Below are 56,192 nucleotides of genomic sequence, written 5' to 3' on the forward strand. Positions count from 1 at the left end.
CTTTGTCGAAGCGTCGATCCGTCGCAAAGCCGCCAAGTTCCGCGCCGAAGCGATGGTGATGACCGCCATTGATGCCGCGGGCGAGGGCCATGTGCTGGACTTGCCCATGGGGATGCCGTTTCGCGGGGCCGTGGTAAAAGCGGGGGCGGATCATCTGCTGTTCGTCATCCACCCGCGCGGCGAGGAATGGACGCTGACAACGATCCGGTCGGGGGATGATACCTTCGAGAACCGCGCCGATCTGCCGGTGGCTTGGGCGGGTCAAAAAGACGTCGGGCTTGAGGAAGCATCGGGCGTCAAAGGGGCGAAGTTCTGCCACAACGGCCGCTTTATCGCCGTCGCCGATAGCCGCGAGGCGATTTTGCAGATGGCCGACATCGCGGTGAAGGAAGCGCTGGCAGCGTAACCCGCGCGGCGGGCCTCTTGGTTGCACGCCTTTGGCCTGCGTTCCGGCTTGCCCCCGTGGCCCGCGCGATTACACTGCGCGTTCAGCCATCGGGGGGCGTGACGCATGAACAGCCAGCTTAGACATTTGCCGCAGATCGAGATGCTGTTGCAGCAACCGCATGTGGCGTCTTTGGTTGCGACCTACAGCCATGCCGAGGTGCGCCGCGCCCTGCGCGAAACGCTCGACCAGCTGCGCCGTGATATTCGGGGCGGCGGGGTGGTCGATTTGCCCAATTTCGCCAGTGAACCCTTTGCCCAAAGCCTTGCCGACCGGATAAAGGCAGCCCGCCAGCCGAACCTGCGCCCTGTCATCAATGCCACGGGTATCATCATCCACACCAATCTGGGCCGCGCCCGTCTTGCCCCCGAGGCGCTGCAGGCTATGGACCAGATCGGTGCGCGGCCTTCGAACCTTGAGCTTAACCTAAAAACTGGCAAGCGCGGATCGCGCTATGACCATGCCGAGGCACTGATCTGCCAGTTGACGGGCGCAGAGGCGGCGCTGATCGTAAACAACTGCGCCGCGGCGGTGGTCTTGGCCCTGACGGGCACCGCCGCGGGGCGCAAGGTGATCGCCTCGCGCGGGGAGCTGATCGAGATTGGCGGGTCTTTCCGTCTGCCCGATGTGATCGCGCAAAGCGGCGCAGAGCTGAAAGAGGTCGGTGCCACTAATAAAACGCGGCTTAGCGATTACGCCGATGCGGTGGACGACGATACGGCGGTTCTGTTGAAAAGCCACACCAGCAACTTTCGTATTGTGGGCTTCACGTCCGCCCCGTCACGCAATGATTTGGCGCAACTGGCGGCGGAGCGGGATCTAATCTTGATGGAGGATCTGGGCAGCGGCGTGCTGATTGACCTTGCCCCCTTTCGGCTGCGCGATGAACCCGTGGTGGCGGATATCCTGAAGGCGGGTGTCGATCTGGTCATGTTCTCGGGCGACAAGCTGCTTGGCGGGCCGCAGGCGGGGATTATCGCGGGACGTGCGGATATAATCGCGGGGCTCCGCAAGCACCCGTTGCTGCGGGCGTTACGCATCGACAAGCTGTCGCTGGCCGCGCTCGAGGCGACCTTGCGTCTTTACCTGCCGCCCCATGATCCGCTGGCGCGGGTGCCGGTCTTGCGCGCGCTCTCGCAGCCTTTGGCAGAGGTAGAGGCGCGGGCGCAAAGGCTCGCGGGTTCCCTCGCTCCGGTGCGTGGGGTGGATGCTGAGGTGATGGCGTCAGCCGCCTATGTCGGGGGCGGGTCGCTGCCGCAGCAGGACCTGGACAGTTTTAGTGTCGTGGTGGCCTCTGCCGCGCTGCCTGCTGATATCCTCGCGGATCGTTTGCGGGATGGCGTCGTGCCCATTGTCGGGCGTATCCATCACGGCAAGCTGTGGCTGGATATGCGCACGGTGACGGACGGCGAGCTGCCCGATATCGTCGCGGCGCTGGGCGCGATCGCCGCCATATGACATCGGCCTGCGTGATTGTGATCGGCCATGTGGATCATGGCAAGACGGCGCTGGTGCGCGCCCTCACGGGGATGGAGACGGACCGGCTGGCCGAGGAAAAAGCCCGTGGTCTGTCGATCGCGCTGGGTTTTGCCCATTGCGAGATGTCGGGTGGGACGCTCGACCTGATTGATGCGCCGGGGCACGAGGATTTCATCCGCACCATGGTGTCCGGTGCAAGCGGCGCGCAGGGCGCGATGCTGGTTGTCTCGGCCGTTGAGGGCGTCGCGGCGCAAACGCGCGAGCATCTGCAGATCGCACGGCTGTTGCAGGTGCCCGTGGCGGTGGTCGCGGTGACCAAGGCGGATTTGATCCCCGAGGTGACATTGCCCGCCCGTCTGACGGAAATTGAGGATGCCCTTGCCGCGCAAGGCATTAAAGGGGCCGAACTGGTGCCCTGTTCGGCCACGACCGCTGGCGGGGTAGATCATTTGCGGCAGGTCTTGGCGCGGCGGTTCACCGCCTTGCCCGCGCGGGCTGCGCCGAGGGGGGCGTTTCTGCCGGTGGACCGCGCGTTCACACTGGCGGGGCGCGGAACGGTGGTGACGGGCACGCTGCTTGGCGGCGCGTTGGCGGTTGGGGAGGCGTTGACCGTGCAGCCAAGCGGTGCTGCGACGGTGGTGCGAGGGTTGCAGTCGCGCGGCGCGGCGCGGGAGACGGTCGCGGCGGGCGAGCGGGTCGCGGTGAACCTGCGCGGTATCGCGCTAGAGGATATTGCCCGCGGCGATGTGATCTGTACGCGCGGGCAGGGGGCGACGCTTTGCATGGATGTGGCCTTGACCGTTTCTGAAACAGCCTCGCGACCGGTCAAACATATGCAGGATTTGCGCGTGCTGTGGGGCACGGCACATGAGGTTGCGACCCTGCGGCTGATGGGCGGTGGCCAGATCGCGCCGGGGGGCGCGGGGCTGGGGCAGCTGCGCTTTAAACGCCCCGTGGTGGGGTTTGCCGGGCAGGCGGCGGTGCTGCGCCAGCTTTCCCCTGCGGCGACGCTGGCGGGCGCGATGATCCTTGACCCGCAGGCCGCGGCAGTCGGGGCGGGTGACAGGCGGCGGTTGGCGGTGATGCAGGCGGCACAGCAGCAAGATCGCCCTGCCCTTGCCGCAGCGCTGTGTGCGCAGGGGCAAGGGGTGGCGCTGTGGTCTGATCTTGTCCGGTTGGCGCGCTGCGATGCGACGGCTGCGCTGCCCACGGGCGTTGTGCGGTTATCGCCGGAACATATCGCGCTGGCCGACGACCTTGTCGCTGTGCAAACGGCGGTGGTGGCGGCTTTGCAGCGCTTTCATACCGACCACCCGATCAAGCAGGGGGCGGCGCTTTCGATGCTGCAACCGGTGACGCCGCTGCGGGGTTTGGTGCCTTTCGCCCAAGCCGAATTGGTTAGGGGCGGAGAGGTGGTTTTGCGCGACGGTTTGGTCTGTCTCGCACGGCATGACCCCTTGGCAGCCCTGGCCCCGCAACAGCTTGCCCGCCTGACGGAGATCGAAGAGAGGATGCGCGCAGGCGGCACCTCCCCCTCTGATGTGCGGCAGTTCGATTCGCCTGATGACGCGGATCTGATCGCGCTGATGGTGGTACAGGGGCGGTTGGTGTCCTTGGCGAATATCGCGTTGAAACAGCAGGTCGTGTTTCACGCGGCGACCATTGGCCAAGCGCGGCGGAACCTTGCAGCAATCTTCCCCCCGCCCACGGCCTTTACCACCAGCGCGGCGCGCACCGCCTTGGGCACCAGCCGCAAGTTCATCGTGCCGCTGCTTGAGCATCTGGATGCGCTAGGCATGACCCTGCGGATTGGTGACACGCGCCAGATCGCGCCGCAGGCGCATTAGGCTTTCGCTTGCCCTGCGGCAGGGCTACGGTGTGGCAACGCGGAGACGACCGGAGTCTGGTGGCTTCCCTGGTCTTCAAAACCATGGACGCGTCGATACGGCGTGTGGTGGGTTCGATTCCCATCCGTCTCCGCCAACCTGTCTGGACATGCCTGACGATCCCCCACAGTATGCAGCGGCATACTTGGGAGGGGGCGACATGAGTGATCGGAAACCGGAATTTACCCTGAAGGATCTGCAAGGCGTGGCCCACCCTTTTGACGGCACGGGCCCTGCGCTGGTCTGTTTCGTGAAAGAGGATTGCGAGACCTGCAATATCGCGGGTCCGGTGCTGCAGGCGCTGTCGCAAGCCTATGGCGATGCGGTGCGGTTTCTGGTGCCGGGGCAGTCGGGCGAGAAAAACGCCGATTTCGCACAGCGTCACGGGCTGACCATGTCGGTGCTTGAGGATACGGGCTGCAAGACCTCGTTCGACTGGGATTTCGAGATTGTGCCCGCGCTCTACTGGATTGATGAAAGCGGCGCTGTCGTGACACATTTCGAAGGGTTTGTGCGCGATGACTGGCAGGCTTTGTCCGACCAGATGGCCCGTGCGACGGGCAAAGCTGCGGCGCAGATCGATTGGGACAGCCTGCCCGCCTGGCGTCCCGGATGCGGGTCGAAACACTTTGACCCCGAGGTGTATGACGCGCTGCGGGCAGAGGCCGAAGGCAGCCGTCTGCGCGCCCGCAAGGTCGAGGTCGCCAGCGGCGATGACATGGCGGAATTCATGTTCGATCAGGGGTTCTCGGACGGGTTGCCTTTGGTCCCGCCGACGCCCGAACGGGTGATCCGCATGTTGGAAGGGACGCATCGTGATCCGCAGGATGTCATCGCCACGGTGCCGCCGAATATGGGGCCCGCTACGGTCGAAAAGATCGCGATTAACGCGGTGATGGCGGGGTGTAAGCCTGAATATCTGCCCGTGGTGATCGCAGCCGTCGAAGCCGTCTGCACGGATGACTTCAATATCCACGGGGTCACTGCGACGACCATGGGCGCGGCGACGGTCATGGTGGTGAACGGGCCGATCGTTGACAAGATCGGGATGAACGGCGGCTTGGGCGCTTTGGGTGCGGGGAACCGTGCCAATGCCACCATCGGGCGCGCGCTGCGGCTGATCATCCGCAATGTCGGCGGGGCGACCACGGGCGGGGTCGAACGGTCGGTCCTGGGCAATCCGATGAAATACACCATGTGCTTTGCGGAGAACGAGGCGGCCTCGCCATGGGAGCCGCTGCATGTGGAGCGCGGGTTCAACGTGGAAGATTCGGTCGTGACTGTCTTTGCCATGACGGGCGGGCCGGTGCATCTGGTGGACCAGACCTCGCGCAGGCCGGACCAGATCGCGGGGTCGTTGGGGCAGGGGCTTGAAGGGGTGTTCCTGCCGAAGATGCACAACCTGCCGATTGATGCGCTGCTGGTGGTATGCCCCGAGCATATTCAGACGCTGACCGTCGATGGCCCCTATTCCAAAGACCGGCTGCGCGACCGTATCCAAGAGGTCACCGCGCGCCCCTTGTCAGAGATGGTGCAGGATGACCATTCGGGTGCGGGTATTCCCGTGGCGGACGCTGAACGCATGGGGCCAGAGATGCTGGCGCAAATGGCCCCTAAATTCGCGAGTAAGGAATACATCCATATCGTCGTGGCTGGTGGTGATGCGGGCAAATTCTCGTCCGCGTTCCACGGGTGGGCCACGGGGGAGGTGGGGTCGATTTCCGTTTCCAGAAAGATCGATCTAGGATAGCTTTCACAGCAGAGGAGGACGTGAATGACAATAATTCTTGACCCGACGGACGAACGTGTCCCCGTCGCGCGTCAGATCAGCGAACGGTCCGGTTCGGTGCAGGGGGTTGTCGGGCTGCTGAACATCAGCAAGCCGCGCGGCAATATCCTGCTGGATGAACTGGACAGGTTGCTGACCGAAAACGCACCCGGCGTTGAGATCCGGCATTATACCAAGCCGACTTTCGCCAAACCGTGCCCCGACACGCTGCGCCACCAGATCCGCGATGAATGCGACTTTCTGGTCGAAGGGCTGGCGGACTGAGGATCATGTACCACGTGCAGTATGCACGATACAGTCTGGTTTGAAATCCAGGGGATCCCGTCTGTTTCCATCGCTTCAAGCGTGTTTGGCCAAGCCGCTGAAACGCAGCGCAAGGCGTTAGGCATGGAGGGCGCGCGCTATGTGCTGGTGCCGCATCCTATTCAGGATGCCACGGACGACGAAATGCGGGCAAAAGCCCGCGAGGCGTTCGACCAGATCATCGGGGCGTTGCGCGACGCGTAAGCGACGTGAAAAGATATAAGGCGGCGCGGGGAGGCTCGGGCCGCCTTTTTCGTGGGCGGATGTTGGGTGAGGGTTACAGATCGGTCAGCCAGTGCAGCTCTGACAGGTCGTCGTTGATCCAGATCATCGCATCAACACGGTCCGCTTCGGGGGTGTGCGCCAGCAATTGCGCAGGAATCACCGTGGCACGGGCCAGCGCCCGCTCTAACGGTTCGTCCACGGTGTTGTGCATATAGCGCACGGCTTGCAGCAGGGTCAGGTCGGCCCCGGCCAGCGTTCCATCGGCCAGCGTCAACCGTCCGTCGCTGCGCAGGATCTCGCGGTCGTTCAGGGTGAAGCTGGTGATATCAGAGCCGCCAGTCGCCATGGCGTCGGTCACCAGAAACACCTCTGCCGCGCCGCGGTTGGCGGCAAGGGCGGCGCGGATCATGGCCGGATGCACATGCACCCCATCGGCAATCAGCCCCGACGCCACGCGCGGATGATCAAGCGCCGCTCCCACCAGCCCCGGACTGCGCGCGTTGGCCTGGCTCATGGCGTTGAACAGATGCGTTGCCATGCGGGCACCGGCGTCAAAGGCGCGCATGGCGGTGTCATAGTCGCAATCGCTATGGCCCAGCGACACCAGCACGCCCGCTTGCGTCAGCGCCGCGATCTGATCGGGGGTGGCGTTTTCGGGGGCGAGCGTCATCATCAGGTTCGGGATCCGGGCCACGGCATCGGTCAGCATCGCCATATCATCGTCAGACAGGGGGCGGATCAGGCTGCCCTCATGGGCACCTTTGCGGGCAACGCTCAGATGCGGCCCTTCAAGGTGGAGCCCCGCAATACCCGCCATGCCGAGGTGCAACGCCTCTGCCACGGCGGCGATGGCGGCGCGACTATGGGCGGGTGTGTCGGTGATCAACGTGGGAAGAAATGCGCGGGTGCCAAGCCGTCGGTGCGCGGCGGCCATCGTGCGCAGCGTGTCCAGATCGGGCGCGCTATTCAGCATCACGCCGCCCCCGCCGTTCACTTGCAGATCCACAAACCCGGGCGAGAGGATGCCCCCGTTGAGGCTCCGGGTTTTGGCTCCCGTCGGCAGCGCGGTCAGGGGCGTGATGCGCGGGATGCCGTCGGGGTGCACCACAAGCGCGTGACCGGTCAGCAGATCGTGCCCGTCGAAGATGCGCGCGCCGGTATAGGCGGTGAGGGGGGCGGTCATGCCCGCGCGGCGCGCAGGGCCAGTGCGACGGCCCCATCCAGCGCGCGGCCTTTGGTTTCGACCAGATGGGCGGTCTGCGTGGCGGGCAGATAAGCGGCGTAATGGGGGCCGACGCCGCCGGTCAGGCACAGTGGGCCGCCGGGTTGGTGGTCGAGCGCGATCAGGGCGCGGGTCAGGTAATCGGCCCCGCTGGCCATTATCGCCCGTCCGATGCTGTCGCCCGCCGCGGCGGCCTGCACTACATCGGGGGCGAGGGTGGCGAAATCGCCGGGCCGCGCCTTGAGGCTGAACTGCACGATGCCCGCGCCACCGCCGAATTTATCCAGCATTTGCTGAGACAGGGGGCTGGCGGGGGTGATCCCGTCGACGACGAGCAAGGTCTGCTCCAGCACGCCATGCCCCAGCCACGCGCCCGACGCCTGATCCGACACCTGATAACACCAGCCGCCGATACAGGTCTGCACGCCGGCCTTTTGGCGGCCCACGATGGTGCCGGTGCCAAGGGCGATCAGGTGGCAGTCCTGCTCTCCGACGGCACCGACGATGGTGGTGGTGGTGTCTTCGGTCAGGACAGATTTGGCAAAGGGTAGACCCGCCTGCACGCGCGGGCCCATTTCCGGCCCCGTGTATCCCGCAAGCCCCAGATGAGCCACGGCACGGGGCATGTCGGCGACATCCAGACCGGCGCTCTCTATCGCGTTGCGCGTCGCGGTGAGCACGCTGTCGATCGCGGTGGCGCAATCGGTGCTGACATTTGCCCGCCCGCCTTTGCCTTCGGCAAGGATACGGCCATCGGGGGTGGCAACAGCGGCGCGGCAACCAGTGCCGCCTCCGTCAACGCCGATCAGGAAAGGAGGGTCTATTTGTGTCATCCGAATTGTTTAGGGCACCTGTTTTGGCGGGGAAAGACAATTTTCGCCATTCGTTTTACCCATCGTTGCAACGGGTTTGCAAATGGCACGTGCGCGTGATAAGTTAGCGCTAACATATTCACGTCTTTGTAGGAAGGCCCTTAGGCCCGCCCACGTCACGAAGGAAAGCATGATGTTGAACGATACCGTAGCCCGTGTCACCGACCGGATCATCGAACGCAGCGCGCCAAGCCGGGGTGCCTATCTGGCGCGGATGCGCCGCGCCGCCGAGGAAGGGCCAGCGCGGGCGCATCTTTCGTGCAGCGGTCAGGCGCATGCCTATGCCGGTGCGGGGCAGGACCAAGCCGCGCTCGCGACGCAATCGACGGGCAATATCGGGATTATCACGACTTATAATGACATGCTGTCGGCGCACCAGCCGTTTGAACGCTTTCCGACCCTGATCCGCGACACCGCGCGCGCGGCGGGCGGGACGGCACAGGTCGCAGGCGGCGTGCCTGCGATGTGTGACGGCGTGACCCAAGGCACCCCGGGGATGGAGCTGAGCCTGTTTTCGCGTGACATCATCGCCATGGCGGCGGGCGTCGGGCTAAGCCACAACACTTTCGATTCCGCGATTTATCTGGGGGTCTGTGACAAGATCGTGCCGGGTCTGGTGATCGCGGCGCAGGCTTTCGGGCATCTGCCGGCGGTGTTCCTGCCTGCGGGGCCGATGACTTCGGGTATCTCCAACGACGAGAAAGCGATTGTGCGCCAGAAATTCGCCGCAGGCGAGGCCACGCGCGAAGAGCTGATGGCGTCAGAGATGGCGGCCTACCACGGGCCGGGCACCTGCACCTTCTATGGCACCGCCAACACCAACCAGATGTTGATGGAGTTCATGGGCCTGCACCTGCCCGGCGCGTCTTTTGTGAACCCTAATACTCCCTTGCGCGATGCGCTGACCGTTGCGGGTACGCAGCGGGCGCTGGCGATCAGCCATCTGGGCAATGAATACACACCCGTTTGCGATGTGCTGGACGAAAAAGCCTATGTGAACGGCATCGTCGGTCTGCATGCGACGGGCGGGTCGACCAACCTGCTGATCCACCTTGTCGCGATGGCGCGGGCCGGTGGGATCGTGCTGGACTGGCAGGATTTCTCGGACCTTGCCGATGTCACGCCGCTGCTGGCGCGGGTCTATCCGAACGGCTTGGCCGATGTGAACCACTTCCACGCGGCGGGGGGCTTGGGCTTTATGATCGGTCAGCTCATGGCGGGCGGCTTGCTGCATGACGAGGTCAAGACCATCGCGGGCGACGGGCTGTCGCGCTATACTCAAGACCCCAAGCTCAACGATGGCGCCGTCGAATGGGTCGCAGGTCCGACCGAGACGCTGAACGAAAAGATTGTGCGCCCCATTGGCGACCCTTTCCAGCCCACGGGCGGGTTGAAACGTCTGGCGGGGAACCTTGGCAATGCGGTCACCAAAGTCTCTGCCGTGAAGCCGGAGCATCACATCGTCGAAGCCCCGATCCGCGTGTTCCATGACCAGGAAAGCGTGAAAGACGCTTATCGCAATGGCGAGTTCAACGAGGATGTCATCGTCGTCGTGCGTTTTCAGGGGCCCAAGGCCAACGGCATGCCCGAATTGCACAGCCTGACGCCGGTGCTGGCGAACCTGCAGGCGCGCGGGCTGAAGGTGGCGCTGGTCACCGACGGGCGCATGTCCGGTGCCTCGGGCAAGGTATTGAGCGCGATCCACGTGTGTCCCGAAGCGGTGGACGGCGGGCCGATTGCACGTTTGCAAGACGGTGATATCGTGCGCGTCGACGCCCGCGACGGGCAGCTGACGGTCCTGACCCCCGGCGCGATGGAGCGCCCGGTCGCCACGGCTGATCTGTCGGGCAATGAATACGGGCAGGGGCGCGAGCTGTTTGCCACTTTCCGCAACACGGTTGGCGCGGCTGATACCGGCGCCAGCAGCATTTGAACCTGACCAGAGGATGATCCGATGACCCCGCAAGACGCCAGCGCCGCTGCCTATGCCATCTGTAAACGTGCCCCCATCGTGCCGGTCCTGGTGGTGCATGACGCGCTGCACGCCCGCCCGCTGGCCGAAGCTTTGGTCGCAGGCGGATTGCCCGCGCTAGAGGTGACGCTGCGCACCGATGCCGCGCTTGAGGTTATCGCCGAGATGGCAAAGGTCGAAGGCGGCGTTGTCGGGGCGGGCACGTTGCTGACCCCCGATGATGTCAAACGTGCGGTGGATGCGGGCGCGACCTTTGGTGTGTCGCCCGGTGCCACGGATAAACTACTGCAAGCGGCCGAAGATCTGGGCCTGCCGATGTTGCCCGGTGCCGCCACCGCGTCAGAGGCGATGCGTCTTTATGAACGTGGCTATGATATGCTCAAGTTCTTCCCCGCCGAAGCTGCGGGTGGGGCACCCTTCCTGAAATCGCTGTCCTCGCCGCTGCCTCAGGTGCGGTTCTGCCCCACGGGCGGCGTGAGCCCTGCCAATGCGGAAAGCTACCTGTCGCTGCCTAATGTGGTTTGCGCGGGCGGCAGCTGGGTCGCGCCGGACAATCTGATGCGCAAAGGCGATTGGGCGGCGATCACCGAACTGGCCCGCGCCGCCAGTACCCTAGGCAGCCGCGGTTAAAGCGACGCCGCCGCGCGACTGGCCTGATCATACTGACCCGAGATCGCGCGTAGCTGCGCCGCGATCTCGCGCAGGTCGTCGCCCTTGATATCGGTGCGCCCCATGCTGTCGATCAGGCAGGTGTTGCGCACCGCGCGGTAGGTCTCTATTAGCTCGGCCCCGCTGGCGGAGGTGCGATAGAACACCTCTTTGCCGCGTTTTTCAGCCTCTAGTAGGCCGGATTTCAGCAGTTTGCGCAGCGCGTAGTTCACCGTATGCGTATCTTCGATATTCAGCAGAAAGCAGATGTCCGTCAGCCGTTTTTCACGGTCGCGGTGGTTGGTGTTGTGCAGCACCAGAATTTCCAGCGGGGTCAGGTCGGCATTGCCCGCCGCCGCCATGCAGCGCGACATCCAGCGCGAGAAGGCGTTGTAGGCGATGATCATCCCGTATTCGAGCTCGGACGCCTCCCATCCTTCGCCCTCGGCAAGATGACGGGACGAGACGATACGGCGGGACGGGTGCGATTTTGGGTCTGACATCAGTGCCTCAAGGCTGGTTTTCACTGTCGTTATGTTAGCGAATTGTCGGTATCGCGCAATCGGTCTGTGCGCCAAGGACACGCCCGTCCGAGAAAAATGTGCCAAGGATGGCGCGACGCGGCAGGGCGCGGTAGCAAAGGGGCAACGGGTGCCGACCCTGACTGCCATTGCGATAGGAGTGACGATGCTGCGATTTCTTTTACCGGTATTGGCCGCGCTTTTGCTTCTGCCCGTGGATGCGCAGGCGACAGAGCGGGAACGCCTTGGCTATGGCCGTCTGATCTCCAATGACGCCATCGCAGACTTCCGCGACCGCGAGCGCACGGGCTCCTATGTGTCGTCCCGCGTTTGGGGGCCGGAATGGACGGGGCGCTTGCCGGACCGCTTTGGGCAGTTGATCGAGCTGCGTTTGGGGGTAGATCTGCTGGCCCCCGCGAACCTGCGTCGCCCGCAAGCCGGATCGCGCCCGTGGGCCGGTGCCCTGTCCGTCGGGATGCACACCCATTTCGAACGCGATGCTGTGGAATATTCGGTCGGGGCGGCGATCTATGCCACCGGTCCGCAGACCCATCTGGATGATCTGCAACGCGGTATTCACGACATCATCGACGCGACCTCGCCCTCTGATCGGGTGCTGGATAACCAGATCGAAAACGGCTTTCACCCTACGGTTCTGGTCGAGATTGGGCGCAGCTTTCCGATTGGCGCACGGACAAGCCTGCGCCCCTTTGTCGAGGGGCAAGCGGGGATAGAGACATTCGTTCGCGCGGGCTTTGACCTGACCTTTGGCGACATCACACGCGGGGAAATGTTGGTGCGCGACAGCACCACCGGCCAGCGTTACCGCGTGGTGCAGAACCGCGACGCCACGGGTTTTGGCTTTGTCGTCGGGGCCGATATCGCGCGGGTCAGCGACAGCGTGTTCCTGCCGTCGGATCGTGGCTATGACCTGACCCCGCGCCGCGATCGTGTGCGTGCGGGGGTGCATTGGCAAGGCAAGCGGGCCTCGGCCTTCTATGGTCTGACGTGGCTGGGCAAGGAGTACGAGACGCAGCCCGATCACCAGCTTGTCGGCTCGGTACGCATCAAGATCGACTTCTGACGCGCAAGCCCCGTGCATAGGGTGATTCGTTCTTTCCAGCGGGGAACGGTTTTGATAGCCTTGGGGCAATAATAATACGACGAGGCACGAACAGTGGTCAAAACGGGCTTTCGAGGCACGTTTGTCATAAGCTGGTCGCAGACAGAAATAGACGGGCTGGACGCCGCACCGGTGCAATCCCTCAAGGTGGGGGCAGCCTGGGCGTGGCGGGGCGATTCACTTCGCGTTGACGGGCCGAATGACGTGTTGCGGCTGGATCAGGCAGACGAGGCAGGGGATCTGCGCAGACGGGCTGCGCGGATGGTGCATCGTTTGGTCGGTGCTGCCCTAGACGGCACCACGCCGCCGCACCGGTCTTTTGCCAGCGACCGCGACACCCCTTTGATGGACAACAGCTTTACCGTGACCGACGGCGCGCAGACCTATCTGGTGACAGTGATCGAGGTCGGGCAGGGCAGCCAGCCGCTGCTGATGTTCCTTGACGCGCTGCCGCCGCGCAATACCGATCTGTGGGTCGTCGAGCACACGTTGAACACCGCCGCGGCGGATCGGGCGGCGCAATACAGCAGCGGTGTAATCTGCTTTACCCCCGGCACGATGATCCGCACCGCCGATGGCGCGCGCCGGATCGAACAGCTGCGCGAGGGCGATCACGTCCAGACGAAAGACAACGGCCTGCAACCCGTGCGCTGGATCGGTAGCCGCCGCATGAGCGGGGCGCGATTGTTCGCGATGCCGCAACTGCGCCCCATCCGGTTTCGCGCCGGTGCTTTGGGGGTCGCGCAGCCTGACGCGGATTTGCTGGTGTCGCCCAGCCACCGGATGCTGGTGAAGGGGCGCGTCGCGCATGACTTGTTCAACACGGACGAGGTGCTTGTCACCGCGCGGGATCTGGTGAACGGGCGCAGTGTCACCATCGATGCCCATGCGCGCGAGGTGACCTATATCCACCTCCTGCTCGATTTCCACGAGGTGCTTTGGGCCAATGGAGTAGAGACGGAGAGCTTTCACCCTGCCTCTGCCGCGCTAGAGACATTGGACGCGACCGACCGCGCGCGGCTGCTGGACCAGTTTCCGCAGATCGCCTTTGATCCGCATACCTATGGCGGCTATGCGCGGCGCAATCTGTCGATGTCCGAAGCGGCGATCCTCGCGCACGCCGCCTGACGCTGCCGGATCGCCTGCTTTCTTGGGGCGGGCCTAGCTGTCTGCCTTGCCCGCGATCAATGCCTGCACGATGGCTTTTGCGCTGTCGCTCGACCAATCCGCATCACCGCGCAGGCGCGCGATTTCGCGTCCCTCAGGGTCCATGATCACGGTGATCGGCAGGCCGAAAATGCCCATCTGGCTGGCCAGCGCCTGTTTCGGGTCCTGGTGGCGTGGCAGGCTGTCGACGCCCGCATCCGCAAAGAACCGTTTGATCCCGTCGGGCGTGTTGCGGCCTGTGGCGATGGTCAGTACCTCGAAATCATCGCCGCCGAATTCCTTTTGCAGCGCGTTCAGCTGCGGCATTTCCTTGCGGCAAGGCGCGCACCACGTGGCCCAGAAGTTGATCAGCACATATTTGCCCTGCCATGCCTCAAGCGTCGTCTCGCCGCCGTCATCCTCAAGCTGGAACGCGACAGAGGAGGTGGCAACGGGGGAATCGTGCACGACCAGTTTCTTCATATCACCGTCGCGCAGGGGCTTGATGTCGGCGCTTTGCGCAAAGCTGGGGTTTGCACCAAGGGCAAGGGCCGTATAAACGAGCGCGAGCATAATCTTTTTCATTTTCCCTCCGAGGGGTTGCCTGATGACCGATACGACTTCGAACAAAATGTGGGGTGGCCGTTTTGCCGCCGGACCGGACGCGATCATGGAGGCGATCAACGCCTCGATCTCGTTTGACCAGCGTATGGCCGCCCAGGACATTGCCGGGTCGCGCGCCCATGCCGCCATGTTGGCTGCACAAGACATCATTAGTGATAGCGATGCTGACGCCATTCGGAAAGGGTTGCTCACGGTGTTGTCAGAGATCGAGGGCGGGACATTTGCCTATTCGACCGCGCTGGAAGACATCCACATGAACGTCGAGGCGCGCCTGAAAGAGGTGATTGGCGAACCCGCAGGCCGTCTGCACACGGGCCGGTCGCGCAACGATCAGGTCGCGACCGATTTCAAACTGTGGACCCGCGACCAGTTCGACGCCGCCGAAAGCGGATTGTTGGCGTTGATCAAGGCTTTGCTGGGTCAGGCAGAGGCTGGAGCCGACTGGGTCATGCCCGGTTTCACCCATTTGCAGACCGCACAGCCGGTCACCTGGGGCCACCACATGATGGCCTATGTCGAGATGTTTGGCCGCGATCTGAGCCGGATGCGCGACGCACGGGCGCGGATGAATGAATCGCCTTTGGGCGCGGCTGCGCTTGCGGGCACGTCCTTTCCGATTGACCGCGACATGACCGCACAGGCGCTTGGCTTTGACCGTCCGGCCGCCAATTCGCTGGATGCGGTCAGCGACCGTGACTTCGCGCTTGAATTCCTGAGCGCGGCGTCGATCTGCGCCATGCACCTGAGCCGGTTCGCCGAAGAGCTGGTGATCTGGTCCTCGGCGCAGTTCCGTTTCGTGACCCTGTCGGACCGTTTCTCGACCGGGTCCAGCATCATGCCGCAGAAAAAGAACCCCGACGCGGCAGAGCTGATCCGAGCCAAGATCGGCCGCATCATGGGGGCCAATGTGGCGCTTATGATGGTGATGAAGGGGCTGCCACTGGCCTATTCCAAGGACATGCAGGAAGATAAGGAGCAGGTCTTTGACGCCGCTGACAACCTGATGCTGGCGCTGGCTGCGATGGAAGGCATGGTCAAGGATATGTCCGCCAACCGCGAAAGCCTTGCTGCTGCGGCGGGGTCGGGCTTTTCCACCGCGACCGATCTGGCCGATTGGCTGGTCCGCGTGCTGGGGCTGCCGTTCCGCGATGCGCATCACATCACCGGATCGCTGGTGGCGCTGGCCGAACAGAACTGCTGCGACCTGCCGGATTTGACGCTGGAACAGATGCAATCGGCGCATGGCGACATCACGGCGGACGTCTTTGACGTTTTGGGCGTGGAAAATTCCGTCAATTCGCGTATGTCTTATGGTGGGACCGCACCTGCCCAAGTGCGCGCGCAGGTGGCCCGCTGGAAAGGGATCATCGGATGAAACCCGTCGCTGCTATTGTCTTGTTGCTGACTCTCGCCGCCTGTGGTGTGGACGGGGAACCCGTGCCGCCGCAGGTCAATAGCACGGTGACGCTGTCGTCCTCCGGCATGTCGGTGGGCACTGGCGTCACCCTTGGCCGCGGCCCGTTCCGGTTGGGTCTGGGGGCGGCGCTGTGATCCGCGCGGCGGTGCTGGCCGTGGTTGCGCTGGCGGTGCTGGCGGGCTGTGACAGCGCGCAACGCCATGCGCCAAGCGCCCATGACAGCCGCGCCTATCCCCCCGCGACGGATACCGCCACCCGCAAGCATCGCAGCAACTATGAACCGGGTGTGCATATCTCGGGGCATGTGGATGTGGGCGTTTCAAAGACATTCTGACCGGCGGGGCGGGTGGCGCTGATTGCCATTCCCGCCGCCTTTGGTATTGGGGTAAGCTGTGGTCTGCCGCGATGCCTTTCCCTGCGGTTCGCCGCCCGTAAACGATCGCCGGCAGCTTTCGGCGGGAAAAGCTTAGGAGCCTGAAACTATGGATCATTTCCTGTACCGCGATGGCGCGCTGTTCGCCGAGGATGTCGCCATCTCCGAGATCGCAGCCGCGGTCGGCACGCCCTTTTACGTCTATTCGACCGCCACGCTACTGCGCCACTTCAAGGCTTTTGACGATGCGCTGGACGGGATGGACCATCTGGTCTGCTACGCGATGAAGGCGAACTCGAACCAAGCGGTGCTGAAAACGCTCGCGCAGGCGGGGGCGGGCATGGATGTCGTGTCGGCGGGGGAATACCTGCGTGCCAAGGCGGCAGGCGTGCCCGGCGACAAGATCGTTTTCTCGGGCGTGGGCAAGACCATCTCTGAAATCCGGCTCGCACTTGAAGGGGGCATCCGCCAGTTCAACGTCGAATCCGAACCCGAGATGGAGGTGCTGGACGCCGTCGCACTGTCGATGGACAAGGTCGCGCCGATCACCATCCGCGTGAACCCCGATGTCGACGCCAAAACACACGCCAAGATCGCCACCGGCAAGTCCGAGAACAAGTTCGGCATCCCCATCGCCCGCGCGCGCGAAGTCTACCGCATGGCCGCCGCCATGCCGGGGCTAGAGGTCGTGGGCATCGACGTGCACATCGGCAGCCAGTTGACCGATCTGACGCCGTTCGAGCTGGCGTATCAAAAAGTTGCCGAACTGACAGAACAGCTGCGCGCCGACGGGCATACCATCCGTCGTCTGGATCTGGGCGGCGGGCTGGGAATCCCCTACGAGCGTAGCAATGCCGCACCGCCGCTGCCCACGGATTACGGCGCGATGGTGCAAAAGACGCTTGGCCATCTGGGTTGCGAGATCGAGATCGAGCCCGGCCGCCTGATCGCGGGCAACGCCGGTCTCATGGTGAGCGAGGTGATCTATGTCAAATCCGGAGAAGGCCGCGATTTCCTGATCATCGACGGTGCGATGAACGACCTGATCCGCCCCGCCATGTACGAAGCCCATCACGATATCATCCCCGTCGTCGAAGCCGAAGCAGGGGCCGAGCAGCAGCCCTATGACATCGTCGGGCCGGTCTGCGAATCCGGTGATACCTTTGCCAAGCAGCGCATGATGCCAAAGCTGGCGGCGGGCGATCTGGTGGCCTTCCGCAGTGCCGGTGCCTATGGCGCGGTGATGGCCAGCGAATACAACTCTCGTGCGCTGATCCCCGAGGTGCTGGTCCATGGCGATCAATTTGCGGTTATCCGCCGACGCCCGACCTTTGACGAAATGATAAATCGCGATACCATTCCTGAATGGCTGTGACCGCGCCTTGCGTGTCCGGCTTTTGAAAGCGGGGCCCGCATGACGTTTTTCACCGCCAAGGATGACGACCACTCGCCCGAGCAGGGTCTCAAGTCGATCCGCTGGCCCCTGCGTCTGACCTGGGCCGGTATCTGGGCCGAGGTGTTGGTGCAGGCGTTCTGGCCGCTGATCGCCTTGGTGCTGGCTGTTCTGGCGGTGCTGATGCTGGGGCTGCACGATACCGTGCCGATGTCCGTCGTGACGGGCGCTGTCGTTGCTGTGACGCTGGCCGCTGTCGGGGCGCTGGTCTATGCGCTGCGCCATTTACGCATCCCCCGCCGGATAGAGGCGCTGACCCGCCTGGACGCCAGCCTGCCCGGACGCCCCATTCAGGCGCTGATGGATGTGCAGGCGATCGGCACGGGGGATGATGCCTCGGCCACGGTGTGGCAGGCGCACCAACGCCGCATGGCCGCCCGTGCCGCCGCTGCGCAGGCGGTGCCTGCGGACTTGCGCATCGCGCGCCGTGATCCCTTTGCCCTGCGCTATGTTGCGCTGCTCGCTTTCGTTACGACGCTGGTCTTTGGGTCGGTGCTGCGCATCGGGTCGGTTGCGGGTCTGACGGCGGGCGGGGGGGCTTTGGCCTCGGGGCCGGTCTGGGAAGGCTGGGCGGAGCCGCCGCGCTATACCGGCAAGCCGACGCTGTATTTGTCCGACCTTGCGGAGGGGCCGCTGAACCTGCCTGCGGGCACGCTGATCACCCTGCGCATGTATGGCGAAGTGGGGGCGCTGTCGGTTTCCGAGACCGTCTCGGGCCAGCCCCAGCCAGAGGGAGACGCCCCCGCCATCGTGCAGGATTTCAAGGTCAGCCAAAGCGGGCAGATCGCCATCGACGGGCCGAACGGGCGCGCGTGGGACGTGACGATGCTGCCCGACGCCAAACCGCAGGTGGAGATTGCAGGCCCGCCCGAGGTGACCGCCCTTGGCGAGATGCAACTGCCCTTTGTGGCGCGCGATGACTACGGCGTAGAAGCGGGCGAGGCGCGGATTGATCTGGATCTGGCCGCTGTGGACCGCCGCTATGGGCTGGCTATCGATCCTGACCCGCGGGCCGAGGTGATCGTGCCGCTGTCGCTGCCCATTGCAGGGGACCGCCGCGATTTCGAAGAGAACCTGATCGACGACTTTTCCAAACATCCTTGGGCCAATCTGCCGGTCACGGTGACACTGAGCTTGCTGGATGCGTCGGAACAACAGGCGACCACCCCGCCGACGCAGATGACCCTGCCGGGACGACGCTTTTTCGATCCGCTGGCGGCGGCAGTCATTGAACAGCGGCGCGATCTGCTGTGGGCCAAGGGCAATGCCGACAGCCTCGCGCAGGTCTTGCGGGCGGTGTCCTATCGCCCGGAGGATGTGTTCCGCTCTGACACGGCGGCGCTGCGCTTGCGGCGGCTGATTGAACGTATCGAAATTCGCGCCCGCTATGGTTTGTCCGACGAGGTGCAGACCGAGATCGCGGATGATCTGTGGGATTTGGCGATTGAACTGGAAGAGGGCGTGCTGGCCGATGCGCTCGACCGGATGCGCCGGGCGCAAGAACGTCTGCAAGAGGCGATGAAGAACGGCGCCTCGGACGCCGAGATCGCCGAACTGATGGAAGAGCTGCGCCGCGCCACCGACGACTATATGCGCCAGTTGCAACGCCAGCAGGCGCAAGAAGGTGAGAACGGCGACCAGCAGCAAGGCCAGCAGGGCGAAACCATGCAGATGACGCAGGACGACCTGCAACGCATGATGGACCGGATTCAGGAGCTGATGGAGCAGGGCCGCATGGCCGAGGCGGAACAGGCGCTGCGCGAGCTGCAGGAGATGATGGAGAACATGCGCGTTACCCAAGGCCAACCGGGCGAAGGTGGGCAATCCGAGGGTGAACAGGCGATGGAGGGGCTGGCCGATAGCCTGCGTGAACAGCAAGAGCTAAGCGATCGGGCGTTCCGCGATTTGCAGGACCGGTTCAATCCCAATGCCGATGACGGCCAGCAGCAGGGGCAGGACCAGGGCCAGCAACCCGGCCCGCAGCAGGAGGGCAACCAGCCCGGCCAACCGGGGCAGCAGCCGGGCCAGAACAATGGCCAGGGCGAACCGGGGCAGGGACAGGGATCGATCGCTGACCGTCAGCAAGCGCTGCGCGATGAGCTGCGCCGTCAGGAAGGGCGTTTGCCCGGTGGCGGTACCCCCGAAGGTGACACTGCGCGCGATGCGCTGGACCGTGCCGGCCGCGCGATGGACGGTGCCGAAGAGGCTTTGCGCCGCGACGATCTGGCCGAAGCGATCGATAACCAGTCGCAGGCGATGGAAGCGCTGCGCGAGGGGATGCGCGCCTTGGGCGAAGCGATGGAACAGGATCAGCAAGCGTCCGAGCCAGGGCAAGGCACCGCGCAGGGCAACCGCCGTGCCGAGAACACGGACCCCTTAGGGCGCGAACAGGGGGCGAATGGCGCGCAGGGGTCAGAGGGTGATCTGGCGCTGGATAACGACGCCTATGGCCGCGCGCGTGAACTGCTGGACGAGATCCGCCGCCGCTCGGGCGAGGCGACACGGCCAGAGGTCGAACGCGACTACCTGCGCCGTCTGCTGGACCGCTTCTGATAGGATTGATGACGCAAGGACGGGGCCGCCAAAAGGACGGGCCCGATCCGTTTTAGCTGCCCGACTGCGACGCCCGTGCATCCAGCCATTGCAACGTTGATTGCAGCATCTCGTCCAGCCATTGGCGCGCGCTGTCCACCTGCGCGACGTAAAGCGCAAGATAGGGGCGCAGTGCGGGAACCGCTTCCGAGATGTGCGGTGAAAAGACGTATAGCAGCACCAGCACAGAGGCGAGCGCGACAATCAGCACGAACCCGCGGCTGAACCCGCTACGCTGTTTCGGGTCCGCATGGGTATTGCGCCCGGCGTCTGCGCCCGTGTTTGGGATCACGCGCCGTTCTGATCCGGTGCGCAGGGTGGAGTTGATCTCTTCGATATCGGGCAGCAATTCGCGGCGTGATGCAACGGCCGCCGCGGCGGCTGTGGTCTCGGCAACGCTGTGCTGCTCTTCGCCGCGCAGACGCGACATGCGGGCCTTGGCCTGCTGCGCGCGGTCGCTTTCGCTGGGTTGGTCTGCTTCTTCAAGCCCCAGATCAGGCTGGCTTTCAAGAGTCTCTGCCTGACGGCGACGGCGGGCTTCTTGTTCCGCCTCGGCCTCTTGCCGGAGAATATCGGCGACCGAAGGGTCAAGCTGCTTGCGCGGTGGCGGGGCGGGATGCGCGGGTTCGCCCGCGTCGGGGTCTTCCGCGGCGTCTTCGTCGGGCTCGGGTGTGCTTGCTGGGGCGGGCGCATCTGCATCGCGTTCGGGCGCGACGCCATCATCCGCATCATCGCGCGCCGACAGAGCGGCGGAAACCGTGCTGATCCTGCCGTCGTCCTCTTCATCGAGAGGGGGGAAATCGGGGTGGTGCTGGAACCAGGTCTGGCCACAGTTCGAACATTGCACATCGCGACCGGAAGAGGGCATCACCTCGTCCGGGACCTCGTACTGCGCATCGCAATTGGGACAGATCAGTCTCATGTTGCGCCCCGAACCATTGGAAACCTCTTCGTTTTCACGTCAGATCAACCTTATGTCCTAGAAAACCGTAGGAAAAGTGCAATCTTCATGCAATGGCTGCGCCGGGGTGCATTGAAACCCAAGCGGTGCTGGGGCACAACAGTTCAAACCAAGCGGGATATGCGTGTGATCGAGTTTGAAAACGTGGCCTACAGCTATGGCGGGGGCGAGCTTTTGTCCGATATCTCGGTCAAGCTGGCACCGGGATCGTTCCATTTTCTGACGGGTCCATCCGGCTCTGGCAAGACCACGTTGATGAAGCTCTGCTATGGCGCGCTGCTGCCCACGGCGGGGCATGTGTCGCTGTTTGGCAAGGACGTGCGTGCGATGGACCGCGATGACATCGCGATGATCCGGCGGCGTGTCGGTGTGGTGCACCAGGATTGCCAATTCCTGAACCATTTGCCGGTTGCGGAAAACATCGGTTTGCCGCTGACCGTGTCGGGCCGCCATGCGGAAACCGGCGGGGATGACCTGCTTGAGCTGCTGTCGTGGGTGGGGCTGAGCAGCCGCGCCGACGCCCTGCCGCCAGAGCTGTCGGGCGGTGAACGCCAGCGTGCGGCGCTGGCTCGTGCGGTGATCATGTCGCCCGATGTGGTGCTTGCGGATGAACCCACCGGCAACGTCGATTGGGAAATGTCGCAGCGCCTGCTTCGCCTCCTGGTAGAGCTGAACCGCATGGGCAAGACCGTGTTGATCGCGACCCACGATCTGGGGCTGATCCGTGCCACCAAGGCGCAGGTGCAGGCGCGGGTTCTGCGCATCGCCAACCGGCGCATCCAGTTGGCGGGGGCGGATCTATGAAGATGCTGCGCATTGCGCTGACCGCGCTGTGGAACGGCGACCGTCAGGCGGACCGTGTGGTGCCGCCGTCGGGGTTTACCGCGCAGTTGACCCTGTTTGCCGCGGGGACGATGGCGTTTCTGGCGGTCTTTGCACTGGCGCTGTCACTAGCGTCGGGACGGTTGGCGAATATCTGGGGGCAAGAGCTGGCACGCACCGCGACGATCCGTGTTGTGGCCCCCATCGACCAGCGCAGCGCCCAGACCGAGGCCGCCTTGCGCATCCTCGAGACGACCAAAGGGGTCGCCACAGCCCGCGCCCTCACGGATGAAGAGCAGCAATCTCTGCTGGCCCCATGGTTCGGTCCGGAACTAGCCATTGACGCCCTGCCGGTGCCCCGCCTGATCGAGATCATCGAAGAAGACGACGGCATGGATGCCGATGGCCTGCGCCTGCGCCTCGCGGCAGAGGTGCCGGGGGCGGTACTTGATAACCATAGCCGCTGGCGCGCGCCGCTGGTCAAGGCCGCGTCGCGGCTGAAGCTTCTGGGCTGGGTCTCCATGATCCTGATCATCGCGACACTGGCCGCGATGGTGACGCTTGCCGCCAATGCGGCGCTATCGGCCAACGCTCAGGTCATTGCCGTTTTGCGTCTGGTGGGCGCGACCGACAGCTATATCGCACAGGCTTTTATCCGGCGTTTCACCCTGCGTGCGTTGACCGGCGCTGCGGCGGGCACGGCGGTCGGGCTGCTGGCGATACTGCTGTTGCCAAGCACCGCTGACGCGGGGGGCTTTCTGACGGGTTTGGGCTTTCAGGGCTGGCACTGGGTTGTGCCACTGGTGATCCCGTTTCTGTCCGGTGGTGTCGCCTTTGCGGCGACAGGGGCGGCCGCGCGCCGTACATTAAAGGAACTCGCATAATGTTGCAGTGGATACGATCCTTGACCTTCATCGTGCTGGCCACGGTCTATATGCCGCTTCTGGGGCTGTTCTATGCGCCTTGGGCGATGTTCTCGCGGCGGGGGGCCTATGCGGCGTGCAAGGCCTATGCGGCAGGGACCATGTGGATGGCGAAGGTCATCGTCGGGTTGCGGTGCGAGGTGCGGGGCGACGTGCCGGACGGGGCCGTGTTGGTTGCCGCCAAACACCAGTCTTTCCTTGATATCCTGATGATCTTTCACATTCTGCCGCGCGCGAAATTTATCATGAAACGCGAGATCCTGATGACGCCGGTGATCGGGCAATATGCCAAGCGTATGCAGATGGTCGCGGTGAACCGTGGCAAACGCGGCGCGGCGATTTCCAAGATGCTGGCCGATGTCAAAGCGGGCGAGGCCGAACCGGGCCAGCTTGTCATCTATTCGCAGGGCACACGCGTCGCGCCCGGCCTGTCTGTGCCCTATAAGGCAGGCACTGCCGCACTTTACGAGCAGATGAACCAGCCCTGCGTCCCCGTCGCCACCAACGCGGGTTACTTCTGGCCACGGCGCGGGCTGTACCGGCGTCCGGGTGTGGCAGTGGTCGAGTTCCTGACCCCCATCGCGCCGGGGTTGGAGCGGGCCGCCTTCATGAAACGGCTCGAGGAAACGGTCGAGACACGGTCGGACGCGCTCTTGGCCGAGACGGGGTTCAAAGCCCCTCAACCGAGATAGGCGCTGCCCCTACCGATCGGCGCGCACGACGGTTAGGACACAACGGTTAGAACACAAAAAAGGGTGGGCCAAACGGCCCACCCCTTGTCGTTTGGATGCAGGCGCGGCTGCCTTACATGTGGATCGGACCGTCGCCACAGGCCAGCGCCGCTTCGCGGACCGCTTCGGAGTAGGTCGGGTGCGCGTGGCAGGTCATCGCCAGATCCTCGGCAGAGGCACCGAATTCCATCGCAACGCAGACCTCGTGGATCAGATCGCCGGCACCGGGGCCGATGATATGCGCGCCGAGGATGCGGTCAGTTTCCTTGTCGGCGATCAGCTTGACGAAGCCTTCGCCCGCGAAGACGGCCTTGGCACGGGCGTTGCCCATAAAGCTGAACTTGCCGACCTTATAGGCGCGGCCCGCTTCTTTCAGCTGCTCTTCGGTGGCACCGACATTGGCAACCTCGGGGTGGGTGTAGATCACGCCGGGGATCACGCCATAGTTCACGTGGCCATGTTTGCCCGCGACGACCTCTGCTGCGGCCATGCCTTCGTCTTCGGCCTTATGCGCCAGCATCGGGCCTTCAATGACGTCGCCGATGGCGTAGATGCCTTTGACCGAGGTTTCCCAGGTGTCGCTTACCGCGATCTGGCCGCGTTTGGTCAGCTCGACCCCCAGACCTTCAAGGCCCAGCCCGTCGTGGAACGGCTTGCGGCCTGTGGAGACGAGAACAACATCGGCGTCCAACGTGTGTTCGCTGTCATCCTTGCGCAGCTTGTAGGTCACCTTGGCTTTGGTCTTGGAGGCCTCGGTGCCTTGTACGGCGGCGCCCATGACAAAGTTGACGCCCTGCTTTTTCAGGATACGCATAAAGTTCTTCTGCACTTCGCCGTCCATGCCGGGGGTGATCGCATCGAGATATTCGACAACCGTCACCTCGGCCCCCAGACGCGCGTAGACAGAGCCGAGTTCGAGCCCGATGACGCCCGCGCCGATCACGACCAGCTTTTTCGGGATCTTGTTCAGCGACAGCGCGCCGGTGGAGGTGACGACGACCTTTTCGTCAACCTCGACACCGGGAAGGGCGGAGGGTTCGGACCCTGTGGCGATGATGATGTTCTTGGCCTCGTGGACCTCGTCACCGACCTTGACCTTGCCGGCTTCGGGGATGGTGGCCCAGCCTTTGATCCAGTCGATCTTGTTCTTCTTGAACAGGAATTCGATCCCCTTGGTGTTGGTGTCGATCGTGTTCTGTTTGTAGGTCTGCATCTGCGCCCAATCGACCGAAGGGCTTTTGCCCTTGAGGCCCATATCGGCAAAATTGTGTTCGGCTTCGTGCAGCATATGCGTGGCATGCAGCAGCGCCTTGGACGGGATACAGCCGACGTTCAGGCAGGTGCCGCCCAACGTCTCGCGGCCCTCGACACAGGCGGTTTTGAGGCCCAGTTGGGCGCAGCGGATGGCGGATACATAGCCGCCGGGGCCGGAGCCGATGATGATGACATCGTAGCTGGACATGGAAGGTCTCCTTGGTGGTCGGGAATTGGGGTAGAGTCGAAGGTGTGGCGTTCAGACATAGACGAGCGGGGCGTGATGCGGTCAAGGCTAGGGGGCGCTGCCCCCGTGCGCAAGCGCACGCCCCCGGGATCTATGCCATTTGGAAGATCAAAACAGCGCGGCCAGCAGCATCAGCACCGTCGCACCAAGGCCCACGGCCCAGATCAGCGAGCGTCCGGGCCGCAGGCCAAGCGCATAGGCTGGCACATAGGCGACGCGGGCCGCGAGGAAGATCCATGCGAGAATGGCGGTGTAGGTCGTGTTCTGGCCGGACAGCTGCAGCACCACGACGGCGACGGCGAAAAGCGCCAGCGCTTCGAACATATTGTTGAACGCGCGGCCCAGACGGGCGGTGCTGTCGGAGAGCGATTTCGACGGTTCACGGTCGCGCGCGGACATGGTGTAGCCGGGGCCAAGCTCGCGGTTGGCAGGGATCGCATAGGCGACAAAGGTCACGACCTGAAGCAGCGCTGCGAGGGTCAGAACGGTGAGTTCGGGTGTCATCTTGGCGGTCCGCTATAGCGCGAGGAAGTAGAGAATGGCGGTGGCGGCAAAGCCCGCCAGCCATGCGAGGGTCCGGATCGCGGGCACGCCAAGGGCATAGACCGGCAGATAGATGATCCGCGCGATGAGGAAGACCTGTGCGGCCAGCAGGGACGTGGCAGTGGTGCGGTCCAGCATCTCGAGAATCAGCACCGCCGGGGCAAAAAGCGCCATTGCCACGATGGAGTTGTCCAATGCGCGTTTCACCCGGGCCGTCATACCGGTCATCGACCGGTCTTCGTCGCGCGACGAGATCAGATAGCCCAAGCTGAGTTGTTGGACACCGCCCAGAACCTGAAGCAAGATTGTCAGCATAACGAGCAGGCCGTATGCGGCAAGGATCGTGGTCTCTGTCATCATTTGTCCTTTCCGGGCGGTGGGTGTGGTGGGTTACAGGTCCATCAGCAGGCGACGTGGGTCTTCGAGCGCTTCTTTCACGCGGACGAGGAAGGTCACGGCACCTTTGCCGTCCACGATGCGGTGGTCATAGCTGAGCGCCAGATACATCATCGGACGGATCACGACCTGACCATTGATCGCCATGGGGCGGTCCTGGATCTTGTGCATCCCGAGGATACCCGATTGTGGCGGGTTCAGGATCGGCGAGGACATCAGCGAGCCATAGACACCACCGTTAGAGATGGTGAAGGTGCCGCCCTGCATATCCGCCATGGACAGTTTCCCGTCGCGGGCCTTGGCCCCCAGTTCACCGATTTCCTTTTCGATGTCGGCAAAGGACATTGCTTGCGCGTCCTTGACCACGGGTACGACCAGACCGGTGGGTGTGCCAGCCGCGATGCCCATGTTGACGTAGTTCTTGTAGACCACATCGGTGCCGTCGATTTCGGCGTTCACTTCGGGCACTTCGTTCAGGGCGTGGATGCAGGCCTTGGTGAAGAAGGACATGAAGCCGAGTTTAACGCCGTGCTTTTTCAGGAACAGGTCTTTGTATTCGTTCCGAAGGGCCATGATCTCTGTCATGTCGACCTCGTTATAGGTCGTCAGCATGGCGGCGGTGTTCTGGCTGTCTTTCAGACGTTTCGCGATGGTCTGGCGCAGACGGGTCATCTTGACGCGTTCCTCGCGGGCGGCGTCCTGGGGAGCCGATGGGGCGCGTGGCGCGGCGGCGGCAGGTTTTGCCGCGTTCTTGCCCGCGGCAACGGCCTTGGCCACGTCTTCCTTCATCACACGACCGTCACGGCCTGTGCCGGTGACCTGATCGCGGCTGATGCCGGCTTCGGCCATCGCTTTCTTGGCGGAAGGCGCGTCTTCGACATCGCCCGAGGGGGCGTTGCCGGGGGCAGGGACCTGACCGCCCGCTTTGGGTTCAGCGGTATCGTCGGCGGGTTTGCTTGCGCTGCCGCCTTCGCCCTGGCTGATCACGGCGAGCTTGCCGTTGGCTTCGACCGTGCTGCCTTCTTCGGCGATGATCTGGGTCAGCGTGCCCGAAGTCGGCGCGGGCACTTCGACGCTGACCTTATCGGTTTCCAACTCGCACAGCATTTCATCGGCTTCGACGTGGTCACCGACGTTCTTAAACCACGTGCTGACGGTCGCCTCGGACACGGATTCGCCCAAGGTGGGGACCATGACGTCGACATCATCGGCAGCGTCGCGGGGTTTCACGTCTTCGGCACCAGCATCGACCGCCTTGGGGGCTTCGGATTTCGCTGGGGCCGCATCCCCTTCGGAGATATTGGCCAGCAGCGCGTCAACGCCGACGGTTTCGCCTTCGGCGGCAACGATATCGGCCAGAGTGCCCGCCACGGGGGAGGGCACTTCGACGGTGACCTTATCGGTTTCCAGCTCGCAGAGCATTTCGTCGACTGCGACGCTATCGCCGGGCTTTTTGAACCATGTTGCCACGGTCGCTTCGGTTACGGATTCACCCAAGGTAGGGACGCGTACTTCGCTAGTCATGGTTATTTTCCTTCGATGGTCAGCGCATCGTCAACGAGGGCTGCTTGTTGTGCTTTGTGTTGGGAGGCAAGGCCGGTCGCAGGCGAGGCCGAGGTGGCGCGACCGACATAGGTCGGACGGGTGTGGGTGGCGTCGATACGGCCCAGAACCCATTCGATATTGGGTTCGATGAAGGACCATGCCCCTTGGTTCTTGGGCTCTTCCTGACACCATACCATTTCCGCATTCTTGAAGCGTTCCAGCTCTTTCACAGCGGATTGCGCGGGGAACGGGTAGAATTGTTCGAAACGCAGCAGGTAGATGTCGTCGATGCCACGGGCGTCGCGTTCTTCCAGCAGGTCGTAATAGACCTTGCCCGAACACATGACGACGCGCTTGATCTTGTCGTCCGCCGCCAATGTGGTGTCCGAGTTGCCCTGTTCCGCATCGTCCCAGAGGACGCGGTGGAAAGAGGAGCCGGTGGTGAATTCCTCGGCCTTGCTGACGGCCAGCTTGTGGCGCAGCAGGGATTTCGGCGTCATCAGCATCAGCGGCTTGCGGTAGCTGCGGTGCAGTTGGCGGCGCAGCAGGTGGAAGTAGTTCGCGGGTGTGGTGCAATTCGCCACGATCCAGTTGTCACCGCCGCACATGGTCAGGAACCGTTCAAGACGCGCGGAGGAGTGCTCGGGCCCCTGGCCTTCATAGCCATGGGGCATCAGGCAGACGAGGCCGGACATGCGCAGCCATTTGCTTTCGCCCGAGGAAATGAACTGGTCGAACATGATCTGCGCGCCGTTGGCAAAGTCGCCGAACTGCGCTTCCCACAGGGTCAGCGCGTTGGGTTCCGCCAGCGAGTAGCCGTATTCAAAGCCCAGAACCGCGTATTCCGACAGCATGGAGTCGATGACTTCGTATTCTGCCTGACCTTCGCGGATGTGGTTCAGCGGATAGTAGCGGTCTTCGTTCTCCTGATTGATCAGGGCCGAATGACGCTGCGAGAACGTGCCGCGGGCGGAGTCCTGACCGGACAGGCGCACCTTGTACCCTTCGGTCAAGAGCGAGCCAAAGGCCAGCGCCTCGGCTGTGGCCCAGTCGAAGCCTTCGCCGGATTTGAACATCTCGGCCTTGGCGTCCAGCAGGCGCGCCACGGTTTTATGCAGCGGAAAGCCGTCGGGTGCGGCGGTCAGCGCCTTGCCCACATCCGCCATGGTTTCGGCGGCTATGGCTGTCTTGCCACGCTGGTATTTCTTTTCCTTGGCCTTATCGAGGTGCGACCACTTGCCATCCAGCCAATCGGCCTTGTTGGGGCGGTATTCTTTGCCAGCCTCGAATTCGGTGTTCATCTTCTCCTGGAAAGCGGCTTTCATATCCTCGATTTCCCCCTCGGGGATCAGGCCGTCTTTCACCAGCCGCTCGGTATAGAGCGTCAGCGTGGTCTTTTGCTTTTTGATCTTCTTGTACATCACCGGGTTGGTGAACATCGGCTCGTCGCCTTCGTTGTGACCAAAGCGGCGGTAGCAGATCAGGTCGATGACCACGTCTTTCTTGAACTTCTGACGGAATTCCGTCGCCACGCGCGCGGCGTGCACGACAGCTTCGGGGTCGTCGCCGTTAACGTGGAAGATGGGTGACTCAACCACCAGCGCGTTATCGGTGGGGTAGGGGCTGGAGCGGCTGAAGTGCGGCGCTGTGGTGAAGCCGATCTGGTTGTTCACCACGATATGCATGGTCCCGCCGGTACGGTGCCCGCGTAGGCCCGAGAGAGCGAAACATTCGGCCACGACACCCTGACCGGCAAAGGCCGCATCCCCGTGCAGCAGGATCGGCATCACGGAGGTGCGTTCCTTGTCGTTCAGCTGGTCCTGCTTGGCGCGGACCTTGCCCAGAACAACGGGGTTTACGGCCTCAAGGTGCGAGGGGTTGGCGGTCAACGACAAGTGGACGGTGTTGCCGTCGAATTCACGGTCAGAGGACGCGCCAAGGTGATATTTCACATCGCCGGACCCGTCGACATCATCGGGTTTAAAGCTGCCGCCCTGAAATTCGTTGAAGATAGCGCGGTAGGGTTTCTGCATGACGTTTGCCAGCACCGACAGACGGCCACGGTGCGGCATGCCGATCACAATGTCCTGAATGCCCAGCTGACCGCCGCGTTTGATGATCTGCTCCATCGCGGGGATCAGGCTTTCGCCCCCATCAAGGCCAAAGCGCTTGGTACCCATGTACTTGACGTGCAGGAATTTCTCGAAGCCCTCGGCCTCTACCAGCTTGTTCAGGATGGCTTTTCGGCCATTACGGGTGAACTGGATTTCCTTGCCGTAGCCCTCGATCCGCTCTTTCAGCCACGCGGCCTGTTCGGGATCAGAGATGTGCATATATTGCAGCGCGAAGGTGCCGCAGTAGGTGCTTTTGACGATATCGACGATCTGTTTCATCGTCGCGATCTCAAGGCCAAGCACGTTGTCGATAAAGATCGGGCGATCCATGTCCTTGGGCCCGAAGCCATAGGCGGCCGGGTCCAGTTCAGGGTGGGTGTCGCTGTCGCGCATGCCAAGCGGGTCAAGATCGGCGGCAAGGTGGCCACGGATACGGTAGGCGCGGATCAGCATCAACGCGCGGATACTGTCGAGCACGGCACGTTGTACCTGCGCGTCAGACAGTTCGATCCCCTTGGAGGAGGCTTTTTCGGTAATCTTCTGACCGGCGGCTTTCGCTTCGGTCGGGACGGGCCACTGGCCGGTCAATGCAGAGGTCAGATCGTCCTGCGGGACGGGGGGCCAATCGCTGCGCGCCCAGGACGGGCCTGCGGCCTCTGCCTGAACATCGGCGTGATCGTCGTCCATCGCTTCGAAGAACGCCTGCCATGCGCCATCAACCGCATTGGGATCGCTGGCATAGCGGGCATACATTGCCTCTAGGTATTCGCCGTTTTGCCCCTCGAGAAAGGAGGTATCGTGGAACTGGTCGTTTTTCGGGTGGTCTGTCATGGCGATACCTCTGATGAGAGCGCGACGTTTAAGTAAGAGCGGCGGGGCCTGAAAAGTCAGGCCCCACCATCTGGCGTTAGCCTTTGTTGATAGCTTCTTGAACAGCTTCACCCAGAGTTGCGGGGCTATCCGCAACAACGATGCCTGCTTCTTTCATAGCTGCGATCTTGGATTCCGCGTCACCTTTGCCGCCTGCGACGATCGCACCGGCGTGGCCCATACGACGGCCGGGAGGGGCTGTGCGGCCCGCGATGAAACCGGCTGTGGGCTTCCAACGGCCTTTTTTCTTCTCGTCGGCCAGGAACTGTGCCGCTTCTTCTTCGGCAGAACCGCCGATTTCACCAATCATGATGATCGACTGTGTTTCTGGATCGGCCAGGAACATCTCGAGGATATCGATATGCTCGGACCCTTTGATGGGGTCGCCGCCGATACCAACCGCAGAGGATTGGCCGAGGCCAAGATCGGATGTCTGTTTCACAGCTTCGTACGTAAGCGTACCCGAGCGCGAGACAACCCCGCAGGTGCCGCGCTTGTGGATGTGGCCGGGCATGATGCCGATTTTGCAGGCGTCAGGCGTGATCACGCCGGGGCAGTTTGGCCCGATCAGGCGCGACTTGGACCCTTCGAGCGCGCGCTTGACGCGCATCATGTCCAGAACCGGGATGCCTTCGGTGATGCAGATGATCAGCTCCATCTCGGCGTCGATCGCCTCGAGGATGGAATCCGCGGCGAAGGGGGGCGGAACGTAGATGACCGTGGCGTTGGCTTCGGTGACGTGACGGGCTTCGTGGACAGAGTTGAACACGGGCAGGTCAAGGTGCGTCTGGCCGCCTTTGCCGGGGGTCACACCGCCGACCATTTTGGTGCCATAGGCGATGGCCTGTTCGGTGTGGAACGTGCCCTGCGAGCCGGTGAGGCCCTGGCAGATCACTTTGGTGTTTTCGTTTACGAGTACGGCCATGTTATGTGCTTTCTTCTCAAGTTCAATTCAGGTGGCGCCGGTCTCAGGGCGCGGTGGAAGGTGCCGCCGCCGCAAGGCGCGGCAGTCGGTATGTCAGATAGATTGCAACAGCGAACATCAGCGGGATGCCCAGTTCGCCGACTTCCTCGATGACGTAGGCCAGATCGATCTGATCCTGGCCTAGCGTGATGCCAAAGGGTTCCAGCTTGCGCGCCAGCCCGTCGGTCATCTTGTAGACGACGATGAACAGCAGCCCGATCAACACAGCAAGCTGCGGTGCCGCGCCTTTGGCGACCCCACGGATGAAGCCCCATGTCTCGCGGCGCAACAGGATCAGACCGGTTGCGATGATCGCCAGCAGGATGACGCCGGCAACGCCCTTTTCCATCAAGCTGACGCCATCGCTGGAAAATTGCCGCGCCTTCAGCAGTCCTTCGGTGAACGGCTTTTTATCAAGGTCCAGTTCGCGGGCTGCGAACAGGGCCATGAACACCGCAAAGTACCACCGACGCGCCACCGAACCCGCGGGCCACAGCACAAACATCAGCAAGATGCACAGGCCATAGCCAACGACCGACAGTGTCTCGAACGGGCCGCCTTCGGCCAGCAGAGAATCCTGCATCGGCATGGGCAGCTGTGCGACGACAGCCATCATTGCGAAGACCAGAACGGTCATCCCAAGGACGATGGCCTTGCCACCGGTGACGGTGTTTTGTGCGGTCGTGGTCATTGGCTTGCCTCGTTCAGCGGGATCAGGCGTTCGACGCGGGCAAAGGTTTCAACCCCCTGCGCCCCGTCGCGTACCCCCGATTGTACCACAGCCATGCGGTTGGCGTTCAGCATGACGGCGGCGCGATAGGTGGCCCCCGTTGTGGTGGGGAACCCTGCGGGGACATCTACCAGATCGGTCAGGTTTTCCTGTGCCAATCCGGTGGCGATCCCCTGTTGTGCAACCTGCGGTGCCGCCCCGTCAAAGGACACTTCGCAGCGGCGGTCTGTACCCGCCGTTGCTGCCGCGCCCGTCACCGGAGACTGAGGTGCCGAGGTAAAGGGACGCAGGTCATAAAAGTCGACCCGTGCCCCTGTGCTGCCAAGCTGTGCCTGCGCTGTCCGTGCGGTCAGACGCGGGCTGAAACAATGGTCTGCAAAGGCCTGAGCGATGTCGGCTGCGCGCGTTGTCTGTGCCATAGCGTTACTGGCCGCCCCGAAAGGGACAGCCAGCGCAGCAATGGAAAAACAAAAGGCGAGACGATGCATCATCCAAGCTTTCCAGCCAGTTTTAGCCTTTGACCGCTTTCACGATCTTTTGCGCGCCATCTTTCAGGTCGTCCGCAGCGATCACGTCCAGGCCGGAGTTGTTGATGATGGCTTTGCCTTCTTCAACGTTTGTGCCTTCCAGACGGACAACCAGCGGAACCTGCAGGCCGACTTCTTTCACGGCTGCGACCACGCCTTCGGCGATGACGTCACAGCGCATGATGCCGCCGAAGATGTTGACCAGAATACCTTTGACCTGCGGGTCGGAGGTAATGATCTTGAACGCTTCGGTCACTTTCTCTTTGGTAGCACCACCACCAACATCAAGGAAGTTCGCGGGCTCGGCACCGTAAAGCTTGATGATGTCCATTGTGGCCATCGCCAGACCGGCACCGTTCACCATGCAGCCGATTTCACCGTCCAGAGCGATGTAGTTCAGGTCGTACTTGGACGCCTCGAGCTCTTTGGGGTCTTCTTCGGTGGTGTCGCGCAGATCGGCGATATCGCCGTGGCGGTACATCGCGTTGCCGTCAAAGCTGACTTTGGCGTCCAGCACTTTCAAGTCGCCGCCGTCGGTGACGATCAGCGGGTTGATTTCGAGCATTTCCATGTCTTTTTCGACGAATGCTTTGAACAGCTGGCCCATCAGGGTAACGCACTGTTTGACCTGCTTGCCTTCAAGCCCCAAGGCGAAAGCAACGCGGCGGCCGTGGTAGGGCTGGAAGCCCGCGGCGGGGTCAACAGAGAAGCTGATGATTTTCTCAGGTGTGGACTCGGCCACTTCTTCGATGTCCATGCCGCCCTCGGTAGAGCAGACGAACCCGATGCGCGAGGTCTGGCGATCCACCAGCAGCGCGAGGTACAATTCGGTTTCGATGCCCGAACCGTCTTCGATGTAGATCCGGTTGACCTGTTTGCCCGCGGGGCCGGTCTGGTGCGTGACCAGGGTGCGGCCCAGCATTTTCTTGGCTTCCTCGGCGGCTTCTTCAACCGATTTGGTCAGGCGTACACCGCCTTTGTCGCCAGCGTCGGCTTCTTTGAAAGACCCCTTGCCGCGGCCACCTGCGTGGATCTGTGCCTTGACGACCCAAAGAGGTCCGTCCATCTCGCCTGCGGCTGTTTTCGCTTCTTCAGCTTTCAGCACGACCCGGCCGTCGGATACTGGCGCGCCGTAGCTACGCAAAAGGGCTTTTGCCTGATATTCGTGGATGTTCATAAAAAACGGTCCCGTCTTTGTTCCAGTCTAATCGCGGTATACGATTGAGTCTTGATACTCGGTAAACAGTTTTTCGGAGAAATACAGGGTTTTCCAGATAAAAGCGACATTTGTGATCACACGAATTTCGCGTGTGATCACAAAATAGCGCTAACGGTGGAAAATCTGCGAAATGTTGCCGACGCAGCGGCTGTCGCGCTCGGAAACCCCACGTTTTAAGGGCCGAACGCGACATATAGTTGTTTGTTTTGCGACCAGCCAGCCGCTGTCAAGGGGGCGTCTTACTTGGGAATCAGGGCCCAGTAATCGAGGTCGAGCAGGACATCGGGCAGGTATTTACCGTCTTCACCCTTCAGCTTGAACGGTTCCCCGCCTTTGGTGGCGACCAAGCGCAAGCGCAATGCGCCGACGCCGGGTTTGTCGGTATCGGCTTTGTCCAGAACCTCGGTCCAGGCGCGGATTGTGTCGCCGGACAGGCAGGGGTTCGCATGCGCCCCGCCGTTCAGCCCCACGATCATCTGCGCATTGGCCAGCCCGTTGAACGACAGCGCCCGCGCCATAGAGATCACGTGCCCGCCATAGATCAGCCGCGACCCGTCGGGGCGGGCAGAGGTGTCAAAGTGCACTTTTGCCGTGTTCTGCCACAGGCGGGTGGCCATCATATGCTCCGCCTCTTCGACGGTGACGCCATCCACGTGGTCGATCATCTCGCCCACGGTATAATTATCCCAGCGATGCGCCTCGCCCGCGAGGGTAAAGTCATAATTGCTGAAGTCGAGCGTTTCGGGGATCGACAGATCGTCAACCGTCAACGCCTTGGGCAGATCGGGCACGACCGTTTCAGGGGCAGGGGCGTCCACATCTCGTTTGCGCACCATCACCCAGCGGACATACTCCAGCACTTTGGTGTCATTCTGGTTAAAGCCGGTGGTGCGTACATAGACGACGCCGGTTTTCCCGTTCGAGTTTTGCTTGAGCCCGATCACTTCGGATTCCGATCGCAGCGTATCGCCAGGCCAGACCGGCGCCAGCCAGCGTCCCTGCGCGTAGCCAAGGTTGGCCACGGCGTTCAGCGATACATCCGGCACGGTCTTCCCGAACACGATGTGAAAGGTGATCATATCGTCCAGGGGGCTGGCAGGCAGACCGCAGCTTTGGGCAAATTGGTCAGAGGAATAAAGCGCATGACGTGCGGGATACAGCGCGTGGTACAGCGCGCGTTCACCATCCTTGACCGTGCGGGGCACAGCATGATGCAACGTCTCGCCTACTTTATAGTCCTCGAAGAAACGGCCCTTGTTGGTCTTTGCTTGTGCCATCAATGCGCCCCCAGCTTGGTGTCGGGCGTATAGGTGCCTTCGACTTCCTTGGTCACGGCTTGACCGCAGCGCATGACATTTGCCTTGGCATCCCATGTTTGTGTGGGCGTGCCGTAAAGCTCCCACCCCTTGTTCAGCGCGTCGGTGACCTTGTGGCAAAAGGCGGAAGTGTCCTCTTCGGACAGGAAACGATAGAGTTTCATGGGGGTTCTTTCAGTAACTCAGGAAAAGGGAGAGACGCCAAGCAGGGTATGGATCGCGGTCACAACGACCAGCATCACCAGCGTGATCACCGCAAGGCGGATATAGGTGGCCTTGCCCGCGGGGGCAGGGGGTGTCCAGCTGGGTTCGGCGCGGTTGATCAGGATCACGGAACCGACCGCCCAAGCCAGCATAGAGCCAAACAGCAGGATAGACGCGAGATCCCCGTTCACCAGCAGATGCGCGACCGCCCATATTTTAACGGCCATCAGCTGCGGGTGGCGGGTTTTATAGGCGGGCCAGGCCTTGGCCCCTTTGGCCGCACTGGATCCGTAGACCCAGAATGCCAGCACCATCAGCAGGTTGTTCAGATGCGTCAGGAAGGGCGGGGGCGTCCAGACGGGGATAAACTCGGCCCCACGGTATCCGATAATGATCATGACCAGCGCCGCCACGATGGCGACGGCGATGATGCCTTTGCCCTGTCGGCCCATAGCTGCGCGCTGGTCCGGCATGAAGCGACGGAAATAATGGGCACCGACCCATAAGATCAGACCAAGGATCAATAGTGCCATCATCAGGTTTACTCCGTTTGCAGGGCCGCGATTGCGTCCAGCTTTGCCAATGTTTCGCGTGCGGTGGCGACATGCAGGTTTTCAACGATGCGCCCGTCCACAACGGCCACACCCTGACCTGTCGCCTGCATTTCGTCAAACGCCTCGATCTGGCGGCGCGCCAAATCGGCTTCGGCCTCGGAGGGGGAGAATGCCTCGTTCGCGACGTCCAGCTGCGCGGGGTGGATCAAGGTCTTGCCGTCAAAGCCCATGTCGCGGCCTTGGTCGCATTCAACGCGGTGGCCTTCGTCATCCTTGAACGCATTATAAACGCCATCGACAATGGCGATGCCATTGGCCTTGGCTGCCAGTACGCATAGGCCAAGCCCTGTCATTAGGGGCAGACGGTCGGCGCGCACGCGGGTTTGCAGGTCTTTGTTCAGATCGTTGGTGCCCATCACCATACATTGCAGCTTGGGATGCGCGCCAATCGCAGCGGCATTCAGCATCGCGCCGGGGGTCTCCATCATCGCCCAAAGCGGAATGTCGCCCGTGATCTCGGCCAGTGCATCCAGATCGGCGGGGCTGCCGACTTTGGGCAGCAAAATGGCGTCGCAGTCCATTTTTGCCGCGGCGCGGGCATCGTCGGCACCCCATTCGGTGTCCAGCCCGTTGATGCGGATCACCTTATACCGGCTGCCATAGCCGCCGTCTTTCAGCGCCGTGGCGAGTGTTTCACGTGCAGCGGTTTTCTCTTCTGGGATCACGGCGTCTTCGAGGTCAAAGATAATCGCATCGGCTGGCAGCCCGCGGGCTTTATCTAACGCGCGGTCCTTGGAGCCGGGGATATATAGAACGGAACGCAGGGGGCGGGTGATTTTCGACATTTGCGACTCTCCAAGAAATAATGTTGCGTGCAGGTCTGCATTTTTAGACGAAAACTTCAAGCGCAATCGCGCCGCAGCGCAGCGTCAGATAATTTGCGGCTTTAACGCCGCCTTCAGGTTTTGCTGCCAGAAGGGAAGGCGTCTTGATGTGTGTAAGAGGTGTGGAATGATAAAGATGTTTAACCTGATCGGGCTGGCGACTGCCGCGGCGGCGGTGGTGGCGCTGACGCAGGATGTCACTGCGGGCACGCGAACCGCAGGTTGTGATTGGTGCCACGAGATTTCTGCACAAATTTCGCACCCACCGCAGGATCAACAAACTAAGGAGGCAGGGCCCATCTGATATGTCATAGATTATAAAAGCGGCGAAAAAAGATGCAGATCGCCGGAACGCAATCGCCACATCATCGTTGATATCACAACCGAGTGATTATCACCCGGAACTTCTAAAGGAGTATCAACAATGAAACGTATTCTTGGCACAACCGCAATCATCCTGAGCTTGACTGGTCCCGCATTTGCAGATGCACATGCAGCTGGTTTTGGTACCGTGACAGCGCAAGAAACTGACTTCTTCGCGTCCGACCTGATCGGCATGCGCATCTACAATTCCGAGACAGAAGTTGAAGCAAATTCCACCATCGCCGCTGACGGCGAAAAGGAATGGGACGACATCGGCGAAATCAACGACGTCCTGCTGGATTCCGAAGGCAACGTTAAGGCCGTTATCCTCGGCATCGGCGGCTTCCTCGGTATGGGCGAGCGTGACGTAAGCGTGAACATGGACGAGATCCGCATCGTGACCGAAGAAGGTGACAGCGACGACCGTTTCCTCGTGGTGAACACAAGCAAAGAGATGCTTGAAAAAGCCCCAGCGTTCGAACGTATGGACGACGAAGCTAACATGGAAACCGAAGCAAACATGGACGCCAATGCCGACATGAACGCTGAGACAGATATGGCAGCGACCGACGTGAACGCCGAAGCTGAGGTCGACACAGAGACCGAAATGGAAGCGGATGCCGAAGCACTGGCAAACGAAGCTGAAATGGAAGCCGAAGAAGCAGCCGCTGAAACAGAGCAGGCCGTTGACGAAGCGACCACCGAAATGGCGGATGGCGCAAACGAACTAGAGCAAGATATGGAACGCCCCATGCTGACAGCCCCAGCGGTTGAGCGTGAAGGCTATGCCAATGCCACAACTGACGAAGTTGCCGCGCTGACAGCAGAAGACCTGGAAGGGTCCTATGTTTACGGTGCCAACGACGAGACCGTCGGTGAAATTGGTGCCCTGGTTATGGGTGACAACGGCGAAGTCGGCCAAGTTGTGATCAACGTCGGTGGTTTCCTGGGCATTGGCGAAAAGCCTGTTGCCGTCACTTGGGACGAACTGCAGATCATGAAGAACGCTGAAGGCGACGACTTCCGCATCTACATCGACAGCAGCGAAGAAGCGCTGGAAGCACAGCCCGAATACCAAGGCTAAGCTTAACGCTAAGTCAAATTCGGCAATAGCTTGCTGAAAAGCTGACCAAGACGGGATCGTTTCGAAAGAAACGGTCCCGTTTTTTATGGCTCTGCGCGGTCTGACGTGACGCCGGACCAAGCGCAACTTGCACGGTGCGCTTCATTTCGGTATCCCGAAGCGAAATGTAACCCTGTCGGAGTATACCACATGGCCAGACCCAAGATCGCGCTTATCGGCGCAGGGCAAATCGGGGGCACGCTTGCCCATCTCGCAGCAATCAAGGAACTGGGCGACGTTGTCCTGTTCGACATCGCCGAAGGCATCCCGCAGGGTAAGGCCCTCGATATCGCAGAATCGGGCCCATCCGCCAAATTCGACGCGACCATGACCGGCGCGAATGACTACTCTGACATCGCTGGCGCAGACGTTTGCATCGTGACTGCCGGTGTTGCGCGTAAGCCCGGTATGAGCCGTGATGACCTGCTGGGAATCAACCTCAAGGTTATGAAATCCGTTGGCGAAGGCATCGCTGCCCACGCACCAGACGCATTCGTTATCTGCATCACCAACCCGCTGGACGCGATGGTTTGGGCGCTGCGCGAATTCTCCGGTCTGCCCCACCACAAGGTTTGCGGTATGGCCGGTGTGCTTGATTCGGCACGCTTCCGTCACTTCCTCGCGTCGGAATTTAACGTCTCCATGAAAGACGTCACTGCCTTCGTTCTGGGCGGCCACGGCGATACAATGGTGCCCCTGACGCGCTATTCCACCGTTGCGGGTATCCCATTGCCTGATCTGGTGAAAATGGGCTGGACCACACAGGATAAGCTGGACGCGATCGTTCAGCGAACCCGTGATGGCGGTGCCGAAATCGTTGGTCTGCTGAAAACCGGTTCGGCGTTCTACGCGCCTGCGACATCGGCAATCGAAATGGCCGAATCCTATCTGAAAGACCAAAAACGCGTTCTGCCTTGTGCCGCCTATGTTGACGGTGCCTATGGGCTGGACGGCTTCTATGTTGGCGTGCCCACCGTGATCGGTGCTGGTGGCGTCGAACGTGTGGTCGAGATCTCGATGAACAAGGACGAACAGTCCATGTTCGACAACTCTGTGAACGCCGTTAAAGGCTTGGTCGATGCGTGCAAAGGCATCGATGAATCGCTGAAGTAATACACCAAGGTGCAGCGGGCGGGTGTGGTCGTGACCAGGGTAAACCCCGCCCGCTGCACCTGCACTTGCTATTGGACGATCCCACGGGATGACGCCAAAGCCGCTCTTTCCCCCCCCTTACTATAATATCCGATGGCAGGCAGGTCTGCCGCTGCCGTCGCTTAGCGACCAGCCACGCTTTGCAGGGCATTTCACAGCGCGAATTCGACCTGCTCAGGGCGCGTCAAATCCGACAGTTTCAGTCGCCTTTGGGCTTGTGATCACAGCTTGAAAATTAGTGATCACAAATGTCGGAAATGTCCGGCGCTAACCGAAGGGTTTGGGCAACTGCGCCAATAAACCGCTTCAAATTCACGCCTCTGGACGTGACAGTCCCAAAAATACCGTTATCTATGACCGTAACCTGACGAGAAAAGGAATCCATCATGGCAGATGTGAACCGGGGCAACCGCCCGCTGTCACCCCACCTGACGATCTATCGCCCGCAACTGACCTCCATGACGTCGATCCTGACGCGGATCACCGGCAACGCCATGCTGGTCGCCGCGCTGCTGATCGTCTGGTGGTTCCTCGCGGCAGCAACGTCGGCGGAATATTTCGACTTTGCAAACGGTTTCATCACCAGCTGGTTCGGTGACCTGATCATGTTCTTGTCGCTGCTGGGGCTGTGGTATCACACGCTCGCCGGTATCCGGCACCTGATCTGGGACAACGGCTATGCGCTAGATATCCCGACGGCTGAAAAGCTGGGCTGGGCCGCGCTGATCGGTTCAGTCATTTTGACCATCATCACCGCGCTGATCATCTGAGGGATAGACACATGGCTTATTTGACAGACCGCAAACGCGCTATGGGCATGGGCTCGGCCAAATCGGGCACCGCACATTTCTGGGCGATGAAAGTCAGCTCTGTTGCGCTGCTGATCCTGATCCCGCTTTTCGTCTTTACCTTCGGGTCCGCCCTTGGGGGCACCTACGAAGAGATCATCGCCTACTACAGCAGGCCTTTCCCCGCGATCGTCGCCGCCCTGACGCTGATCGTTGGCTTCAAACATTTTAACGACGGTGTCCAAGTGCTGATCGAGGATTACGTCCACGGGCTGTCGCAGAAAGTTGCGATCATCCTGATGACCTGCCTCAGCTATGGTGCGGCCGCGGTTGGCGTTTTCGCCATCGCCCGCATCGCGCTTTAACACACGCCTACGCTATACCGGAGACCGAGACATGGCTGCATATGAATATGAAACGCATGAATATGATGTCGTTGTCGTGGGGGCTGGCGGCGCTGGCCTGCGTGCGACACTTGGCATGGCAGAGCAAGGGCTGAAAACAGCCTGCGTGACCAAAGTTTTCCCGACCCGTTCGCACACGGTTGCGGCGCAGGGCGGTATCGCGGCGTCGCTGTCCAACATGGGCCCCGATAACTGGCAGTGGCATATGTATGACACCGTCAAGGGCTCTGACTGGCTGGGTGACACAGACGCGATGGAATACCTCGCTCGCGAAGCCCCCAAGGCGGTGTACGAGCTTGAACACTACGGTGTGCCTTTCTCGCGGACCGAAGCGGGAAAGATCTACCAGCGTCCCTTCGGCGGCCACACCACCGAATTTGGCGAAGGCCCCCCCGTGCAGCGGACCTGTGCCGCCGCCGACCGGACCGGCCACGCGATCCTGCACACGCTTTACGGTCAATCGCTGAAGCATAACGCTGAATTCTACATCGAATATTTCGCTATTGATCTGATCATGTCGGATGACGGTGTGTGTCAGGGTGTGCTGTGCTGGAAGCTGGACGACGGCACTATGCACTTGTTCAGCGCCAAGATGGTTGTTCTGGCGACAGGCGGCTATGGCCGTGCCTATTTCTCGGCGACATCGGCGCATACCTGCACCGGCGACGGCGGCGGTATGGCGGCGCGTGCGGGCCTGCCCCTGCAGGATATGGAATTCGTGCAATTCCACCCCACCGGCATCTATGGCGCGGGCTGTCTGATCACCGAAGGCGCGCGTGGCGAAGGCGGGTATCTGACCAACTCGGAAGGCGAACGCTTTATGGAGCGGTATGCCCCCACCTACAAAGACCTTGCTAGCCGTGACGTTGTTTCACGCTGTATGACGATGGAAATCCGTGAAGGCCGCGGTGTGGGCGAGAACAAAGACCACATCCACCTGCACCTGAACCACCTGCCCAAAGAAACGCTTGATCTGCGTCTGCCCGGTATCTCTGAATCCGCGCGCATCTTTGCAGGGGTGGACCTGACCAAGGAACCGATCCCGGTTCTGCCGACCGTACACTATAACATGGGCGGTATCCCTACAAACTATTGGGGCGAAGTGCTGGCACCGACCGAAGACGCGCCGGACCGCGTGGCACCGGGCCTGATGGCCGTGGGCGAAGCGGGCTGTGCCTCGGTACACGGGGCGAACCGCTTGGGCTCGAACTCTCTCATCGATCTTGTGGTCTTTGGCCGCGCCGCCGCGATCCGCGCGAAAGAGGTCGTCGACGCAGAGGCACCCGTGCCAACGCCGAACCAGAAGTCCGTCGATGCCGCCTTTGAACGCTTTGACAGCCTGCGCTATGCCAAGGGCCAGATCCCGACCGCCGAGCTGCGCCTTGAGATGCAGAAAACCATGCAGGCCGATGCTGCGGTTTTCCGTACCGACAAGACGCTGAACGAAGGCAAGGTCAAGATGGATGAAGTCGCCGGCAAGATCGCTGATCTGCACGTGACCGACACATCGCTGGTCTGGAACTCTGACCTGATGGAAACGCTTGAGCTGACCAACCTGATGCCGAACGCCGTGGCCACCATCACCGCCGCTGCTGCCCGCAAGGAAAGCCGCGGTGCCCACGCGCACGAGGATTACCCTGATCGTGACGACGCAAACTGGCGCAAGCACAGCCTCGCGTATTTCGACGGGAACGCGGCAACGCTCAGCTACCGTGGTGTGCACCTTGACCCGCTGACCGAGGAATCCGAAGGCGGGATCGACATGAAAAAGATCGCACCCAAAGCACGGGTGTATTGATCTGAAACCCTGCCTCCGCTTTTGGGGGCAGGGGACCAAACCGAGGGCCATGCCCTCGTCCTGCAGGCGGAGGGCAGGCGACATGAAACAGTTTATCGCTATGACCATGATCCTGGCCGTGTCGGCCTGTGCCGAGGCCAGTCAGCAGGTCGACAGCATCGCCCGCGAAGGCACCAAGGGGGTCATCACCGAAACCCTTGCCACGCGCTTTCCGCAGGTGCCCAAGCAGCTGATCACGCCCTTCACCGATTGTATCGTCGACAATGCCGATGCGGCTCAGGTGCGCGTTTTCGCCAAATCCGCCGTGATCGGCGTGGATGACACCACAGTCGCCACCGTGCGTGCGGTACTGTCGCGCCCCGAAACCGTGCAATGCCTGTCGCGTTCTGCTGGCAGCGTACCGGGGTTGCTGGGCTAATGGGTCACCCGAACGTCATGCCGGATACGCAGGGCAAGAATGCAGGCCATATGGCCGATCTGCGCGCGCAATTCCGTGACGGCGACACCAGCGAACGCACCCGCATCAAAGCGCAGCTTGGCCCCACAGAGGTGGAGTTTGCCGACATCCGCATGGTGGTGGATCCGCGCGATAATTATACCGAAACCTGCCTTTGGCTGAACGAATACCCGCCCGAGATCAAATCGCTGGCGGCCTTGGTTGAACTGGTGGAAAACCGCAATATGCTGGTCTTTGACATCGGTGCCAACTGCGGGGCCTATTCGATCCCGCTGGCGATGGCCGCGGGCGACGGGTCGCGCGTTGTGGCATTCGAACCCAACCCGCTGATGATCGGCCGGCTTGGCATGAACATCGCGCTGAACAATCTGACCGACCGCGTGCGTATCGAAGGCTGCGCGCTGTCCGACCGTGAGGGCGAGGCGATGCTGAACTTCCGCGGGCACAATTACGGTCAGGCATCGCTGCTCCCGATCGAGGGCAAGCAACAAAACGGCGGCGTGCTGGTGCCCACACGGCCCCTGTCCGCCTTTACACACGCCGCACGGCACCATGACGGCACGATCCTCAAGATCGATGTCGAAGGGGCCGAGGAGGTCGTGCTGAACCCCATCCTCGCACAGGGCAAATCCGGCGGCTGGCTGCCGGATGCGATCTTGATAGAGGTCCGCCATGCGGATCAGTGGGACGGCGATCTTTGTGCAGAGATACTGGCCGCTGGGTACCGTCAAACCCTGCGCGCCGAGGGAAATGCGCTTTACATCCGAAAGACGTAAGCGCCAGAATTGTAACGAACTGGGCAACTGCCCGACAGACCAGGAGAAGCGATATGGTTCAACTCACGCTCCCCAAGAACTCCCGGATGACGACCGGTAAAACATGGCCCAAACCCGAAGGTGCCAAGAACCTGCGGCAGTTTCAGGTCTATCGCTGGAATCCGGATGACGGCAAGAACCCCGCCATCGACACGTATTTCGTCGATATGGACACCTGCGGCCCGATGATTCTGGACGCGCTGATCAAGATCAAGAACGAGATCGACCCGACCCTGACCTTCCGCCGGTCCTGCCGCGAAGGCATCTGCGGGTCCTGCGCGATGAACATCGACGGGATCAACACGCTGGCCTGTACCTATGGCGTGGACGAGGTGAAAGGCGCGGTGAAGATCTATCCGCTGCCACACATGCCCGTGGTCAAGGATCTGATCCCCGACCTCACGCATTTCTACGCGCAGCACGCCTCCATCCAGCCGTGGCTTGAAACCAAGACGGCAGAGCCCGCGAAAGAATGGAAACAGTCGATCGACGACCGTGCCAAGCTGGACGGGCTTTATGAGTGCATCATGTGCGCCTGCTGCTCGACATCCTGCCCCAGCTACTGGTGGAACGGCGACCGCTACCTCGGGCCAGCCGCGTTGCTGCATGCCTACCGCTGGATCATCGACAGCCGCGATGAAGCCACAGGCGAACGTCTGGATGATCTGGAAGACCCGTTCAAACTGTACCGCTGCCACACCATCATGAACTGCGCCAAGACCTGCCCCAAGGGCCTGAACCCTGCCGCAGCCATTGCCAATATCAAAAAGATGATGGTCGAACGCACCGTTTGATCCCATCGCAACCTACGCCTCCCGCTGCCTGTTGGCGCGGGGGGCGTGACATGTGCCCCCTATGATCCTGATTGCCTTTGTCATCGCTTTTGCGATTGTCGCCTATTTTGCCTACCGTGATAAAGCGGTGCGCGGATGCCGCTGGCGCAAGGACAATACCCGCGACAAAGGCAGCCTACAGTTCTACCACTGCGTCGCCTGCGGGGCAGAGGCTTATACCGCCACCCTATCGGCCCCCCGCGACTGCAAGGCCAACGTCGGCGGCCGGCCTCTCTGACGCCGTGCGCGATGGCCTCAGGATCGGACCCAACAGTCAGGAGTTTCCGCTATGACACCGCCCCATGATGCCGACGCCCGCCGCGCTGTTGCGCCCGTGATCTGCTATCCCGTCGAAACACTGCCCGTGCCTGACATGGCGCTTTACGGGCGCGCGCGCGAGAAGCTGACCAAGGTGGACGAGGTCACCGTCGCCCCTCGTGACGCAAGCTGCTTTACCGTGCCTGCGGGATATTTCTTTCGGATCACTTCAATCGAGGGGCCACAGGTCGGTGATCTGAACCTCTGGGCGCAAAACGATCTGTCCGAACGGTTCTACTCCGGCAAAACCCGCGCGCTGCATGGCACGCATATCACCACCGGCCAGCGCATGTGGAGCAGTTTTCCCACGCTGCGCCCTATGGCGACGCTGACCCATGATACGCTGGACTGGTACGGCATGGATGCCTTCGGCGGCTCGGTGCATGATGTGATCGGCACGCGCTGCGATCCCTATACCAACCAGCTGTTGTCAGGCGGGCAATACCACCATTGCTGCCACTCCAACCTGATCCGGGCCTTGGCGGATCATCAGGGCATTTCCTATGCCGAGGCAGAGCCTTTCGTGCATGATGTGCTGAACGTCTTTATGTGCACCGGCTTTACCCGCGACACCGGCCAGTACTTCATGAAGGCCAGCCCCGTGCGCCCCGGCGACTACCTTGAGTTTTTCGCCGAGATCGACCTGCTCGGCGCGCTCAGCGCCTGTCCGGGGGGCGATTGTTCGGCCAAACACTCCTCGGACGTCGCCGCCTGCTATCCGCTATTGATAGAGGTGTTCGCCCCCGCCAAAGGCGCGCTTGATGGGTGGCAAAGCCCGCCCCCCAACGGCTACGACCGCAGCCACGGGGGCTAAGGAAACGGGGTAGCACCCGGCCATGTTTCCAAATGGATATAAATCCCCCGCGGAGCGTCCGACGGGGGATCATCGTGCATCAGTTATTGGGGAAAGCCGCCTGTAGCGCGATTTCGACCATATCGCCAAAGGATTTCTCGCGCTCTTCCGCGGGCAGCGCTTCGCCGGTTTGCAGGTGGTCGCTGACTGTCAGCACCGCCAGCGCACGGCGTTTGTGGCGCGCGGCGAGGGTATAAAGCTCTGCCGCTTCCATCTCGACACCCAGAATACCGTGGCGGGTCATCTGCTCGTCCAGATCGGGGCGTTCGGCATAAAAGACATCCGAGGAATAGATCCCGCCGACATGGGTTTTCGTGCCTTTCGCCTCTGCCGCGTCCACGGCAGCGCGCAGCAGGGACCAATCGGCACAGGGGGCGTAATTCATCTCGCGGAAGATACCGGAAGAAGGCGAGGTAATTGTCGTGGCGGTCATGGCAATAATGACATCGCGAATACCAACCTGCGGCTGCATCCCGCCACAAGATCCAATCCGAATAAGGGTTTGCGCGTTGTATTCGGAAATCAATTCATTGGCATAAATCGACAGCGACGGCATCCCCATGCCAGAGCCCTGAATAGTGACGCGGTTGCCATTCCATGTGCCGGTGAAACCCAGCATGCCGCGCACTTCATTTACAAGTTTTGCATCTTTAAGGAATGTTTCAGCAGCCCATTTCGCGCGATACGGGTCGCCGGGCATAAGGACTGTTTCGGCAATATCGCCGGGTTTTGCGCCAATATGGATTGTCATAGGATGCTCTTTATATTTCCAAAGCCAAGGGGATGCGCCGAGGTGGCGCAATAATCGCACGCTGTGCGCATATCAGTCCGGTTTACAGTTCCAACGTCTCTGGGTCTGTGCCGCTGGCGATCAGGTCGCGGAACCAGTTGGGCTGGCGGCCCTTGCCGGTCCATGTCTGGCCGGGGTCTTCGGGGTTGGCATATTTCGCGGCAGCTTTCGCGGCTTTGCCCTTTTTCGCACCGCCGGATACTTCATCCAGCGAGAACCCGTATTCGGCGGCTGCTTTTTCAGCGGCTTTGCGGGCTTCTACGCGGTCGCGTTCATATGCGTTTTTAATCGCCATCTTCACGTCTTCCAAATGCTGTTCCAGCTGTTTGTGGGACATTGTGCTTAGATCAATACTCATTCTCGCTCATTCCTTTGTCGAAAAGCCAATTAATGCTTTACGCCAAAAGAATGAACAAACAAAGAGTTTTTGAATTGGCCGCTTTTTATTCGGCGGCCACAGTTTCGGGATCGGCGAGTGTGACGATGTCTGCCATGATTGTATTCAATTCAAAGTCTTTCGGCGTGTAAACACGGGCGACTCCCATAGCGCGCAATCTTTTGGCGTCTTCTTCCGGAATAATACCACCCACGATTACGGGAATGTGATCCAATCCGGCGGCGCGCATTTGTTTCATTAAATCCTCGACCAATGGAATATGCGATCCCGAAAGAATCGAAAGCCCGACAACATGGTGTTCCCCTTCCGCGGCGGCGGAAACAATTTCCGACGGCGTCAGGCGAATACCCTCATAGGCAATTTCCATGCCGCAATCGCGGGCGCGCACGGCGATCTGTTCGGCACCGTTCGAATGCCCGTCGAGCCCCGGTTTCCCGACAAGGAAGCTCAGCCGGCGACCCAGACGGGTGCTGACGGCGTCCACGGCGTCGCGCAGGTCGTCCAGCCCCTCGGTCTTGTTTGACCGGCCCGAAGCAACGCCTGTTGGCCCACGGTATTCGCCGTGTACGCTGCGCATCTGTTCGGCCCATTCGCCGGTGGTAACCCCGGCCTTGGCCGCGGCGATAGAGGGTTCCATTACATTGCGCCCTTCGGCAGCGGCGGCGCGCAGATCGGCCAGCGCCTTGTCCACGGCGGCCTGGTCGCGGCTGTCGCGCCATGCGTTCAGACGGTTGATCTGGTCGGCCTCGACCGCGGGGTCCACGACCATGATGCCGCCATCGCCCGTCATCAGGGGCGAGGGTTCGCCCTGTTGCCACTTGTTCACGCCGACGACGATGGTCTCGCCGGCCTCGATCCGACCCAGACGGTCGGCGTTGCTTTCGACCAGACGAGACTTCATATAGTCAATCGCCGAAATCGCGCCGCCCATATCGTCAAGGTTCGCCAGTTCGGCCCGTGCGCCCTCTTTCAGCGCTTCGACCTTACGGTCCACGGCGGGGTTGCCATCGAACAGGTCGTCAAACTCCAGCAGGTCTGTCTCGTAGGCCATGATCTGCTGCATCCGCATCGACCATTGCTGGTCCCACGGGCGCGGCAGGCCAAGCGCTTCGTTCCACGCGGGCAGCTGCACGGCGCGGGCACGGGCGTTCTTTGACAGGGTCACCGCCAGCATCTCGATCAGGATGCGGTAGACGTTATTTTCGGGCTGCTGTTCGGTCAGCCCGAGGGAGTTCACCTGCACTCCATAGCGGAAGCGGCGGTATTTCGGGTCTTCAACGCCATAGCGGTCGCGGCAGATTTCGTCCCACAGGTCGCCGAAGGCGCGCATCTTGCACATCTCGGTGACAAACCGGATGCCCGCATTCACAAAGAAAGAGATCCGCCCCACCAGCATGGGGAAGTCCTCTTCGGGGACGCGGGGGCGCAGGGCGTCCAGCACGGCGGTGGCGGTGGCAAGGGCAAAGGCCAGCTCTTGCTCGGGCGTGGCACCGGCCTCTTGCAGGTGGTAGGAACAGACGTTCATCGGGTTCCACTTGGGCACGCTAGTATAGCAATACTCGGCCACATCCGCGATCATCTTAAGCGACGGGGCAGGCGGGCAGATATAGGTGCCACGCGATAGGTATTCCTTGATCAGGTCGTTCTGCACGGTGCCTTGCAGCTTGGACACATCCGCGCCCTGTTCCTCGGCCACAGCAATATACAGCGCCAGCAGCCACGGCGCGGTGGCGTTGATCGTCATCGAGGTGTTCATCTGCTCAAGCGGGATATCCTTGAACAGGCTGCGCATATCGCCCAAATGCGCCACGGGCACGCCGACTTTGCCGACTTCGCCGCGCGACAGGATGTGATCGCTGTCATATCCGGTCTGGGTGGGCAGGTCGAAGGCGACCGACAGGCCGGTCTGCCCTTTCAAAAGGTTCGCGCGATACAGCGCATTGGATGCCTCGGCGGTGGAGTGTCCGGCGTAGGTTCGGATCAGCCAGGGGCGGTCTTTTTGCGGTTGCGACATGGGGCGGCCTTTCGTGAATCGAATGGGTAATATTCTTGCGCTGGTCGATTGATACGTGAAATAATCAGGCTCTGTCAATTCGCTGCATTGCGGCATGGGCGAAAGCCGCTGCGTTACGGTCGCGCGTGCCTTGCCTAGGGGTGCCCTATGTGTGGTTGACTGTTTTATGTTGCCCAGACAGCGCGGGTCCTGCAAGGGTTGGGCGATGACGCAAACGATTGAACTTCCCGTCTGGCTTTTCGCGGTGATCCTGCTGTTCGCGGCGGTAACCGCGCTTAGCCATTTTTTGTTGCCCTCGGTCCGGTGGTTCTTTCGCAGACGGCTGGAGAAAGCTGTCGCGCAGCTGAACACGCGGCTGACCCGCCCGATTGAACCGTTCAAGCTCGCACGGCGGCACGATATGATCCAGCGGCTGATCTATGACCCGCAGATCAGTCAGGCGATTGTGGATCACGCCCGCGCCGAAGGTATCCCCGAGAACGTCGCCTCCGAACAGGCGCGCCGCTATGCCCGCGAGATCGTCCCGAGTTTTAGCGCCTTTGCCTATTTCAGTTTTGGCATCCGGCTGGCGCGGTTTCTGGCGAATGCGCTGTATGATGTGCGCACCGGATCGCGCAACGACGCGGTGATCGAAGGTATCCCGTCAGACGCCACGGTCATCTTCGTGATGAACCACCGCAGCAATATGGATTATGTGCTTGTGACCTATCTCGCGGGGGAGGCGTCTGCGCTCAGCTATGCTGTGGGGGAATGGGCACGTGTCTGGCCGCTTAGCCGGTTGATCCGGTCCATGGGGGCGTATTTCATCCGGCGCAAATCGCGCGGCGCGCTGTATCGCAAGGTCTTGGCCCGCTATGTGCAGATGGCAACCGAAGGCGGGGTGACCCAGGCGATCTTCCCCGAGGGCGGGCTGAGCCTGAACGGCAAGTTGATGCCGCCCAAGATGGGTCTGCTTGGCTACGTGCTTGAGGCAGAATTGAAAGACCGCGATGTCGTCTTTGTGCCGGTGGCGATCAACTATGACCGCGTGCTGGAAGACCGCGTGTTGATTGCCGCGGACGAAGCAGGCACGCGCCGGTTCGATGCGCAAATCTCGGTCATTTTGAAATTCATTGTTCGCAAAACTTGGCTGCGTATTCGCGGTAAATTCCTGCGCTTCGGCGAGGCGGTGGTCGTGTTCGGCACGCCGGTGCATCTGCGCGACTATGGCGACGCGCCGAATGTGGACGGGCTGGCGCAGGATCTGATGGGGCGGATTGAACACGAGATGCCGCTGTTGTTTGTGCCCTTGCTGGCGCGGGTGCTGCTGTTGGCGGAAAAGCCGCTGGATGGCGTCGCACTGGAACAGGAAATGCAGGGCATGGCAGCGCGGGCCTCTGACGAGGCTGTTGTGGTGGCGCAGGATTTCGCCGCTAATGTCGCCAGAGCGCGCGATCATCTGGTGCAGCGCGGGATGATCACGGCCTCGGATCGTGGCTATGCCCCCGCGGACGGGCAACGCCCGGCATTGCGGTTCTATGCCAACTCTATTGCCCATTTCTTTGACAGATAGGTCACACAGACAAAACTACTGACGAAATTGCTGCGTCTGCAAAGTCATAAAATTACAATTAGAGGTCAAATGGTGTTGCATTGTTGCGCGAAGGGTCATATTCCACCAGTAGACGCCGCGATTCTGCACTGCGGCACAAACCTATTCTGACTGTGGAGACCGACATGGCCTTGGACACGAATATCGCGCAATACGACGCACCGGAAAAAGACCTTTACGAGATCGGGGAAATCCCGCCGATGGGCTACGTTCCAAAGCAGATGTACGCATGGACCATCCGCAAGGAACGCCACGGGAACCCCAATACCGCGATGCTCGAAGAGGTCGTGGACGTGCCGTCGCTCGACAGTCACGAGGTGCTTGTCCTCGTGATGGCGGCGGGTGTGAACTATAACGGTGTCTGGGCTGCCTTGGGCAAACCCATCAGCCCCTTCGACGGCCACAAGCAGCCCTTCCACATTGCGGGCTCTGACGCGTCGGGCATCGTCTGGGCGGTTGGCGACAAGGTAAAACGCTGGAAGGTCGGCGACGAAGTCGTGATCCACTGCAACCAGGATGACGGCGACGACGAAGAGTGCAACGGCGGCGACCCGATGTATTCCCCCAGCCAGCGTATCTGGGGCTACGAGACCCCCGACGGATCCTTTGCCCAGTTCACCAATGTGCAGGCGCAGCAGCTGATGCCACGCCCCAAGCACCTGACATGGGAAGAGGCCGCTTGCTACACGCTGACGCTGGCCACGGCCTACCGGATGCTGTTCGGCCACGAGCCTCATGACCTGAAACCGGGCCAGAACGTGCTGGTCTGGGGCGCTTCGGGCGGTCTGGGGTCCTATGCGATCCAGCTGATCAACACCGCTGGCGCGAATGCGATTGGCGTGATCTCGGATGAATCCAAGCGTGACTTCGTGATGGATCTGGGCGCCAAGGGCGTTCTGAACCGCAAGGACTTTAACTGCTGGGGTCAGATGCCCACCGTGAACACGCCCGAATATGCGACATGGTTCAAAGAGGCACGCAAGTTCGGTGCCGCGATCTGGGAGATCACAGGCAAGGGCGTGAACGTCGACATGGTGTTTGAACACCCCGGCGAGGCGACGTTCCCAGTGTCTACCTTCGTTTGTAAAAAAGGCGGCATGGTCGTGATCTGCGCGGGGACTTCGGGTTTCAACCTGACGTTTGACGTGCGCTATATGTGGATGCACCAGAAGCGTTTGCAGGGCAGCCACTTTGCCCACCTCAAGCAGGCGTCTGCCGCCAACAAACTGATGGTAGAGCGCCGTCTTGATCCGTGCATGTCCGAAGTGTTCACCTGGGCCGATCTGCCCGACGCGCACATGAAGATGATGGCGAACGAACATAAGCCGGGCAACATGTCGGTACTGGTGCAATCGCCCAAAACCGGCCTGCGCACGCTCGAAGACGCGCTGGACGCGAAAAAGTAATTCGGTGGCCCCGATCAAGGGGGCGCTGACGACACATCGACTAGACACCCGCGCACCAAGCCTTCGGTGCGCGGGTGTTTTCGTTTCAGGCATCACGTGGCGGTTTAGCACGGGCTGATTGCGCGAATAACGGCGATGCCATCTGGCCCCCGCTGCCGCGCTGAATTAGGGTCGCGCCATGACAGTACCTGCCCTTACCTACTCCGCCGATCAGGCGGCTGCCTTTGACAGCGTGACCGAGATGTTGCGCCATGCGGGCATTGATCTGGATGACAACCTGCTGATGCCCCCCGCGGGCGGGGCGGACCAAGTGTTGGCGGTGACCGGTAAGGCGGGGTCTGGTAAGACGCTGCTGCTGGCAGAGCTGTACAAGGCGCTGGAAAATGCGGGCGTCGATATCGTTTCGGGCGATTACGAGCGCAAGAAGAAAGACAAGCGCACCCTTGCCATTCTGGCACCCACCAACAAGGCGGCATCGGTCCTGCGGCTGCGTGGCGTGCCCGCGACGACGATCCACCGCATCCTCTATACGCCGGTCTATGACCCCGAATACGAACGCATCGCGGAATGGCTGGCGGGCAGCGGTGAACGCCCGGTGATCGAGGGGATGAACGAAGTCTCGCTGGACCGCGCCTTCGCGTTCTACGAGAACAACAAATCCATCCCCGGTGCCTTGGCCGCTGCGGGTCTGCGCGGTAGTGATTTCATCACCGGATGGAAGCGTCGCGAGGAACCGCTGGATATCGGGTTTGTCGATGAAAGTTCGATGCTGGACGACAAACAGTTCGAGGATCTGAAAGAGATCTTCCCGACGTTGCTGCTTTTTGGCGATCCGGCGCAGTTGGCCCCCGTGGGGCAGTCGGGCACGATGGTGTTTGAAAAGCTGCCCAAGGAACGGGTGCTGAACCTCAGCCGTATCCACCGGCAACAGGCCGATAACCCGATCCTTGATCTGGCCCATGCGCTTGCCGACCCTGACCTGAGCTTTGAACAGTTCGAGCGTATGGTCGAAGACGCGTCAAAGAAGGACGACCGTGTCGTCTGGGGCCAGCGGGTAGAGGTAGACCTTATGGCGCGGTCGCCCGTGCTGGTCTGGCGCAATGCCACGCGCATCCGGCTGATCAACGCGTTCCGGTCGGTCTATGGCGCGCCCGATGACGCGCTGCTAGAGGGGGAGCCGCTCATCTGCGACGGGATCGAGCTGCCGTTGAAACACCGCAAGAAACGGCTCGACCTTGAAGCGCGCGGCCTGATCAAGGGCGCGCAGGTCGTCTATCTGGGGGCAGGGCGCAAACCGGGCTTTAGCCGCTTGCATGTGATGGGCGCGGAAGACCCGCAAATCTCTGCCGCGTCGATCGTGAAGATCGAAAAACCGGACGAGGAAGAACCCTTTATCCCTTTTGCTGCGCGCATGGGGGCGACGTTTTTGCATGGGGCGGCGGTGACGATCCATAAGGCGCAGGGCAGCCAGTGGGACACGGTGCAGGTCTTTGCGCCCGACCTTTATGCAGCGGCGCGGATGGGGCGGTCAGAGGCGGGGCAACCGCTGTGGAAGCGGCTGGCCTATGTGGCGATCACCCGCGCGCAAGAGCGGTTGATCTGGGTCGTGCGCAACCGCCTGTCAAAACCGTCCGGAATGCTGCGGGTGGACGATCTGCGCGCGGCCCCTGCCGCCCCGCTGAGCCTTGAGACACAGACGGATGATCCGGCCTAGCGGCGCAGCGCTGCAAAAAGGCTAGAGGCCCCCCAGCCCGCCGCGATGGCAATCGCCAGCGACAGCAGCCCATAGGCCAGCGCATTCTCCCGCGACAGATTGAATAGCCAACGTTCCAGCCCGACCTTGCGGACGTCGATCAACGTTCCGTATTGCGCCACGACGGACCCGCCTCGGGTCAGGAAAATGCGGGTGTTATAATCGCCCTCGATCAAGGAGGCGGGCAGCTGCACCGTCGCGCGGAACAGGGTCTGTTCGTCCACCGTCACGCCTTCCTCGTCCAGTTGGTACTGGTTCGCCTTGCTGCGGATGCGCACCAGCGCGTCCGAGAAGGCGGCGGAATCCTCGATATTCATCGGCGCACCGACTGACCGGATCGCCCGCGGGACAGAGATTTTATAGCGCAGGTCCTCAGTGCGGTTCAGCACGTCCTGCAAGGGGCCACTGGTGGCGACGGCATAGAAACTGGGGGCACGGTCGACCTCGACGGCGGCGGTGTTCACCCAGATGCCAAAGGTCTTTTCCTTGCGCCGCACAGTGACCGGGGCCGACGGGCCGGACACGGTCACCACGACCTCAAGCTCGGGGCCTTCGGGGATCGGTATCTCGCGTTTGACGGCCCCGAAGATGATGATCTCGGACCCGTTGAAATTGGTGGAGATAGAGACTTCGCTTTGGTTCAGGCCCAGCACAATCGCCTCGTCCGCGGTGGCGGTGAAAGACAGGCAGGCCAGCGCTGCCACCAAAAGGGCACGCAGACGGATCATGATGTGAACCCGACGGAATAAAGCTCTGCCGGTTGCAGTAACAGTTCCAGCGCCAGCTTGCCGCAGACGACCAGCACCAGCAGTGCAAGCAGGATACGCAGCTGTTCCGCCTTGAGCTTGGTGCCAAGGCTGGTCCCGAACTGCGCGCCGATCACCCCGCCGATCAGCAGTAGTACGGCCAGTACGATGTCGACGGTATAGTTGGTGGTGGCGTGCAGCATCGTGGTAAACGCAGCCACAAAGATGATCTGGAACAGCGAGGTCCCCACAACCACCTTGGTGGGCATCCCCAGCAGATAGATCATCGCCGGTACCATGATAAAGCCGCCGCCCACGCCCATGATTGCGGCCAAAAGACCGACAAAGGCCCCGACCAGCAACGGTGGGATGACCGAGATATAAAGCCCCGTGACCCGAAAGCGCATCTTGAACGGCAGCTTCTGGATCCAGGTGTGTTTCTTGCGCGGGGGGCGTTTGCCGCTGCGGGTCTTGTACATCGCATTCAGCGATTCAATCAGCATCAGCCCACCGATGATGCCAAGGAAAACGACATAGCACAGGTTGACCAGCAGATCGACCTGACCCAGCGATTTGAGGTAGTTGAAGATGGTGACGCCCGCCGCGGCCCCGACCAGCCCGCCCGCCAGCAGCACGCTGCCCATGCGCAGATCCACCGTCTTGCGTTTCAGATGCACCAGCAGTGCCGAGAAGGAAGAGGCAACGATCTGGTTCGCGCCTGTGGCGACAGCCACCGCAGGGGGGATGCCGATAAAGAACAGCAGCGGCGTGATCAGAAATCCGCCCCCGACGCCGAACATGCCGGATAGAACGCCCACGATCCCGCCCAACCCCAAAAGGAGGAACGCGTTGACCGACAGCTCGGCAATGGGCAGGTAAATTTGCATAGAAGCAGTTAGACCGATCGAAAGGTTGAAATCAATCGTGGATGCTGCGCCGCCGCAATTTGCGACGGCGCGGGGAGCGTTAACGCTCTTTGACGTAGGGCTCGCCACCGGCACGGGGCGGGATCGCCTTGCCGACAAAGCCCGCGAGGATGATCACGGTCATCACATAGGGCAGGGCGGCCAGCAACTGGCCCTGAACCTTGAAGTTCACCAATGCCTCGATCACGTCGGGGCGGGTTTCCAGCGCGCCGAACAGGCCGAACAGCAGCGTGGCCCACAGCGCGTACCACGGGCGCCACTTGGCAAAGATCAGCGCGGCCAGCGCGATATAGCCACGGCCTGCGGACATATCCTTGATGAAGCCGGCCTGCAGCGCCGTGCTGAGGTAGGCACCGGCAATACCGCAAAGCACGCCACAGATCAGCACCGCGGCATAGCGCAGGCCGATGACGGAAACCCCTGCCGTATCCACCGCCGCTGGGTTTTCGCCCACAGCGCGCAGGCGCAGGCCAAAGCGTGTCCGATACAGCAGCCACCAGGTCGCGGGCACCGCGAGGAAGGCGAGGTAGACAAGGATCGAATGGCCCGAGATCAGCTCGGCATAGAGCGGGCCGATGATCGGGGTCTGGGCGATGTCATCGGCAAAGGGCAGGGTTATCGGATTGAACCGCGCCCCGCCGATCAGCGACGGCGTGCGCCCGCCTTGCTGGAACCAGTCCTGAGCGATCAGCACCGTCAGACCGGCGGCAAGAAAGTTGATCGCGACGCCAGAAATCAGCTGGTTGCCGCGGAAGGTGATGGAGGCAAGCC

The 56,192-nt window shown here is 61.7% G+C and carries 55 protein-coding genes and 1 tRNA gene (2 of these 56 running past the window's edge); 32 read left to right on the forward strand and 24 right to left on the reverse strand.

Annotated features, from left to right (window positions below):
* The 6 genes from GLP43_RS04380 to GLP43_RS16315 form a co-directional block, all read left to right on the forward strand.
* Positions 1-406, forward strand: partial view of an MYG1 family protein gene (locus GLP43_RS04380; protein ID WP_237278347.1) — the 3' end only. It extends 521 nt beyond the left edge of the window; only the last 406 of its 927 coding nucleotides appear in the window; its start codon lies beyond the left edge, outside the window; the stop codon is at positions 404-406.
* 105 nt (positions 407-511) lie between these two features.
* Positions 512-1,903, forward strand: a complete 1,392-nt coding sequence (selA, locus tag GLP43_RS04385; RefSeq protein ID WP_237278348.1) for an L-seryl-tRNA(Sec) selenium transferase — start codon at positions 512-514, stop codon at positions 1,901-1,903.
* Entirely contained in the window at positions 1,900-3,771 is a 1,872-nt protein-coding gene (gene selB / locus GLP43_RS04390; protein WP_237278349.1) for a selenocysteine-specific translation elongation factor, read from the forward strand. The genes selA and selB overlap by 4 nt, the downstream gene beginning before the upstream one ends.
* A 41-nt stretch (positions 3,772-3,812) precedes the next feature.
* A tRNA-Sec gene (locus tag GLP43_RS04395) sits at positions 3,813-3,907 on the forward strand.
* Positions 3,908-3,970: 63 nt separating this feature from the next.
* Complete coding sequence (locus GLP43_RS04400) at positions 3,971-5,560, forward strand: TlpA family protein disulfide reductase (protein ID WP_237278350.1); 1,590 nt, start codon at positions 3,971-3,973, stop codon at positions 5,558-5,560.
* A 24-nt stretch (positions 5,561-5,584) separates the two neighbouring features.
* The gene (locus GLP43_RS16315; RefSeq protein WP_258182285.1) at positions 5,585-6,106 is read left to right on the forward strand and encodes a UGSC family (seleno)protein; all 522 of its coding nucleotides are present in this window, start codon (positions 5,585-5,587) and stop codon (positions 6,104-6,106) included.
* 73 nt (positions 6,107-6,179) lie between these two features.
* Here GLP43_RS16315 and nagA read toward each other — a convergent pair whose 3' ends face one another.
* Both nagA and GLP43_RS04420 read right to left on the reverse strand, forming a co-directional pair.
* Positions 6,180-7,310 carry an N-acetylglucosamine-6-phosphate deacetylase gene (gene nagA, locus GLP43_RS04415; protein WP_237278351.1) on the reverse strand — a complete coding sequence of 377 codons (1,131 nt, stop codon included), beginning with the start codon at positions 7,308-7,310 and terminating at the stop codon, positions 6,180-6,182.
* Entirely contained in the window at positions 7,307-8,182 is an 876-nt protein-coding gene (locus tag GLP43_RS04420; protein ID WP_237278352.1) for a BadF/BadG/BcrA/BcrD ATPase family protein, read from the reverse strand. The genes nagA and GLP43_RS04420 overlap by 4 nt, the downstream gene beginning before the upstream one ends.
* A gap of 169 nt (positions 8,183-8,351) precedes the next feature.
* Here GLP43_RS04420 and edd point away from each other — a divergent pair, with 169 nt between their 5' ends.
* Together edd and eda are read left to right on the forward strand one after the other, a co-directional pair.
* Positions 8,352-10,154, forward strand: coding sequence for a phosphogluconate dehydratase (gene edd, locus GLP43_RS04425; protein WP_237278353.1), 1,803 nt, complete (start codon positions 8,352-8,354; stop codon positions 10,152-10,154).
* A 21-nt stretch (positions 10,155-10,175) separates the two neighbouring features.
* A complete protein-coding gene (gene eda, locus GLP43_RS04430) occupies positions 10,176-10,823 on the forward strand; it encodes a bifunctional 4-hydroxy-2-oxoglutarate aldolase/2-dehydro-3-deoxy-phosphogluconate aldolase (protein ID WP_005851466.1) in 648 nt (215 codons plus the stop codon).
* Here eda and GLP43_RS04435 read toward each other — a convergent pair.
* The gene (locus tag GLP43_RS04435) at positions 10,820-11,344 is read right to left on the reverse strand and encodes a winged helix DNA-binding protein (protein ID WP_174226595.1); all 525 of its coding nucleotides are present in this window, start codon (positions 11,342-11,344) and stop codon (positions 10,820-10,822) included. The genes eda and GLP43_RS04435 overlap by 4 nt on opposite strands.
* Positions 11,345-11,528: 184 nt before the next feature.
* Here GLP43_RS04435 and GLP43_RS04440 point away from each other — a divergent pair, with 184 nt between their 5' ends.
* Together GLP43_RS04440 and GLP43_RS04445 are read left to right on the forward strand one after the other, a co-directional pair.
* Complete coding sequence (locus GLP43_RS04440; RefSeq protein ID WP_237278354.1) at positions 11,529-12,446, forward strand: lipid A-modifier LpxR family protein; 918 nt, start codon at positions 11,529-11,531, stop codon at positions 12,444-12,446.
* Positions 12,447-12,539: 93 nt separating this feature from the next.
* Positions 12,540-13,613, forward strand: coding sequence for a Hint domain-containing protein (locus tag GLP43_RS04445; protein WP_237278355.1), 1,074 nt, complete (start codon positions 12,540-12,542; stop codon positions 13,611-13,613).
* Between the two features lie 33 nt (positions 13,614-13,646).
* Here the strand turns inward: GLP43_RS04445 and GLP43_RS04450 are convergent, their stop codons facing one another.
* The gene (locus GLP43_RS04450; protein ID WP_237278356.1) at positions 13,647-14,216 is read right to left on the reverse strand and encodes a TlpA disulfide reductase family protein; all 570 of its coding nucleotides are present in this window, start codon (positions 14,214-14,216) and stop codon (positions 13,647-13,649) included.
* A 22-nt stretch (positions 14,217-14,238) separates the two neighbouring features.
* Here GLP43_RS04450 and argH point away from each other — a divergent pair, with 22 nt between their 5' ends.
* From argH to GLP43_RS04475, 5 genes are all read left to right on the forward strand, one after another.
* Positions 14,239-15,630: an argininosuccinate lyase gene (gene argH / locus GLP43_RS04455; protein ID WP_237278357.1), complete on the forward strand. Its 1,392-nt coding sequence runs from the start codon at positions 14,239-14,241 to the stop codon at positions 15,628-15,630.
* The gene (locus GLP43_RS04460; RefSeq protein ID WP_237278358.1) at positions 15,627-15,806 is read left to right on the forward strand and encodes a hypothetical protein; all 180 of its coding nucleotides are present in this window, start codon (positions 15,627-15,629) and stop codon (positions 15,804-15,806) included. The genes argH and GLP43_RS04460 overlap by 4 nt, the downstream gene beginning before the upstream one ends.
* Positions 15,803-16,006 (forward strand): hypothetical protein, encoded by a 204-nt coding sequence (locus GLP43_RS04465; RefSeq protein WP_005851483.1) that lies wholly within the window; start codon positions 15,803-15,805, stop codon positions 16,004-16,006. The genes GLP43_RS04460 and GLP43_RS04465 overlap by 4 nt, the downstream gene beginning before the upstream one ends.
* 148 nt (positions 16,007-16,154) lie before the next feature.
* Entirely contained in the window at positions 16,155-17,420 is a 1,266-nt protein-coding gene (gene lysA / locus GLP43_RS04470) for a diaminopimelate decarboxylase (RefSeq protein WP_237278359.1), read from the forward strand.
* Positions 17,421-17,459: 39 nt separating this feature from the next.
* Positions 17,460-20,051: a TIGR02302 family protein gene (locus tag GLP43_RS04475; protein WP_237278360.1), complete on the forward strand. Its 2,592-nt coding sequence runs from the start codon at positions 17,460-17,462 to the stop codon at positions 20,049-20,051.
* Between the two features lie 52 nt (positions 20,052-20,103).
* Here GLP43_RS04475 and GLP43_RS04480 read toward each other — a convergent pair whose 3' ends face one another.
* Positions 20,104-21,012, reverse strand: coding sequence for a zinc-ribbon domain-containing protein (locus GLP43_RS04480; RefSeq protein WP_237278361.1), 909 nt, complete (start codon positions 21,010-21,012; stop codon positions 20,104-20,106).
* Positions 21,013-21,177: 165 nt separating this feature from the next.
* Between GLP43_RS04480 and GLP43_RS04485 the strand changes: the two genes are divergently transcribed.
* From GLP43_RS04485 to GLP43_RS04495, 3 genes are read left to right on the forward strand one after another with little or no spacing between them, the layout of a single operon-like run.
* Complete coding sequence (locus GLP43_RS04485; protein WP_037944903.1) at positions 21,178-21,855, forward strand: cell division ATP-binding protein FtsE; 678 nt, start codon at positions 21,178-21,180, stop codon at positions 21,853-21,855.
* On the forward strand, positions 21,852-22,757 hold the full coding sequence (locus tag GLP43_RS04490) for a cell division protein FtsX (protein ID WP_237278362.1): 906 nt from the start codon (positions 21,852-21,854) through the stop codon (positions 22,755-22,757). The genes GLP43_RS04485 and GLP43_RS04490 overlap by 4 nt, the downstream gene beginning before the upstream one ends.
* Positions 22,757-23,488, forward strand: a complete 732-nt coding sequence (locus GLP43_RS04495; RefSeq protein WP_237278363.1) for a lysophospholipid acyltransferase family protein — start codon at positions 22,757-22,759, stop codon at positions 23,486-23,488. The genes GLP43_RS04490 and GLP43_RS04495 overlap by 1 nt, the downstream gene beginning before the upstream one ends.
* Positions 23,489-23,600: 112 nt before the next feature.
* Here the strand turns inward: GLP43_RS04495 and lpdA are convergent, their stop codons facing one another.
* From lpdA to GLP43_RS04560, 13 genes are all read right to left on the reverse strand, one after another.
* Positions 23,601-24,989 carry a dihydrolipoyl dehydrogenase gene (gene lpdA / locus GLP43_RS04500; protein WP_005851497.1) on the reverse strand — a complete coding sequence of 463 codons (1,389 nt, stop codon included), beginning with the start codon at positions 24,987-24,989 and terminating at the stop codon, positions 23,601-23,603.
* A gap of 147 nt (positions 24,990-25,136) precedes the next feature.
* Entirely contained in the window at positions 25,137-25,532 is a 396-nt protein-coding gene (locus GLP43_RS04505) for an MAPEG family protein (RefSeq protein ID WP_237278364.1), read from the reverse strand.
* Positions 25,533-25,544: 12 nt separating this feature from the next.
* Positions 25,545-25,931 carry an MAPEG family protein gene (locus GLP43_RS04510; RefSeq protein WP_237278365.1) on the reverse strand — a complete coding sequence of 129 codons (387 nt, stop codon included), beginning with the start codon at positions 25,929-25,931 and terminating at the stop codon, positions 25,545-25,547.
* Positions 25,932-25,961: 30 nt separating this feature from the next.
* Positions 25,962-27,491, reverse strand: coding sequence for a 2-oxoglutarate dehydrogenase complex dihydrolipoyllysine-residue succinyltransferase (gene odhB / locus GLP43_RS04515; protein WP_237278366.1), 1,530 nt, complete (start codon positions 27,489-27,491; stop codon positions 25,962-25,964).
* Positions 27,492-27,493: 2 nt separating this feature from the next.
* Complete coding sequence (locus GLP43_RS04520; protein ID WP_237278367.1) at positions 27,494-30,457, reverse strand: 2-oxoglutarate dehydrogenase E1 component; 2,964 nt, start codon at positions 30,455-30,457, stop codon at positions 27,494-27,496.
* 76 nt (positions 30,458-30,533) lie between these two features.
* On the reverse strand, positions 30,534-31,421 hold the full coding sequence (gene sucD / locus GLP43_RS04525) for a succinate--CoA ligase subunit alpha (protein ID WP_009826038.1): 888 nt from the start codon (positions 31,419-31,421) through the stop codon (positions 30,534-30,536).
* Positions 31,422-31,464: 43 nt separating this feature from the next.
* The gene (locus GLP43_RS04530; protein WP_197145905.1) at positions 31,465-32,151 is read right to left on the reverse strand and encodes a hypothetical protein; all 687 of its coding nucleotides are present in this window, start codon (positions 32,149-32,151) and stop codon (positions 31,465-31,467) included.
* A complete protein-coding gene (locus GLP43_RS04535; protein WP_237278368.1) occupies positions 32,148-32,609 on the reverse strand; it encodes a succinyl-CoA synthetase subunit beta in 462 nt (153 codons plus the stop codon). Before GLP43_RS04535 ends, GLP43_RS04530 begins: the two co-directional genes overlap by 4 nt.
* Positions 32,610-32,700: 91 nt before the next feature.
* Complete coding sequence (gene sucC, locus GLP43_RS04540) at positions 32,701-33,894, reverse strand: ADP-forming succinate--CoA ligase subunit beta (protein WP_009826041.1); 1,194 nt, start codon at positions 33,892-33,894, stop codon at positions 32,701-32,703.
* 281 nt (positions 33,895-34,175) lie between these two features.
* Positions 34,176-35,213 (reverse strand): MaoC family dehydratase, encoded by a 1,038-nt coding sequence (locus GLP43_RS04545; protein WP_237278369.1) that lies wholly within the window; start codon positions 35,211-35,213, stop codon positions 34,176-34,178.
* Entirely contained in the window at positions 35,213-35,416 is a 204-nt protein-coding gene (locus tag GLP43_RS04550) for a DUF1737 domain-containing protein (RefSeq protein WP_009826044.1), read from the reverse strand. The genes GLP43_RS04545 and GLP43_RS04550 overlap by 1 nt, the downstream gene beginning before the upstream one ends.
* 18 nt (positions 35,417-35,434) lie before the next feature.
* Complete coding sequence (locus tag GLP43_RS04555; protein WP_237278370.1) at positions 35,435-35,992, reverse strand: NnrU family protein; 558 nt, start codon at positions 35,990-35,992, stop codon at positions 35,435-35,437.
* 5 nt (positions 35,993-35,997) lie between these two features.
* Positions 35,998-36,855, reverse strand: coding sequence for an HpcH/HpaI aldolase/citrate lyase family protein (locus GLP43_RS04560; protein ID WP_005851516.1), 858 nt, complete (start codon positions 36,853-36,855; stop codon positions 35,998-36,000).
* 175 nt (positions 36,856-37,030) lie between these two features.
* Between GLP43_RS04560 and GLP43_RS04565 the strand changes: the two genes are divergently transcribed.
* The 11 genes from GLP43_RS04565 to GLP43_RS04615 all read left to right on the forward strand — a co-directional run bounded on the left by GLP43_RS04565 (position 37,031) and on the right by GLP43_RS04615 (position 45,759).
* Positions 37,031-37,198: a hypothetical protein gene (locus GLP43_RS04565; RefSeq protein WP_237278371.1), complete on the forward strand. Its 168-nt coding sequence runs from the start codon at positions 37,031-37,033 to the stop codon at positions 37,196-37,198.
* A 120-nt stretch (positions 37,199-37,318) separates the two neighbouring features.
* Positions 37,319-38,341 (forward strand): PRC-barrel domain-containing protein, encoded by a 1,023-nt coding sequence (locus tag GLP43_RS04570; protein ID WP_237278372.1) that lies wholly within the window; start codon positions 37,319-37,321, stop codon positions 38,339-38,341.
* A 189-nt stretch (positions 38,342-38,530) separates the two neighbouring features.
* Complete coding sequence (gene mdh, locus GLP43_RS04575) at positions 38,531-39,493, forward strand: malate dehydrogenase (protein WP_237278373.1); 963 nt, start codon at positions 38,531-38,533, stop codon at positions 39,491-39,493.
* Positions 39,494-39,918: 425 nt separating this feature from the next.
* Complete coding sequence (gene sdhC / locus GLP43_RS04580) at positions 39,919-40,302, forward strand: succinate dehydrogenase, cytochrome b556 subunit (RefSeq protein ID WP_237278374.1); 384 nt, start codon at positions 39,919-39,921, stop codon at positions 40,300-40,302.
* A gap of 11 nt (positions 40,303-40,313) precedes the next feature.
* Positions 40,314-40,685, forward strand: a complete 372-nt coding sequence (gene sdhD / locus GLP43_RS04585; protein ID WP_037964988.1) for a succinate dehydrogenase, hydrophobic membrane anchor protein — start codon at positions 40,314-40,316, stop codon at positions 40,683-40,685.
* A gap of 31 nt (positions 40,686-40,716) precedes the next feature.
* Positions 40,717-42,522 (forward strand): succinate dehydrogenase flavoprotein subunit, encoded by a 1,806-nt coding sequence (gene sdhA / locus GLP43_RS04590; RefSeq protein ID WP_237278375.1) that lies wholly within the window; start codon positions 40,717-40,719, stop codon positions 42,520-42,522.
* Between the two features lie 82 nt (positions 42,523-42,604).
* Positions 42,605-42,940, forward strand: a complete 336-nt coding sequence (locus GLP43_RS04595; protein WP_237278376.1) for a hypothetical protein — start codon at positions 42,605-42,607, stop codon at positions 42,938-42,940.
* A 17-nt stretch (positions 42,941-42,957) separates the two neighbouring features.
* The gene (locus tag GLP43_RS04600) at positions 42,958-43,755 is read left to right on the forward strand and encodes an FkbM family methyltransferase (protein WP_237278377.1); all 798 of its coding nucleotides are present in this window, start codon (positions 42,958-42,960) and stop codon (positions 43,753-43,755) included.
* 53 nt (positions 43,756-43,808) lie between these two features.
* Positions 43,809-44,588 carry a succinate dehydrogenase iron-sulfur subunit gene (locus GLP43_RS04605; protein WP_005851531.1) on the forward strand — a complete coding sequence of 260 codons (780 nt, stop codon included), beginning with the start codon at positions 43,809-43,811 and terminating at the stop codon, positions 44,586-44,588.
* A 61-nt stretch (positions 44,589-44,649) separates the two neighbouring features.
* Positions 44,650-44,865, forward strand: coding sequence for a hypothetical protein (locus GLP43_RS04610; RefSeq protein ID WP_237278378.1), 216 nt, complete (start codon positions 44,650-44,652; stop codon positions 44,863-44,865).
* A gap of 51 nt (positions 44,866-44,916) precedes the next feature.
* Complete coding sequence (locus GLP43_RS04615) at positions 44,917-45,759, forward strand: urea carboxylase-associated family protein (RefSeq protein ID WP_237278379.1); 843 nt, start codon at positions 44,917-44,919, stop codon at positions 45,757-45,759.
* Positions 45,760-45,838: 79 nt separating this feature from the next.
* Here GLP43_RS04615 and deoD read toward each other — a convergent pair whose 3' ends face one another.
* The 3 genes from deoD to GLP43_RS04630 form a co-directional block, all read right to left on the reverse strand.
* On the reverse strand, positions 45,839-46,549 hold the full coding sequence (deoD, locus tag GLP43_RS04620; RefSeq protein WP_132997154.1) for a purine-nucleoside phosphorylase: 711 nt from the start codon (positions 46,547-46,549) through the stop codon (positions 45,839-45,841).
* Between the two features lie 82 nt (positions 46,550-46,631).
* Positions 46,632-46,946, reverse strand: a complete 315-nt coding sequence (locus tag GLP43_RS04625; RefSeq protein ID WP_237278380.1) for an H-NS histone family protein — start codon at positions 46,944-46,946, stop codon at positions 46,632-46,634.
* An 85-nt stretch (positions 46,947-47,031) separates the two neighbouring features.
* The gene (locus GLP43_RS04630; protein WP_443069473.1) at positions 47,032-49,023 is read right to left on the reverse strand and encodes a methylmalonyl-CoA mutase family protein; all 1,992 of its coding nucleotides are present in this window, start codon (positions 49,021-49,023) and stop codon (positions 47,032-47,034) included.
* A 181-nt stretch (positions 49,024-49,204) separates the two neighbouring features.
* On the opposite strand from GLP43_RS04630, the gene GLP43_RS04635 reads away from it, so the two are divergent.
* The 3 genes from GLP43_RS04635 (at position 49,205) to GLP43_RS04645 (ending at position 53,710) form a co-directional block, all read left to right on the forward strand.
* The gene (locus GLP43_RS04635; RefSeq protein WP_237278382.1) at positions 49,205-50,551 is read left to right on the forward strand and encodes a 1-acyl-sn-glycerol-3-phosphate acyltransferase; all 1,347 of its coding nucleotides are present in this window, start codon (positions 49,205-49,207) and stop codon (positions 50,549-50,551) included.
* A 164-nt stretch (positions 50,552-50,715) separates the two neighbouring features.
* Positions 50,716-51,996 carry a crotonyl-CoA carboxylase/reductase gene (gene ccrA, locus GLP43_RS04640; protein WP_237278383.1) on the forward strand — a complete coding sequence of 427 codons (1,281 nt, stop codon included), beginning with the start codon at positions 50,716-50,718 and terminating at the stop codon, positions 51,994-51,996.
* 178 nt (positions 51,997-52,174) lie between these two features.
* Positions 52,175-53,710, forward strand: coding sequence for an ATP-dependent DNA helicase (locus GLP43_RS04645; protein WP_237278384.1), 1,536 nt, complete (start codon positions 52,175-52,177; stop codon positions 53,708-53,710).
* Here the strand turns inward: GLP43_RS04645 and GLP43_RS04650 are convergent.
* From GLP43_RS04650 to GLP43_RS04660, 3 genes are all read right to left on the reverse strand, one after another.
* Positions 53,707-54,477 carry a TIGR02186 family protein gene (locus GLP43_RS04650; protein ID WP_237278385.1) on the reverse strand — a complete coding sequence of 257 codons (771 nt, stop codon included), beginning with the start codon at positions 54,475-54,477 and terminating at the stop codon, positions 53,707-53,709. The genes GLP43_RS04645 and GLP43_RS04650 overlap by 4 nt on opposite strands.
* A complete protein-coding gene (locus tag GLP43_RS04655) occupies positions 54,474-55,382 on the reverse strand; it encodes a sulfite exporter TauE/SafE family protein (RefSeq protein ID WP_005851548.1) in 909 nt (302 codons plus the stop codon). Before GLP43_RS04655 ends, GLP43_RS04650 begins: the two co-directional genes overlap by 4 nt.
* A gap of 79 nt (positions 55,383-55,461) precedes the next feature.
* A protein-coding gene (locus GLP43_RS04660; protein WP_005851549.1) for an ABC transporter permease crosses the window boundary here: on the reverse strand, positions 55,462-56,192 show its 3' portion. 238 nt of this gene lie beyond the right edge of the window; 731 of the gene's 969 nt are visible here — the last part of the coding sequence; its start codon lies beyond the right edge, outside the window; its stop codon occupies positions 55,462-55,464.

Origin of the sequence: Sulfitobacter sp. M39 (assembly GCF_021735935.1) — a bacterium.
Taxonomy (GTDB): domain Bacteria; phylum Pseudomonadota; class Alphaproteobacteria; order Rhodobacterales; family Rhodobacteraceae; genus Sulfitobacter.

Bases quoted from the DNA above. Each gene is read 5' to 3' on its own strand.
- GLP43_RS04435 (WP_174226595.1), bottom strand. From the start codon at position 11,344: ATGTCAGACCCAAAATCGCACCCGTCCCGCCGTATCGTCTCGTCCCGT.
- edd (WP_237278353.1), top strand. From the start codon at position 8,352: ATGATGTTGAACGATACCGTAGCCCGTGTCACCGACCGGATCATCGAA.
- selA (WP_237278348.1), top strand. From the start codon at position 512: ATGAACAGCCAGCTTAGACATTTGCCGCAGATCGAGATGCTGTTGCAG.
- eda (WP_005851466.1), top strand. From the start codon at position 10,176: ATGACCCCGCAAGACGCCAGCGCCGCTGCCTATGCCATCTGTAAACGT.
- GLP43_RS04600 (WP_237278377.1), top strand. From the start codon at position 42,958: ATGCCGGATACGCAGGGCAAGAATGCAGGCCATATGGCCGATCTGCGC.
- GLP43_RS04510 (WP_237278365.1), bottom strand. From the start codon at position 25,931: ATGATGACAGAGACCACGATCCTTGCCGCATACGGCCTGCTCGTTATG.
- GLP43_RS04505 (WP_237278364.1), bottom strand. From the start codon at position 25,532: ATGACACCCGAACTCACCGTTCTGACCCTCGCAGCGCTGCTTCAGGTC.
- GLP43_RS04635 (WP_237278382.1), top strand. From the start codon at position 49,205: ATGACGCAAACGATTGAACTTCCCGTCTGGCTTTTCGCGGTGATCCTG.
- sdhD (WP_037964988.1), top strand. From the start codon at position 40,314: ATGGCTTATTTGACAGACCGCAAACGCGCTATGGGCATGGGCTCGGCC.
- GLP43_RS04400 (WP_237278350.1), top strand. From the start codon at position 3,971: ATGAGTGATCGGAAACCGGAATTTACCCTGAAGGATCTGCAAGGCGTG.
- selB (WP_237278349.1), top strand. From the start codon at position 1,900: ATGACATCGGCCTGCGTGATTGTGATCGGCCATGTGGATCATGGCAAG.
- sdhC (WP_237278374.1), top strand. From the start codon at position 39,919: ATGGCAGATGTGAACCGGGGCAACCGCCCGCTGTCACCCCACCTGACG.
- lysA (WP_237278359.1), top strand. From the start codon at position 16,155: ATGGATCATTTCCTGTACCGCGATGGCGCGCTGTTCGCCGAGGATGTC.
- GLP43_RS04420 (WP_237278352.1), bottom strand. From the start codon at position 8,182: ATGACACAAATAGACCCTCCTTTCCTGATCGGCGTTGACGGAGGCGGC.
- GLP43_RS04555 (WP_237278370.1), bottom strand. From the start codon at position 35,992: ATGATGGCACTATTGATCCTTGGTCTGATCTTATGGGTCGGTGCCCAT.
- GLP43_RS04450 (WP_237278356.1), bottom strand. From the start codon at position 14,216: ATGAAAAAGATTATGCTCGCGCTCGTTTATACGGCCCTTGCCCTTGGT.
- GLP43_RS04545 (WP_237278369.1), bottom strand. From the start codon at position 35,213: ATGGCACAAGCAAAGACCAACAAGGGCCGTTTCTTCGAGGACTATAAA.
- GLP43_RS04530 (WP_197145905.1), bottom strand. From the start codon at position 32,151: ATGACCACGACCGCACAAAACACCGTCACCGGTGGCAAGGCCATCGTC.
- GLP43_RS04475 (WP_237278360.1), top strand. From the start codon at position 17,460: ATGACGTTTTTCACCGCCAAGGATGACGACCACTCGCCCGAGCAGGGT.
- GLP43_RS04550 (WP_009826044.1), bottom strand. From the start codon at position 35,416: ATGAAACTCTATCGTTTCCTGTCCGAAGAGGACACTTCCGCCTTTTGC.
- sucC (WP_009826041.1), bottom strand. From the start codon at position 33,894: ATGAACATCCACGAATATCAGGCAAAAGCCCTTTTGCGTAGCTACGGC.
- GLP43_RS04480 (WP_237278361.1), bottom strand. From the start codon at position 21,012: ATGAGACTGATCTGTCCCAATTGCGATGCGCAGTACGAGGTCCCGGAC.
- GLP43_RS04460 (WP_237278358.1), top strand. From the start codon at position 15,627: ATGAAACCCGTCGCTGCTATTGTCTTGTTGCTGACTCTCGCCGCCTGT.
- lpdA (WP_005851497.1), bottom strand. From the start codon at position 24,989: ATGTCCAGCTACGATGTCATCATCATCGGCTCCGGCCCCGGCGGCTAT.
- mdh (WP_237278373.1), top strand. From the start codon at position 38,531: ATGGCCAGACCCAAGATCGCGCTTATCGGCGCAGGGCAAATCGGGGGC.
- odhB (WP_237278366.1), bottom strand. From the start codon at position 27,491: ATGACTAGCGAAGTACGCGTCCCTACCTTGGGTGAATCCGTAACCGAA.
- GLP43_RS04650 (WP_237278385.1), bottom strand. From the start codon at position 54,477: ATGATCCGTCTGCGTGCCCTTTTGGTGGCAGCGCTGGCCTGCCTGTCT.
- ccrA (WP_237278383.1), top strand. From the start codon at position 50,716: ATGGCCTTGGACACGAATATCGCGCAATACGACGCACCGGAAAAAGAC.
- sdhA (WP_237278375.1), top strand. From the start codon at position 40,717: ATGGCTGCATATGAATATGAAACGCATGAATATGATGTCGTTGTCGTG.
- GLP43_RS04440 (WP_237278354.1), top strand. From the start codon at position 11,529: ATGCTGCGATTTCTTTTACCGGTATTGGCCGCGCTTTTGCTTCTGCCC.
- GLP43_RS04610 (WP_237278378.1), top strand. From the start codon at position 44,650: ATGATCCTGATTGCCTTTGTCATCGCTTTTGCGATTGTCGCCTATTTT.
- sucD (WP_009826038.1), bottom strand. From the start codon at position 31,421: ATGGCCGTACTCGTAAACGAAAACACCAAAGTGATCTGCCAGGGCCTC.
- GLP43_RS04495 (WP_237278363.1), top strand. From the start codon at position 22,757: ATGTTGCAGTGGATACGATCCTTGACCTTCATCGTGCTGGCCACGGTC.
- GLP43_RS04520 (WP_237278367.1), bottom strand. From the start codon at position 30,457: ATGACAGACCACCCGAAAAACGACCAGTTCCACGATACCTCCTTTCTC.
- nagA (WP_237278351.1), bottom strand. From the start codon at position 7,310: ATGACCGCCCCCCTCACCGCCTATACCGGCGCGCGCATCTTCGACGGG.
- GLP43_RS04490 (WP_237278362.1), top strand. From the start codon at position 21,852: ATGAAGATGCTGCGCATTGCGCTGACCGCGCTGTGGAACGGCGACCGT.
- GLP43_RS04605 (WP_005851531.1), top strand. From the start codon at position 43,809: ATGGTTCAACTCACGCTCCCCAAGAACTCCCGGATGACGACCGGTAAA.
- GLP43_RS04655 (WP_005851548.1), bottom strand. From the start codon at position 55,382: ATGCAAATTTACCTGCCCATTGCCGAGCTGTCGGTCAACGCGTTCCTC.
- GLP43_RS04595 (WP_237278376.1), top strand. From the start codon at position 42,605: ATGAAACAGTTTATCGCTATGACCATGATCCTGGCCGTGTCGGCCTGT.
- GLP43_RS04645 (WP_237278384.1), top strand. From the start codon at position 52,175: ATGACAGTACCTGCCCTTACCTACTCCGCCGATCAGGCGGCTGCCTTT.
- argH (WP_237278357.1), top strand. From the start codon at position 14,239: ATGACCGATACGACTTCGAACAAAATGTGGGGTGGCCGTTTTGCCGCC.
- GLP43_RS04560 (WP_005851516.1), bottom strand. From the start codon at position 36,855: ATGTCGAAAATCACCCGCCCCCTGCGTTCCGTTCTATATATCCCCGGC.
- GLP43_RS04570 (WP_237278372.1), top strand. From the start codon at position 37,319: ATGAAACGTATTCTTGGCACAACCGCAATCATCCTGAGCTTGACTGGT.
- GLP43_RS04565 (WP_237278371.1), top strand. From the start codon at position 37,031: ATGTTTAACCTGATCGGGCTGGCGACTGCCGCGGCGGCGGTGGTGGCG.
- deoD (WP_132997154.1), bottom strand. From the start codon at position 46,549: ATGACAATCCATATTGGCGCAAAACCCGGCGATATTGCCGAAACAGTC.
- GLP43_RS04625 (WP_237278380.1), bottom strand. From the start codon at position 46,946: ATGAGTATTGATCTAAGCACAATGTCCCACAAACAGCTGGAACAGCAT.
- GLP43_RS04535 (WP_237278368.1), bottom strand. From the start codon at position 32,609: ATGGCACAGACAACGCGCGCAGCCGACATCGCTCAGGCCTTTGCAGAC.
- GLP43_RS04615 (WP_237278379.1), top strand. From the start codon at position 44,917: ATGACACCGCCCCATGATGCCGACGCCCGCCGCGCTGTTGCGCCCGTG.